General features: G+C 69.0%; 48 protein-coding genes, 1 tRNA gene and 1 pseudogene (1 of these 50 only partly in view). 22 read left to right on the top strand and 28 right to left on the bottom strand.

What is annotated here, in order from left to right:
* A protein-coding gene (locus ACIA5H_RS30835; protein ID WP_397079167.1) for a hypothetical protein crosses the window boundary here: on the bottom strand, positions 1–184 show its 5' end (the start). 443 nt of this gene lie to the left of the window's left edge; the window shows 184 of its 627 coding nt (coding positions 1–184); it begins with the start codon at positions 182–184; the stop codon falls past the left edge of the window.
* A 208-nt stretch (positions 185–392) separates the two neighbouring features.
* On the opposite strand from ACIA5H_RS30835, the gene ACIA5H_RS30830 reads away from it, so the two are divergent.
* From ACIA5H_RS30830 to ACIA5H_RS30820, 3 genes are all read left to right on the top strand, one after another.
* On the top strand, positions 393–728 hold the full coding sequence (locus ACIA5H_RS30830; protein WP_355078724.1) for a YbaB/EbfC family nucleoid-associated protein: 336 nt from the start codon (positions 393–395) through the stop codon (positions 726–728).
* A 13-nt stretch (positions 729–741) separates the two neighbouring features.
* Positions 742–1350, top strand: coding sequence for a recombination mediator RecR (recR, locus tag ACIA5H_RS30825; RefSeq protein ID WP_063018922.1), 609 nt, complete (start codon positions 742–744; stop codon positions 1348–1350).
* Positions 1351–1413: 63 nt separating this feature from the next.
* Complete coding sequence (locus ACIA5H_RS30820) at positions 1414–2031, top strand: LysE family translocator (protein WP_379250014.1); 618 nt, start codon at positions 1414–1416, stop codon at positions 2029–2031.
* A 6-nt stretch (positions 2032–2037) separates the two neighbouring features.
* Here the strand turns inward: ACIA5H_RS30820 and ACIA5H_RS30815 are convergent, their stop codons facing one another.
* A complete protein-coding gene (locus ACIA5H_RS30815) occupies positions 2038–2682 on the bottom strand; it encodes a hypothetical protein (RefSeq protein WP_397079164.1) in 645 nt (214 codons plus the stop codon).
* A gap of 464 nt (positions 2683–3146) precedes the next feature.
* On the opposite strand from ACIA5H_RS30815, the gene ACIA5H_RS30810 reads away from it, so the two are divergent.
* Entirely contained in the window at positions 3147–6242 is a 3096-nt protein-coding gene (locus ACIA5H_RS30810) for a circularly permuted type 2 ATP-grasp protein (RefSeq protein ID WP_397079162.1), read from the top strand.
* On the top strand, positions 6239–7183 hold the full coding sequence (locus tag ACIA5H_RS30805) for a transglutaminase N-terminal domain-containing protein (RefSeq protein ID WP_397079160.1): 945 nt from the start codon (positions 6239–6241) through the stop codon (positions 7181–7183). Before ACIA5H_RS30810 ends, ACIA5H_RS30805 begins: the two co-directional genes overlap by 4 nt.
* Positions 7184–7346: 163 nt before the next feature.
* Here ACIA5H_RS30805 and ACIA5H_RS30800 read toward each other — a convergent pair whose 3' ends face one another.
* From ACIA5H_RS30800 to ACIA5H_RS30775, 6 genes are all read right to left on the bottom strand, one after another.
* Positions 7347–7904, bottom strand: a complete 558-nt coding sequence (locus ACIA5H_RS30800) for a dihydrofolate reductase family protein (RefSeq protein WP_397079158.1) — start codon at positions 7902–7904, stop codon at positions 7347–7349.
* A gap of 126 nt (positions 7905–8030) precedes the next feature.
* Positions 8031–8741: a glutamine amidotransferase gene (locus tag ACIA5H_RS30795; RefSeq protein WP_356963429.1), complete on the bottom strand. Its 711-nt coding sequence runs from the start codon at positions 8739–8741 to the stop codon at positions 8031–8033.
* Positions 8738–9976, bottom strand: coding sequence for a MurT ligase domain-containing protein (locus ACIA5H_RS30790; protein ID WP_379250024.1), 1239 nt, complete (start codon positions 9974–9976; stop codon positions 8738–8740). The genes ACIA5H_RS30795 and ACIA5H_RS30790 overlap by 4 nt, the downstream gene beginning before the upstream one ends.
* A gap of 65 nt (positions 9977–10041) precedes the next feature.
* Positions 10042–10683: a pyridoxamine 5'-phosphate oxidase family protein gene (locus tag ACIA5H_RS30785; protein WP_397079155.1), complete on the bottom strand. Its 642-nt coding sequence runs from the start codon at positions 10681–10683 to the stop codon at positions 10042–10044.
* A gap of 76 nt (positions 10684–10759) precedes the next feature.
* A complete protein-coding gene (locus ACIA5H_RS30780; protein ID WP_379250026.1) occupies positions 10760–12535 on the bottom strand; it encodes an FAD-dependent oxidoreductase in 1776 nt (591 codons plus the stop codon).
* A 150-nt stretch (positions 12536–12685) separates the two neighbouring features.
* Positions 12686–13636, bottom strand: a complete 951-nt coding sequence (locus tag ACIA5H_RS30775) for an EamA family transporter (protein WP_379250028.1) — start codon at positions 13634–13636, stop codon at positions 12686–12688.
* Positions 13637–13746: 110 nt separating this feature from the next.
* Between ACIA5H_RS30775 and ACIA5H_RS30770 the strand changes: the two genes are divergently transcribed.
* Positions 13747–14676, top strand: a complete 930-nt coding sequence (locus ACIA5H_RS30770) for a LysR family transcriptional regulator (protein WP_397079240.1) — start codon at positions 13747–13749, stop codon at positions 14674–14676.
* 13 nt (positions 14677–14689) lie between these two features.
* Here ACIA5H_RS30770 and ACIA5H_RS30765 read toward each other — a convergent pair whose 3' ends face one another.
* Both ACIA5H_RS30765 and leuA read right to left on the bottom strand, forming a co-directional pair.
* The gene (locus tag ACIA5H_RS30765; protein WP_397079152.1) at positions 14690–16321 is read right to left on the bottom strand and encodes an AAA family ATPase; all 1632 of its coding nucleotides are present in this window, start codon (positions 16319–16321) and stop codon (positions 14690–14692) included.
* 265 nt (positions 16322–16586) lie between these two features.
* On the bottom strand, positions 16587–18380 hold the full coding sequence (gene leuA / locus ACIA5H_RS30760) for a 2-isopropylmalate synthase (protein WP_379250032.1): 1794 nt from the start codon (positions 18378–18380) through the stop codon (positions 16587–16589).
* A gap of 271 nt (positions 18381–18651) precedes the next feature.
* On the opposite strand from leuA, the gene ACIA5H_RS30755 reads away from it, so the two are divergent.
* From ACIA5H_RS30755 to ACIA5H_RS30740, 4 genes are all read left to right on the top strand, one after another.
* Positions 18652–19419, top strand: a complete 768-nt coding sequence (locus tag ACIA5H_RS30755; protein WP_397079150.1) for a sulfite exporter TauE/SafE family protein — start codon at positions 18652–18654, stop codon at positions 19417–19419.
* Positions 19420–19471: 52 nt separating this feature from the next.
* A complete protein-coding gene (locus tag ACIA5H_RS30750; protein WP_397079149.1) occupies positions 19472–21076 on the top strand; it encodes an alpha/beta hydrolase in 1605 nt (534 codons plus the stop codon).
* A 76-nt stretch (positions 21077–21152) separates the two neighbouring features.
* Positions 21153–22772: a GMC oxidoreductase gene (locus ACIA5H_RS30745; protein WP_397079147.1), complete on the top strand. Its 1620-nt coding sequence runs from the start codon at positions 21153–21155 to the stop codon at positions 22770–22772.
* A gap of 94 nt (positions 22773–22866) precedes the next feature.
* Positions 22867–23736 (top strand): ion transporter, encoded by an 870-nt coding sequence (locus tag ACIA5H_RS30740; RefSeq protein ID WP_397079145.1) that lies wholly within the window; start codon positions 22867–22869, stop codon positions 23734–23736.
* On the opposite strand, the gene ACIA5H_RS30735 is transcribed toward ACIA5H_RS30740, so the two are convergent.
* On the bottom strand, positions 23714–24925 hold the full coding sequence (locus ACIA5H_RS30735; protein WP_379250040.1) for a low temperature requirement protein A: 1212 nt from the start codon (positions 24923–24925) through the stop codon (positions 23714–23716). The genes ACIA5H_RS30740 and ACIA5H_RS30735 overlap by 23 nt on opposite strands.
* Positions 24926–25011: 86 nt before the next feature.
* Entirely contained in the window at positions 25012–25470 is a 459-nt protein-coding gene (locus tag ACIA5H_RS30730) for an SRPBCC family protein (protein ID WP_355078705.1), read from the bottom strand.
* Between the two features lie 254 nt (positions 25471–25724).
* Between ACIA5H_RS30730 and ACIA5H_RS30725 the strand changes: the two genes are divergently transcribed.
* The gene (locus ACIA5H_RS30725; RefSeq protein ID WP_355078704.1) at positions 25725–26072 is read left to right on the top strand and encodes a sporulation protein; all 348 of its coding nucleotides are present in this window, start codon (positions 25725–25727) and stop codon (positions 26070–26072) included.
* An 81-nt stretch (positions 26073–26153) separates the two neighbouring features.
* Here ACIA5H_RS30725 and ACIA5H_RS30720 read toward each other — a convergent pair whose 3' ends face one another.
* Complete coding sequence (locus ACIA5H_RS30720; protein ID WP_039794508.1) at positions 26154–26345, bottom strand: DUF1918 domain-containing protein; 192 nt, start codon at positions 26343–26345, stop codon at positions 26154–26156.
* 339 nt (positions 26346–26684) lie between these two features.
* Entirely contained in the window at positions 26685–27098 is a 414-nt protein-coding gene (locus ACIA5H_RS30715; RefSeq protein ID WP_355078703.1) for a secondary thiamine-phosphate synthase enzyme YjbQ, read from the bottom strand.
* A 163-nt stretch (positions 27099–27261) separates the two neighbouring features.
* Here ACIA5H_RS30715 and ACIA5H_RS30710 point away from each other — a divergent pair, with 163 nt between their 5' ends.
* Together ACIA5H_RS30710 and ACIA5H_RS30705 are read left to right on the top strand one after the other, a co-directional pair.
* Positions 27262–28527, top strand: coding sequence for an aspartate kinase (locus ACIA5H_RS30710; protein ID WP_379250045.1), 1266 nt, complete (start codon positions 27262–27264; stop codon positions 28525–28527).
* Between the two features lie 3 nt (positions 28528–28530).
* Positions 28531–29565 carry an aspartate-semialdehyde dehydrogenase gene (locus ACIA5H_RS30705; RefSeq protein WP_379250047.1) on the top strand — a complete coding sequence of 345 codons (1035 nt, stop codon included), beginning with the start codon at positions 28531–28533 and terminating at the stop codon, positions 29563–29565.
* 187 nt (positions 29566–29752) lie between these two features.
* Here ACIA5H_RS30705 and ACIA5H_RS30700 read toward each other — a convergent pair whose 3' ends face one another.
* Positions 29753–30316: a helix-turn-helix domain-containing protein gene (locus ACIA5H_RS30700; protein WP_356963442.1), complete on the bottom strand. Its 564-nt coding sequence runs from the start codon at positions 30314–30316 to the stop codon at positions 29753–29755.
* Between the two features lie 84 nt (positions 30317–30400).
* On the opposite strand from ACIA5H_RS30700, the gene ACIA5H_RS30695 reads away from it, so the two are divergent.
* Both ACIA5H_RS30695 and ACIA5H_RS30690 read left to right on the top strand, forming a co-directional pair.
* Positions 30401–30823 (top strand): nuclear transport factor 2 family protein, encoded by a 423-nt coding sequence (locus ACIA5H_RS30695; RefSeq protein ID WP_397079139.1) that lies wholly within the window; start codon positions 30401–30403, stop codon positions 30821–30823.
* Positions 30824–30867: 44 nt separating this feature from the next.
* Entirely contained in the window at positions 30868–31791 is a 924-nt protein-coding gene (locus ACIA5H_RS30690) for an aminotransferase class IV (protein ID WP_379250051.1), read from the top strand.
* Between the two features lie 8 nt (positions 31792–31799).
* Here ACIA5H_RS30690 and ACIA5H_RS30685 read toward each other — a convergent pair whose 3' ends face one another.
* Positions 31800–33146, bottom strand: coding sequence for a serine hydrolase domain-containing protein (locus ACIA5H_RS30685; RefSeq protein ID WP_397079137.1), 1347 nt, complete (start codon positions 33144–33146; stop codon positions 31800–31802).
* A 270-nt stretch (positions 33147–33416) separates the two neighbouring features.
* Positions 33417–34655, bottom strand: coding sequence for an APC family permease (locus tag ACIA5H_RS30680; protein ID WP_379250055.1), 1239 nt, complete (start codon positions 34653–34655; stop codon positions 33417–33419).
* 621 nt (positions 34656–35276) lie between these two features.
* On the opposite strand from ACIA5H_RS30680, the pseudogene ACIA5H_RS30675 reads away from it, so the two are divergent.
* The 4 genes and pseudogenes from ACIA5H_RS30675 to ACIA5H_RS30660 all read left to right on the top strand — a co-directional run.
* A pseudogene (locus tag ACIA5H_RS30675) lies at positions 35277–35795 on the top strand (catalase); the annotation flags it as partial.
* 102 nt (positions 35796–35897) lie between these two features.
* Positions 35898–36806: a class A beta-lactamase gene (gene bla / locus ACIA5H_RS30670; RefSeq protein ID WP_397079135.1), complete on the top strand. Its 909-nt coding sequence runs from the start codon at positions 35898–35900 to the stop codon at positions 36804–36806.
* 726 nt (positions 36807–37532) lie between these two features.
* Positions 37533–38759: a cytochrome P450 gene (locus ACIA5H_RS30665; protein ID WP_397079133.1), complete on the top strand. Its 1227-nt coding sequence runs from the start codon at positions 37533–37535 to the stop codon at positions 38757–38759.
* Between the two features lie 37 nt (positions 38760–38796).
* Entirely contained in the window at positions 38797–39387 is a 591-nt protein-coding gene (locus ACIA5H_RS30660; RefSeq protein WP_397079131.1) for a TetR/AcrR family transcriptional regulator, read from the top strand.
* A 55-nt stretch (positions 39388–39442) separates the two neighbouring features.
* Here ACIA5H_RS30660 and ACIA5H_RS30655 read toward each other — a convergent pair whose 3' ends face one another.
* The 4 genes from ACIA5H_RS30655 to ACIA5H_RS30640 all read right to left on the bottom strand — a co-directional run bounded on the left by ACIA5H_RS30655 (position 39443) and on the right by ACIA5H_RS30640 (position 46892).
* A complete protein-coding gene (locus ACIA5H_RS30655) occupies positions 39443–40675 on the bottom strand; it encodes an FAD-dependent monooxygenase (protein WP_397079129.1) in 1233 nt (410 codons plus the stop codon).
* 163 nt (positions 40676–40838) lie between these two features.
* A complete protein-coding gene (gene atzF, locus ACIA5H_RS30650; RefSeq protein ID WP_397079127.1) occupies positions 40839–42560 on the bottom strand; it encodes an allophanate hydrolase in 1722 nt (573 codons plus the stop codon).
* A complete protein-coding gene (uca, locus tag ACIA5H_RS30645) occupies positions 42561–46112 on the bottom strand; it encodes an urea carboxylase (RefSeq protein WP_397079238.1) in 3552 nt (1183 codons plus the stop codon). It lies immediately after the preceding gene.
* Between the two features lie 72 nt (positions 46113–46184).
* Entirely contained in the window at positions 46185–46892 is a 708-nt protein-coding gene (locus ACIA5H_RS30640) for a GntR family transcriptional regulator (protein ID WP_379250066.1), read from the bottom strand.
* A gap of 192 nt (positions 46893–47084) precedes the next feature.
* Between ACIA5H_RS30640 and ACIA5H_RS30635 the strand changes: the two genes are divergently transcribed.
* Positions 47085–47543: a hypothetical protein gene (locus ACIA5H_RS30635; protein ID WP_355078685.1), complete on the top strand. Its 459-nt coding sequence runs from the start codon at positions 47085–47087 to the stop codon at positions 47541–47543.
* A 54-nt stretch (positions 47544–47597) separates the two neighbouring features.
* Here ACIA5H_RS30635 and ACIA5H_RS30630 read toward each other — a convergent pair whose 3' ends face one another.
* The 4 genes from ACIA5H_RS30630 to ACIA5H_RS30615 form a co-directional block, all read right to left on the bottom strand.
* Complete coding sequence (locus ACIA5H_RS30630; protein WP_397079124.1) at positions 47598–48320, bottom strand: SDR family NAD(P)-dependent oxidoreductase; 723 nt, start codon at positions 48318–48320, stop codon at positions 47598–47600.
* Positions 48321–48465: 145 nt separating this feature from the next.
* Positions 48466–48539 (bottom strand) — tRNA-Pro (locus ACIA5H_RS30625).
* Positions 48540–48599: 60 nt separating this feature from the next.
* Entirely contained in the window at positions 48600–50165 is a 1566-nt protein-coding gene (locus ACIA5H_RS30620) for a hypothetical protein (RefSeq protein WP_397079122.1), read from the bottom strand.
* Between the two features lie 38 nt (positions 50166–50203).
* A complete protein-coding gene (locus ACIA5H_RS30615; RefSeq protein WP_379250072.1) occupies positions 50204–51166 on the bottom strand; it encodes a metallophosphoesterase in 963 nt (320 codons plus the stop codon).
* 133 nt (positions 51167–51299) lie between these two features.
* Here ACIA5H_RS30615 and ACIA5H_RS30610 point away from each other — a divergent pair, with 133 nt between their 5' ends.
* A complete protein-coding gene (locus tag ACIA5H_RS30610; RefSeq protein WP_355078681.1) occupies positions 51300–51764 on the top strand; it encodes a GatB/YqeY domain-containing protein in 465 nt (154 codons plus the stop codon).
* A gap of 55 nt (positions 51765–51819) precedes the next feature.
* On the opposite strand, the gene ACIA5H_RS30605 is transcribed toward ACIA5H_RS30610, so the two are convergent.
* On the bottom strand, positions 51820–54186 hold the full coding sequence (locus ACIA5H_RS30605; RefSeq protein ID WP_379250074.1) for a penicillin-binding protein: 2367 nt from the start codon (positions 54184–54186) through the stop codon (positions 51820–51822).
* A gap of 367 nt (positions 54187–54553) precedes the next feature.
* Here ACIA5H_RS30605 and ACIA5H_RS30600 point away from each other — a divergent pair, with 367 nt between their 5' ends.
* Complete coding sequence (locus ACIA5H_RS30600; RefSeq protein ID WP_014981178.1) at positions 54554–54877, top strand: WhiB family transcriptional regulator; 324 nt, start codon at positions 54554–54556, stop codon at positions 54875–54877.
* A 94-nt stretch (positions 54878–54971) separates the two neighbouring features.
* Here ACIA5H_RS30600 and ACIA5H_RS30595 read toward each other — a convergent pair whose 3' ends face one another.
* Both ACIA5H_RS30595 and ACIA5H_RS30590 read right to left on the bottom strand, forming a co-directional pair.
* Complete coding sequence (locus ACIA5H_RS30595) at positions 54972–56111, bottom strand: ArsA family ATPase (RefSeq protein ID WP_355078679.1); 1140 nt, start codon at positions 56109–56111, stop codon at positions 54972–54974.
* Positions 56108–57103, bottom strand: coding sequence for an ArsA-related P-loop ATPase (locus tag ACIA5H_RS30590; RefSeq protein ID WP_397079117.1), 996 nt, complete (start codon positions 57101–57103; stop codon positions 56108–56110). Before ACIA5H_RS30590 ends, ACIA5H_RS30595 begins: the two co-directional genes overlap by 4 nt.
* Positions 57104–57671 lie beyond the last annotated feature (568 nt).

Raw genomic sequence — 57671 nt, 5'->3', positions numbered from 1 at the left:
AGCCGCCCCCGTAGTCGGCGACCGCCGGGGTCGTCCGGGGCTCGTCTGCCCCTTGCGTGTCGATCACTCCGGGCGTGTCGGTGATCTCCGTATCCGCGGACGCCGCTGCGCCGAGAAAGATGCTGGGAACACCGAGCGTGAGCACCAGGGTGCTCAGGAAACGTGCACGAACTGCGATCATCATTGGCTCCAGATTTGCACACCGCTTTCCGACTCGGTGTCGATGGTAAGGCGCGCATGGTCGGTTCCGATCGGAACTACCCAACCTGTTACCCGTCATGCGCGCTGTTATCCGTCCTGCGCCGCGGACCTGGGACCGTCGGGCCGCGCCGGGGACCGGCCACGGCAGGACTAGGCTGGCCGGTGACACCTTCTTCAGAGAGGACGCTCCCGTGCAGCCAGGTGGCCAGTTCGATATGCAACAGTTGCTCGCCCAGGCGCAGCAGATGCAGCAGGCGGTGATGGAAGCCCAGGCCGAGATCGCGGCGACCGAGGTGGACGGCGCTGCCGGCGGTGGCTTGGTGCAGGTCAGGCTGAAGGCGAGCGGTGAGGTGGTGTCGCTGACCATCGACCCGAAGGCCGTGGATCCCGACGATGTCGAGACATTGCAGGATTTGGTCATCGGTGCGGTCAACGACGCGATGGCCAACGCGCAGCGCATCGCCGCCGAACGGCTCGGACCCCTGTCCGGTGGCTTCGGCGGCGGCGGTTCGCTGCCCGGTTTCTGAGCCGAGGTAGCAGTTGTACGAGGGTCCGGTCCAGGATCTGATCGACGAATTGGGCAAGCTGCCCGGCGTCGGTCCGAAGAGCGCGCAGCGCATCGCCTTTCATCTGCTCCAGGTGGAGCCGCCGGAGATCGATCGGCTGCAGGCCGCGCTGCAGAAGGTGCGTGACGGGGTGCAGTTCTGCGTGACATGCGGAACGGTCTCCGACGGCGAGCTGTGCCGCATCTGCGCCGACCCGCGCCGGGACCGGACCATGATCTGCGTGGTCGAGGAACCCAAGGACGTGCAGGCGATCGAGCGCACCAGGGAGTTCCGCGGTCGCTACCACGTGCTCGGCGGCGCGCTCGATCCGCTCAGCGGTGTCGGCCCCGACCAGCTGCGGATCCGGGAACTCCTGGCGCGTATCGGAAACCAGGAGGACGGCGTCGACGTCAGCGAGGTGATCATCGCGACGGACCCGAACACCGAGGGCGAGGCCACCGCCACCTACCTGGTCCGGATGCTGCGCGACTTCCCGGGTTTGAGTGTGACCAGGCTGGCCTCGGGCCTGCCGATGGGCGGCGACCTCGAATTCGCCGACGAGCTCACCCTCGGGCGCGCGCTGTCCGGCCGCCGCGCGCTATAGCTCGCGAAAACGCCTCCCGCGACGGGGATTGCGCCGCGCCGGGCGTGCGTTACCGTGTCGGGGATGAGCATCGAATTCGTGCTGACGACGCTCGTCATCGTCGCCACCCCCGGCACCGGTGTGCTGTTCACGTTGGCGGCGGGGCTGTCTCGCGGTGTGCGAGCCGCGGTGATCGCGGCCTTCGGCTGCACGCTCGGCATCGTTCCGCACATGATCGCGGCGATCACGGGTCTGGCCGCGCTGCTCAACGCCAGCGCGGTCGCGTTCCAGACGCTGAAGTACCTCGGCGTCGGCTATCTGGTGTACATGGCGTGGACCACGTTCCGGGACAAGGGCGCGCTCGCCGTGCCGGAACAGACCGGGCGCACCGCACCCTCGGCACGGAAGGTGATCACCTCGGCGGTGCTGCTGAACCTCCTCAACCCCAAGCTGACCATCTTCTTCTTCGCGTTCCTGCCGCAGTTCGTGCCCGGCGGCGCGCCGAACGCACTGGCGCGCATGCTCGAACTGAGCGGCATCTTCATGCTCGCCACCCTGGTGGTGTTCGCGGTGTACGGCGCGTGCGCCGCCGCCGTCCGCGACCAGGTCATTTCGCGTCCCGTCGTGATCACCTGGATGCGCCGGATCTTCGGCGCGTCGTTCCTCGCGCTGGCGGGCCGGTTGGCCACCCAGAACCAGTGACCGGGTTCAGAGGTCGACGCGCGACCAGGGCAGGCCGGGGAACCGGCTGCGGTCGTCGTTGGCCCAGCCCCAGATGAGGGCGGCTACGGTGGCGGGATCGGAGATGGTTGTGCCCAAATGCTTGTCGGGGGAGCCGTCCCGGTATTCCACGGTGTAGGCGCCGGAGTTCTCCCGGTAGGTCTGGATGTAGAACTGCTCGCCGCGTTCGACGACGAGGTACGGGTTGGGCGGGGCCAGCTCCGGAATCCACTGCTGGACCAGCGCTTCGGTCAGGTACGGGAACTCGCCCGCGCCGCCGTGCGTGACGATGGCCTCGACGTGCTCGGCGGGATCGATCAGCCAGGCCAGTTGCGGGTCGTAGACGGCATAGTTCAGCGGTGTGGCGAGTTCGAACAGCAAGTGGCGGACGAAGCCGACCGCGTCGTAGGGGCACGGCACGTGCAGTGCCGCACCGGTGGCCGCGCCGCCGACCGGCACGGTGCTGAGGAAGTTGTCCTCCTCGGGCAGTTCCGCGTTGCGTCTGTTCAGTTCGGCCGCGATCTGCGCGACCGCCCCCGACTCGGGGACGCCCTGCTGGGTGCTCAGGTAGGCGTCGACCTCCGCGATCGACGATGCGACACCGGACGGCAGCAACACGTGGTCATAGCTCACCGGGCCAGGGTACGGAACCGCTCAGGCGCGGCGCCGGGCCGTCTCGCCGTCGCCACACCGGCAGCCGCCCGCGAGGTCTCGGCAATCGAGGACGAAGGCGTGTCTGGCGTGGCTGAGCTCCAAGCAGTGTTCGTCGGTGCATTCGGCGATCCGGCTCACGTGCACGATCAGGGTTCCGTGGCAGTGGTCGAACGCGGATTCGCAAGACGAACAGTCTGATCTACGCATAATGACCTCCTGACGAGATCGTTGTCGTCGTTCGGTGATACCACCGGTGCGGGCGCCACGGTGGGACCCAGGCCCGTGTGTCGCCGCGCCCGATGTTGAGCAAATTAGTTGTCGCCGCATAGCGTTTTACCCGTTATGACCCCTGCTACATGCGAAAATGGCCGCAAAGACCACTGATGCGGGTGTCCGGCACAAGGTTTCCGGACCGCACGGGAAGCATTCGGCGACCATTGGGCATGGATGGCGGAAGTGAGGTCGGCGCGGTGACGTTGCGCGATGAGCGGCGAGAGACCGCGATCACCGTGCGGGAACAGGTCGCGCGCTACCGCGAAGATGCTTCTGCCACCGCCGCCTACGACGAGTGCGGCGCGCCGGTCGCGGGCTACTACGACGAATTGGTCGACGCCGACGGCAAGGTGCGCCGGGTGTGGTCGCAACTGTCCGCCGACTTCGCCGAACTCGGCGGGGACGGCTTGGGCAAGCTGGACAGCCGGGTGCGCAGGCTGATCGACGACGACGGCATCACCTACCTCGAGGCAGGCGCGTCGGCCGAGAACACGCCTGCGCCGTGGCGCCTCGATCCGATTCCCTTGCCGGTCGCCGCGGACGATTGGACCCGGCTGGAGGCCGGGCTGGAACAGCGCTCCCGCGTGTTCGACGAGGTGCTCACCGACATCTACGGTCCACGCAGGACGCTCGCCTCGGGACTGCTCCCGCCGGAAGTCGTGTTCGGTAATCGCGGCTACGTACGAGCCGCGCACGGCATCACCGTGCCGGGGCGGCACCAACTCTTCCTGCACGCCTGCGATCTCAGTCGCTGGGGCGACGGCCGGTTCCGGGTGCTCGCCGACTGGGCGCAGGCGCCGTCCGGCGCCGGATACGCGCTGGCCGACCGCAGGGTCGTGTCGACCGCGATCCCGGAGGCGTTCGAGCACGCGAATCCGCGTCCGCTGACGCCCTTCGCCAGGGCGATGCGATTGATGCTGATCGAATCCGCGCAGACCGACGACGACGAACCGGTGGTCGTCGTGCTCAGTCCAGGCGTGCATTCCGAGACCGCGTTCGATCAGGCCTATCTCGCCTCCACACTCGGCTTTCCGCTGGTGGAGAGCGCCGATCTGGTGGTGCGCGACGGTGCGCTGTGGATGCGGTCGCTCGGCACGCTGAAGCGGGTGGACGTGGTGCTGCGCCGGGTGGGCGCCGAATTCTCCGATCCGCTGGACCTGCGGCCGGATTCGCGGCTGGGCGTGGTGGGACTGGTCGAGGTGCTGCGCCGCGGCGCGGTGACGGTGGTGAACACGCTCGGCAGCGGGCTGCTGGAGAATCCCGCGCTGGCCGGATTCCTGCCCGCCCTGTCGCGCGCGCTGCTCGGTGCGGACCTGTTGCTGGAGAACGCGCCGTCGTACTGGGGTGGTCAGGAACGGGAGCGCGGACATCTGATCGCGAATCTGGACAAGCTGATCGTTCGCTCGGCGGTCGACGGCGCCACGCTGTTCGGCCCCGAGCTGAGTCGTCAGCAGCGCGACGAGATCAAGGCGCGGATCGATGCGCACGGATGGCAATGGGTTGGCCAGGAACCGGCGCAGTTCTCCGTCGCGCCCGCCATCCGCGAGCGCGACGGACTCGCCGCGGCTCCGGTCGGCATGCGATTGTTCTCGCTCGCTCATCGGCGCGGCTACACCGTGATGTCCGGCGGTCTCGGCCAGCTACGTCAGCGCACGACCGATCACGCCGCGCGGAAAGTCGCCGCCAAGGACATCTGGGTGCGGGCCGCGCCGACGGCCGCCGCCGCGATCAGCACCGAGCCGTCGCGCGAGCCGCGGCGCACCGCTCCGGTCGTGGCGGGGATCAGCTCCCCCCGCGTGCTCAACGACCTGTTCTGGATCGGCCGCTACGGCGAGCGCGCGGAGGACACCGCCCGTCTCTTGATCGCCACCCACGAGCGCTACCAAGAGTTCCGGTATCGCCCCTGGCTGGAAGGCGCGGGTGCGTTACCGATCCTCTTGGCCGCCCTCGGACGGACCACCGCCACCGCGGCTCCGACCGACGGGTTGTTCGGTCCCGAGGTGCGAGCCTTTGCGCCGCAGCAGAGTTCGGTCGATCGCGGCCTGCTCGCTCCGTCGGGTGCCGGCGTCGACGAAGATGTCGCGCAATACGGCGACGAGCGGTCGCACGCTGCGGCCGGATCGTTTCCGGATTCTGGTGATGCTCCGGTATCGCCCGGTGCGGGCGAGTGCGCGCAGGGGACTTCGGTGCCGGTCCGGTCACGATCTTCCGGCCACGGTACGGCCGAAAAATCCTCGGCTGCCGCGTCATCCGGATCGCGGATGCCGGAAGACACTGGGGAAGAGCGTAGTTCGAATCACACTGAGCACCACGCTGCCGTGGCCCGGAACGAAGCGATGGCCGGAGCCGGAGCGCGACAACAGGTTACGGCCGGTGTGGAGGCCGTCGCCGAAGGGGCGGACGACGGCGTGGCCACCGGTGCGGCGCAGGACAGCGCTCCGGCGGTACACCGGGTGCCGGGCGCGTCCCGCGCGGGCCACGACTACCTCGTCGCACTGACGATAGACCGCGAGCTGCCCGGATCGCTGGCTTTCGCGATCGACCGGTACGGCAGCGCCGCGCGCGCCGTGCGCGACCAGTTGTCGGTGGACACGTGGATGATCCTCGGCTCGGTCGAGCGCGCGCTGGCGTGCTACCCCGCCGCGGTGGACGACCAAGAGGCGGAGTTGTCGGATGTGCATTCGCGAACCCTGGCCGGGCTGCTCGCGCTGTCCGGGATCGACGGCGAGTCGCTGATCCGCGACACCGGGTGGCACGTCAGGGACATCGGTAAGCGGATCGAGCGCGGTCTCGCCCTGACCGCGTTGCTGTCGGCCGCGCTGACCCAACGGTATCCGGAGGAGATCGAACGCGAGGTCACCGAATGGGTGCTGCGCGCCACCGAGTCCTCGGTGAGTTACCGTCGACGCCACCAGGATTCGGTGCGGATCGCGAACGTCGCCGAACTCCTGCTGTTCGACACCGCCAATCCGCGATCGCTGGCCTATCAGCTGGGCCGCCTGCACGCCGATTTCCAGGCGCTGCCCGGTGCGTCCGGCTCGTCGCGTCCGCAGCGGCTGCTCGCGGACGCGCGGCGCATGCTGCGCCGCCTCGATCCCGACGACCTCGAGGTCACCGACGCGAACGAACGGCGCACCGAACTGGCGGAGCTGCTGGAGGGAGTGCACGTGCGCCTGCGCAAGGTATCCGAGTCCTTCGAGACCACGACGCTGTCGCTCCCGGTCGACATCCAGCCGCTGTGGGGCAGCGCGCAGGTCGTCGGATGACCGGCCGTGCGGTCCGGCGCTACCGGATCGAGCATCGCACCAAGTACTCGTACTCCGGCGAAGTCATCAACTCCTATGGGCGCGCGTACTTGACGCCGCGCGATCTCCCCGGTCAGCGTCTGCTCGCGCACGAGATCCGGATCGACCCCGCCCCCTCGGACCGGTCGGTCGGCGCGGATGTGTGGGGCAACATCACGTCCTACTTCCACGTCACCACCGAGCATCGTGCTCTGACGGTCGTCGGCGAATCGCTGGTCGAAGTCGACGCGCCCGCCCGCGACGACGCGGGCCAGGCCGTCGAGCCGTGGGAACGCGCGCGCCCGACGGGGGCGAACGGGCCGTTCGCCGTGGAGTTCGCCCTCGACCTGCACCCGCAGGAGATCACGTCGGAGATCGTCGCGTACGCGGCCGAATCCCTCCGGCCGGGCAGGCCGCTGCTCGACGCGGTGGCCGAGTTGAACACCAGGATCTACACCGACTTCGCCTACCGGTCCGGCGCCACGACGGTGTCCACCCGGGTGGCCGACGTGTTCGCGGCCCGCGCAGGCGTCTGCCAGGACTTCGCGCGCCTCGCGGTCGCCTGCTTGCGGTCGCACGGCCTCGCTGCCCGGTACGTGTCCGGCTATCTGGCCACCGATCCACCACCAGGGAAGGAGCGCATGGTCGGCGCCGACGCCACGCACGCCTGGGCGGCGGTATGGGTGCCCGGCGCCGACGGACCCGACCGCTCGGGCCGGTGGATCGACCTCGACCCCACCAACGACCAGCTCGGCGACGAGCGCTACATCACCGCCGCCTGGGGCCGCGACTACGCCGACGTCCCTCCGCTGCGCGGCATCATCTACACCGATGCGAAGGACAGCACGATCACCGTCTCCGTCGACGTCACCGAGGTGGGTGTACCACGCGATTTACCCGCGGCTCGCGAATACGGCCGGTGAAGGCATGGTCCCGGATCGACGACGAGGTCGAGCGCCCACCGCGCCGACTGGCGCGGTGGCCAGGCGGACAAACCAGGCAAATCGGCTCGGGCCCGTGGCGCGGTGTGACGGATGGTCGGACCGTCCGGTTGACGCCGTCCGCGATCCGGCCGGACGTTGGTCGTCAGCGCCCGGCTCGGACGTAACGGGTCAGCACGGCCGCGCCGACCGTGTCGACCGACAGCAACTCGAGGTCCGCGGGCGGCTCGCCATCGGCGAACAAACGGTCACCGCTACCGAGGACCGTGGGGAAGATCAGCAGTCGGTACTCGTCGATCAGATCCTTTTCCCGCAATGCGCGAACGATGCTCAGGCTGCCGGTGACGATGACGTCGCCGGGTGCGTTCTCCACCGCCGTATGGAGGTCGCCTTCGACAAGCGTGGAATTCGTCCAGCTCGACGTGTCCGCCAGCGTATGCGAGACAACCAGTTTCGCGGCCTTGTTCATGCGCATGGCGAAGGGATCGTCGCGGCCGGGCCAGATGGTGGCGAACAATTCCCAGGTGCGGCGGCCCAGCAGCAGCACGCCCTCATCGAGGGCATGCGCCAGGCGGAACTTGTCACCGCCGACGGTCTCGGGACCGTAGCGGAAGGCCCACCCGCCGGTCGCGGTGCCGCCGCGGCCGTCGGGGTCGGACACCCTGCCGTCGAGGGTGACGAACTCGCAGACGATGACGCTCATGACCGGATTCCTTTCGATGGTGTGGCTGTGCACCGGTATGTACCGGCGAACACGCCCGAACTCATCGCTTCGGTCCGGATTGCCGCGAATTCAGCTACTCCGGCGACCTGACCGGCGGGAACAGGCTCAGGCGCGCAGGCGCTCCCGGCGGAGCTGGTCGACCTCGGGCAGGTCGAGGGGCGCCAGTTCGGTGACGCCGAGGGCGCGCATCAGCAGCAGGTCGGCGAGTTCGGGGTTACGGGCCAGCGCCGGGCCGTGCATGTAGGTGCCGATCACCGAACCCTGGACGACGCCCTCCAGCCCGTCGCCGACGCCGTTGCCGACGCCGCGGGTGACACGGGCCAGCCCCTGCGCGTCGCCGCCGAGTTTCGTTCCGCCTCGGTGATTCTCGAAGCCGGTGAGTGGTGCGGTGAGCCCGTCGAGCAGTGGAGTGGTGGTCACCTCGCCGATGGCGCGTTTGTGCTGCGGCGAGGTGGTGACGTCGAGCAGGCCGACGCCGTCGACTCGCTCGCCCGCCGAGGTCTCGTACCACTGGCCGAGGACTTGGATGGCCGCGCAGATCGACAGCACCGGAGCGCCTCGCCCGGCGGCGCGCTGCAAGCCGGGGTAGCGCTGCAGGTGCCGGGTGGCCAGACGCTGGGCGGAATCCTCCGCGCCGCCCAGGGTGTAGACGTCCAGGGAATCGGGCACCGGCTCCGACAGCGTGATCTCGACGATCTCGGCGTCGTAGCCGCGCATGCGCAGTCGTTGCCGCAGCACGAGCGCGTTGCCGCCGTCGCCGTAGGTGCCCATCACGTCCGGCAGCACCAGGCCGATGCGGAAGGTCGACTCGGTCATGAAGCCCGCTCCTCGAGGTCACGGTTGAGATCACGGAAGGCGGTGTAGTTGGCCAGCACTTCCACATGGCCCGCGGGGCACGACGCGATGGCGCGGACCGGATCGGGCACCAGGGTGTGCTCCACGCCCGCGTAGGTCAGTCGCACCGCCAGGTCGGTGGCGCGTTCGCCCGCCGCCACCACCTGCACGCCTTCGAAGTGCTCGAAGCGCACGTCCCACAGCCAGGACAGGTCCTCGCCGTCGGGCACCTGGCCGTTCACCGCGATCACCAGGCCCGCCGAGGTCGGCTCGATCATCGACAGCGCCTCCTGCCACCCGGCCGGGTTCTTGGCCAGCAGCAGACGCGCGTCGTGCTCGCCGACCTGCACGGTGCGGTAGCGGCCCGCGATCTCGCGGACCGTGCCCGCGGCCGCGACGGCCTGCTCCGGGTCGGCGCCCAGCGCGACGGCGGCGGCCACCGCCTGTGCGGCGTTGCCGCGGTTGGCCCGGCCCGGCAGTGCGAGCCGCAGCGGGAAACGCTTGCCCTCCCGCCCGACCAGATCGTCCCCGTCGAGCCACCAGTCCGGTTCGGGACGCTGGAACTCCGCTCCGGTACTGCGCCAGTGCGCGCCCTCCCAGACGATCGGCTCGCCGCTGCGCGGGCAGCTGGTCGCGTCCATCGCCCAGCCGCTGCCCGCGGCGACCCACACCACGTTGGGATGGTCGTAGGCGATGGAGGTGACCAGCACGTCGTCGCAGTTGGCGACCACCACGGTGGCCGGGTGCTTCGCCAGGCCCGCGCGCAGCTTTCGCTCGATCATGTTGATCTCGCCGACCCGGTCGAGCTGGTCGCGGCTGAGGTTCAGCAGCACCACCGCCGACGGATTCAGCGAATCGGTGACGTGCGGCAGGTGCAGTTCGTCGACCTCGATGGCGGCCAGCGGCGCGCGCCGGTGCGCGTTCAGCGCGGCGACGATGCCCGCGTCCATGTTCGCGCCGTCGGCCTGGGTCGCGACCGCGCCGAGGGTGCTGAGCGCGGCGGTGGTCATCCGCGTGGTGGTCGACTTGCCGTTCGTGCCGGTCACCAGCACGGTGCGCCGCCGCTGCCCGAGCTGGTCCATGACGGTCGGATCGATCTTCAACGCGATCAGTCCGCCGATCATCGACCCTTTGCCACGACCCGCCTTCTGCGAGGCCCAGGACGCCGCGGCCGCCGCCGCCAGCGCGAGCCGTCCGCGCACCGATAGTTCTGCCACGTCGCGAGTCTATGTTCGACGCGCGATCCGGGCGCGCCGCGGTCGGGTGGCGTGGGCCACGCGGGTCAGTCGCGGTAGAGCTTGGCCGCGTAGTTCTCCGGTGAGTAGTAGCGCTCCAGCTCCTCCACCGTCTCCGCGACGTTCGTCTGCACCTCTTTGACCAGGCAGGCGGGACTCGGCAGGGTGTCCTCCGGCCACTGCTCCGGCTCCCAGAGATGGCTGCGCATGAACGCCTTGGCGCAGTGGAAGAAGATCTGGTCGATCTCCACCTCGACAGCGAGGATCGGGCGGTGCCCGCGCACCACCATGTCGTCGAAGTACGGCGCGTTGCGCACCAGCCGGGCGCGGCCGTTGATCCGCAGCGTCTCGCGGCGTCCCGGGATCACGAACAGCAGGCCGACGTGCGGGTTGGCCAGGATGTTGAGGTAGCCGTCGGCGCGGCGGTTACCGGGGCGCTCCGGGATGGCGAGGGTGGTGTCGTCGAGCACCCGCACGAACCCCGCCGGATCGCCTTTCGGCGAGGCGTCGCAGTTGCCGTCCGCATCGCTCGTACTCATCACCAGGAACGGAGAGAGCGCGATCCACTCCCGGTCCCTGGCATGCAGGACGGGGCGCTCCTTGGTGGCCGCGCGCGGCGCCACCTCGCCGAGCAATGCCCGCAGGTCCGCCGGGTCGGTGATCTCGTCGGAGGCGGTGCTCTCACGCATAGTTCGATTCAAGCACCGCGGCCTGGGGGATGGCGATCGAATTCGGCTCCGGCGAAGGGAGATCGATCACATCCGCTCAGACGGGGACGTCGAACATGTTCGGCTGTCCGGCCGCGTAGCGGTCGGCGTCGACGCGGCGCAGCGGTTCCAGTTCGGTGGCGCGGTAGAGGGTGTACATCCGGCAGCGCTCCGCGTTCGAACCGGCCACGTCCAGCAGGGCGTTCACCGCGGCGCGCGCGGACTCGTTGGCGCCCTCCATGGTGGCCAGGTCGACGTTGGTGCGCACGTAATCGCCTGCCAGGAAGAGGTTTTCCAGTGCGCCGTGCGGTTGCGGACGGTACTCCCACGACCCGGCGGTGTTGATGAGCAGCGGGTCGGCGTTGGCGTTGCGCCGCTCGCCCTCCTGCCAGGTGATGCCGGGATCGAGGAACCAGGAGTGCAGGTCGGCGTCGCGCAGCACCTCGCCGCGATCGTCCAGATGGGCCTTGATCTGGGCCCACGCCTCTCGAGCGATCTCCTCGTGGGTGCACTCCTTGGCGGGTTTGCCGAACACGATGCCGGGGGTGTTCCAGTCGGAGATGTCCACCGAAAGGCAGTCCTGCACGCCGCCGTCGCCGAACTCGGTCAGCTTCCGGCGCCACAGCTGGTTCTGGCTGATCGAGGTGAGCGACCACGGCGCGTCGATGTAGGCGGTGTGGCCGCGCGAGATGTCGGCCGGTCGGCGCAGATAGAACTGGATGCCGTTCATCCAGTCGGTGAACAGGTTGTCCATCCCGGCCAAATCGGGCCGGACCTCGAGTACTTGCGGCGACCACAGCGTGCGCGCCCGTTCGGCGGGCAACGCGACGACGAAGTAGTCGGCCTCGACCGTGCGTTGCGCGCCGGTCTCGTCCACGACCCGGGCCGCGACGATCCTACGGTCGCGCACCTCCAGCTCGCGCACCTCGGCGCCGAGCACGAAATCCGCTCCGAGTTCGCGGATCCGCCGCGTCCACGGCTCGATCCAGACCGCGTTGGTCGGACCGTTCAGTACCCGGTCCAGGCTGCCGTCGTTGCCGATCCCCAAGGGATTGCCGAGGAACTGCTCGCCCATGGTTCCGATGGTCCGCACGCTCGCGATGTTCTCTTTCGCGGCGACCATGATGCTGGTCAGCGTGCGCGACAGCAGCGCGCGGAACTCGTGCGAGCGCGCGTGGCCGCCGACGAAATCGTGCCAGGAGGTGCGCTCCCATTGGCCGAGGCGGCGGGCGTCGCAGCTGGTGTTGAAGACCAGCAGGCGTTCGGCGAAGTAGACGCCCTCGTTGGAAGGCATCTTGAGTGCGGTCGACAGCGCCGCGCCGAGCGTTTCGCGGAAACTGTCCGGGGAGAACTCGGCACGGGCGCGCGGACCGAGCGGGACGCGGAAGTCGTCGCCGCCGTGCCGGGCGAATCGTGCTTCCGGCACCGCGACCAGGTTGTCCCACACGCCGTTCGCGTTGCCGGGGAACGGGATTCGGCGCATCGTGTCCGGCACGTGCTGATAGAAGCCGGGGAAGAAACGGAAGCCGTGTTCACCGGGCAGATCCGGCCGTCCACCCGTTCCGGTGCCGGGCACGCCGACGCTGCGGGCTTTGCCGCCCCACGCCCGTTTCTCGTAGATGGTGACCTGGAATCCGCGTTCCGCCAGCTCGTGTGCCGCGGTCAGGCCCGCGACACCGCCGCCGAGTACCGCGACCCTTTTGCCGCCGGGATTCGCTGCGGCAGGCGTGGGTTTCAGCGCACCCGCCGCCAGTGCCCCCGCCGTAGCCACCCCCGCCGCGACCGTGTTACGAAGCAGTGCTCTTCGCGATACGGTCCACTGATTGTCTGCCATGCGCCGCTCTGCTGCCTAGCCTAGGGACCAACTTCCACGCCGGGCACTACTGTAAAGCGGCAAGCCGATCGATTCGCACCGACCCCGTACAGCGGCCGGTGCGGAATGCGAATGTCGTGACGGAGTGCACATCGAACGTGGGTACGGCCGCTAGGCCGGGCGACCGGTACCTGCCATCGCGGGTGTTCCCGATGGCTCGATGCGGGCGTTCACCGTAGTCGCGCGTGGCCTGCCCGACGTGGCGGCGAACGCTCCCGCCAGCACCACCACCCCGCCGATCAGCGACAACGTGGTCGGAGTTTCGCCCAGGAAAGTCCACGCCGCGGCGATGCCGACGATGGGAACGAGCAGGGAGAACGGCGCGACCAGGCCGGCCGGATAGCGACCGAGCAGATAGGTCCACAACCCCGTGCCGACCACAGTGGCGAGGACGGCGATGTAGGCGAGCGCCAGCAGAGCGGGCAGGCCCGCCGGTGTGAACGCTTCGGCCAGAGCCCGCGCTCCCGTGGTCGGCCCCTCGGCGAACGCCGACAGCGCGAACAGCGGCAGCGGCGGGATGGCGGTGGTCCACAGCATCAGGTGCAGCGGGTTGACGCCGGGGGTCTCGGTACCGGCCAGTCGTGCGCCGATATTGCCGAATGCCCAGCCCAACCCGCCCGCCAAGGTCAGCAGCACCGGAAGCAGGGTGGCGTGGGCGAGCCGGTCCCAGCCGATCACCGCCATGCCCGCCACCGCGACGGCGATGCCCGCGATCTGCACCGGGCGGATCCGCTCGCCCAGCAGCAGCGTGCCGAGCAGCACGGTGAACGGCGCCGAGGATTGCAGTACCAGCGAGGCCAGCCCGGTCGGCATGCCCACCCGCATCGCGGTGAACAGGAACGCGAACTGCAGGATGCCGAAACCGGTGCCGTACAGAAGGATCCACCGCATCCGCACCGGAGGGCGCGGGATGAAAAGCAGCGCGGGCACCGCGAGCACGGCGAAGCGCAGCGCCGCGAAGAAGAACGGGGGGAAGTGGTCGAGCCCGACCCGGATGGCGAGGAAATTCAATCCCCAGAGCAGGACGACGGTCAGGCCGAGCAGGCGGTCGCGGTTGGTCACGCCTTCATCGTGCGGTCTGCTAAAGATCAGAACAATCGAATAATTATGGATGAATGATGTAGCTTCACTTAATGAATTTCGGTTCCGAACCGGTCGCGGCCGGTCCGCCCATGGCGCTGGAGAGGCTGCGTGTGCTGCGTGAGCTGGCCGATCGCGGCACAGTGTCCGCCGTGGCGGCAGCACTGTCCATGACGCCCTCCGCCGTTTCCCAGCAGCTCAAGGTGCTCGCGCGGGAGGCGGGCGTGGCCCTGCTCGAACCGGACGGCAGACGCGTGCGGCTCACCGACGCGGGTCGTGCACTGGTGGTGCGCGCCGACGAAGTGCTCGCCGCAATGGATCGCGCGGTCGCCGAGATGGCGCACTATCGCGGCTCGCCGCGCGGACGGGTCCGCGTCGCGGTGTTTCCCTCGGGCGGTGCGTTGCTGTTGCCGCATGTGCTACCCGGCATGGTGGACAGCGGAGTCGAGGTGATCGCGCGGGACGAAGACGTGCCGCCCTCGGAAGTGGCGCGACTGCTCGCCGATTATGACGTGGTGCTGACCCATCGTGACGAGCGCGCCGCACCCATCGCCGACCCGCGCGTCGCGACCCGGGTGCTCATGCGCGAGCCGATCGATGTGGTCGCGGCGCCGACGCATCGGCTCGCGGGCCGTTCGGCCGTCGTGCCGGAGGAACTGGCCGACGAGACCTGGCTCAGTGTGCGGGGCGGTTTTCCCGTCGACGACGTACTGCGCTCGATCGCCACCGTGACCGGCGTGCAGCCGCGTATAGCGCAGCGTCTCAACGATTTCCGCGTCATCGAGACGCTGGTCGCCGTCGGCTACGGTGTCGCGCTCATGCCTCGCTACGCGGTCGGCCACCCTGATCTGGCGGTGCTACGGCTGTCCGGCGTGCGCGCCGCTCGGATATACGAACTGGCCACCCGGCCCCGGGCCGAGGCCCGTCCGGCGATCGCGGCCGTGCTCGCGGCGTTCGAGTCGGCCGCCGCACTCACGACGGCCGACTCCGCGCACGGAACGGGCTCCGCCGCACGAGCATGATTCCGCGCGACGATCAGAATCCGTGCGGTGGCTGGTGCCGATAGGGATGCTGGGCCTGCGAGCTGACGTAGCCGAAGTCGTCGGCGACCATCGCCGCCAGCTCCAGCAGCGCCCGCCGGGTCGGCTTGCTCACCAGTTCCAGATCGATTTCCGCGCCCTCGGCGAGGTGATCGTCGAACGGCACGACCTGCACCGCGCGGGTGCGATCGAGGAACAGCTTGCGCAGCTGGTCGAGGTCGACGGTGGACGCGCCGCGCCGGGAAGCGTTCACCACCACGACGGTTCGTTCCACCAGCTTGCCGTAGCCGTGGTGGTCGAGCCAGTCCAGCGTGGCCGACGCGCTGCGCGCGCCGTCGATGGCGGGCGAGGTGACCAGCACCAGCGAGCTCGCCATATCCAGCACGCCCGCCATTGCCGAGTGCATCAAGCCGGTTCCGCAGTCGGTCAGGATGATGTTGTAGAACGACTGCAGAATGCTGATCGCCTTGCGGTAGTCCGCTTCGCTGAACGCCTCCGAGACCGCCGGATCCTGTTCACTGGCGAGCACTTCCAAGCGGCTCGGCGCCTGCGAGGTGTGCGCCCGCACGTCGGAGTACCTGGTGATGTGCTGATCCTCGAGCAGGTTGCGCACGGTGGAGCGGGTCTGCCGTGGCACCCGGTGCGCGAGCGTGCCCAGGTCGGGGTTGGCGTCGATCGCGATGACCCGGTCGCCGCGCTGCGAAGCGAAGGTGGAGCCGAGACCAACCGTGGTGGTGGTCTTCCCGACACCGCCCTTGAGCGAAAGGATCGCGATCCGGTAGTCACCGCGCACCGGCTGGTTCACCCGGTCGGCGAGGTCCTGGTAGACGATGTCGGCCGCCGACTCGCCCGGATTGATCATGCCGCCGGACACCTTGTGCACCGCGCGACGCCAGCCGCTGCGCGGCGCCCTGCGGGCGCGCCGGAGCAGATTCAGGTCGTTCACCGAATGTCCCGGCTGGCCGGGCTGCGGCACATGCTGCGGTTGGAACGGCGGTACCGAATGGTGCGGACCCGGCCCGCCTTGCCAGCCCGGCCCCTGCGGTTGCCCGAGCGGCGGCGGAGGCGGCGGTTGATAGGCGGGCGGCGGAGGCTGGTGCGTCACCGGCGGAGGCGGCGGCGCCCAGCTGTAGATCGGGCCGCTGGGCTGATCGAGTTGCGGCGCAGGAGATTCGGGCTGCGCGGAATCCATGGGCACATGCCGGGTCAGGCCGTCGCCGCCGATCTCCTGGCGGTACTCCCCGTAACCGGGATGAGGTCCGTCCGGAGGCGGGGCTATCGGGTGGCTACCGCTATGGCCCGACGGTGGCTGAAAGGTGCCGGTAGTGAACGGCTCTCCCGGAAAGGGCGACGGAGGGGGATACGCGCCCGCGTTCGGCGGGGCGTACGAGCCGTAGGGCTCGGCCGGTCCGGCCTGCGGGGGAGCCCATGCCTGCGCCACCGGGGCGGCTTGCGGGTAGGCCGTGGTCTGCTCCGGCGAGCCGTGCGGCTCGGGCTGTTCGGGTTGGGCGTCCGGCTGGGCCGACCCGGCCGACGCGTCGGTTTCCTTCGCTTCCGTACCGCCGGCCGGCACGGCCGACGGGTCCTTGGCCGATGACTCCACGTCGCTGACTTCGGCCGTATCCACGGAATGACTCTGCAGCCAGGGTGGAGAGGTCGGATTGTGGTCGTTTGTTGTCACGGTTCCCCCATCTGCTCGGGAGTTCGAGCAGAGAGCTCGGCGCTTGGAGTGCGAATCCAACGCTAGCACGGGGTTCGCTACCCCGTGTCGCGGTAGGCATGCCGGGCTTGGGGAGCCGAATGCCCGCGACAAATGGTCTGTCCCAGCGAGATCGGGCGCCGCGCGGTGGAACCCGCGCGGCGCCCGTCCGCGTACTTGCCGAGATGCGCTGTCAGTGCGCCCGGTTCACCGCCGACACCACCGCGCGCAGCGACGCGGTCGTGATCGAGGTGGCGATGCCGACGCCCCACACCACCTTGTCGCCGATCGCGCACTCCACGTAGGCGGCGGCCTGCGCGTCGTCACCCGCGGACATGGCGTGCTCGGAGTAGTCCAGCACCTCGACGTCGAAACCGACGGCGGCGATCGCGTCGACGAACGCCGCGAGCGGTCCGTTGCCCTTGCCGGTGATCTCCTGCTCGACGCCGTCGACCTTCACCACGGCCACGATCGAGTCGACCCCGCCGTCGGTCTCCGACGCGGTGACCTTCTGGCGCATCCGCTCCAGCGGCCGGATCGGGCTCAGGTACTCCTCGTGGAAGACGTCCCACATCTCCTTGGGCGTCACCTCGCCGCCCTCGCCGTCGGTGATCTTCTGGATCGCCTGGGAGAACTCGATCTGCAGCCGCCTCGGCAACGCCAGCCCGTGGTCGGTCTTCATGATGTAGGCGACGCCGCCCTTGCCGGACTGCGAGTTGACCCGGATGACCGCCTCGTAGGTGCGACCCACGTCCTTCGGGTCGATCGGCAGGTAGGGCACCTCCCAGACGATGTCGTCGACGTCCGCCTCGGCGGCGTCGGCCGCGGTCTTCATCGCGTCCAGACCCTTGTTGATGGCGTCCTGGTGGCTGCCGGAGAACGCGGTGTAGACCAGGTCGCCGCCGTACGGGTGCCGCTCGTGCACCGGCAACTGGTTGCAGTACTCGACGGTGCGGCGGATCTCATCGATGTCGGAGAAGTTGATCTGCGGATCGACGCCGCGGGAGAACAGGTTCATCCCCAGCGTGACCAGGCACACGTTGCCGGTGCGCTCGCCGTTGCCGAACAGGCAGCCCTCGATCCGGTCGGCGCCGGCCTGGTAGCCCAGCTCGGCGGCGGCCACGGCGGTGCCGCGGTCGTTGTGCGGGTGCAGCGACAGCACGATCGCCTCGCGGCGGGCCAAGTTGCGGCTCATCCACTCGATCGAGTCGGCGTAGACGTTCGGAGTCGCCATCTCCACGGTGGCGGGCAGGTTGATGATCAGCGGCTTCTCCGGCGTCGGGGCGATGATCGCCGAGACCGCGTCGCAGACGTCCTTGGCGTACTCCAGCTCCGTGCCGGTGTAGGACTCCGGGCTGTACTCGTAACGCCAATTGGTGTCCGGGTAGCGCTGCTCGATCTCCAGGCACAACGCGGCGGCGTCGGTGGCGATCTTCTTCACCGCGTCGCGGTCGGCGCGGAAGACCACCTTGCGCTGCAGGATCGAGGTGGAGTTGTAGAAGTGCACGATGACGTTCTGCGCGCCCGCGCAGGCTTCGAACGTGCGCTCGATCAGCTCCGGGCGGCACTGGGTGAGCACCTGGATGGTGACGTCGTCGGGGATCGCGCCGTCCTCGATGATCTCGCGGACGAAGTCGAAATCGGTCTGGCTGGCCGAGGGGAAGCCGACCTCGATCTCCTTGTAACCCATCCGCACCAGCAGGTCGAACATGCGGCGCTTGCGGGCCGGGCTCATCGGGTCGATCAACGCTTGGTTGCCGTCGCGCAGGTCGACCGCGCACCAGCCGGGCGCCCGGTCGATGACCTTGTCCGGCCAGGTGCGGTCGGGCAGCGTGATCGGCTCGACCTCCTCGGCGAAGGGCCGGTAACGGAACGTCGGCATCGAGGAGTTCTTCTGTTTGTTCCAGCCGGGCTGGTCGGCGGGGGCTGGTCTGCTCGGCGCGGTGATGGTGCGCGCGCCGGACACAAATGCGTCAGCAGGGGACATGGGCGGTTCTCCCGAGGATGTCGTTTTTCCCAATGGGGGCTGGTCGACCGGCGCGGCAAAACCCCGCGACGGGAGCCGGTCCGATCAGACCCCGTCGCGGCGGTCGAGAAGAAGTGCCCGCTGCATGATGTCCGCGAGTTTACCGTGCGGACATACTGCCGGGAAGGGTGGTCCCGTCGTCGGGTGATCCGACGACCCCGCTACCGTTCGGTCCGGCAGTGAACCACGCTTGTACGGGCCCGAGGTCCGACGGGACGTCGAAGGATTGGCAATGACCTGGCTGGAGCAACTGGCCGTCTTCGGTGCGGGCATCGCGGCGGGCGGCATCAACACGATCGTCGGCTCCGGCACGCTGATCACCTTTCCCGTTCTGCTCGCGTTCGGCCTGCCGCCGGTGACCGCGAATGTGTCCAACACCATCGGTCTGGTCCCCGGCTCGATCAGTGGCGTGCACGGATACCGCCGCGAACTGACGGGGCAGCGCGATCGGCTGCTGCGGTTGGGCACCGCCTCGCTGCTCGGCGGCATCACCGGTGCGGTGCTGCTGCTGGTGTTGCCCGCCGAAGCGTTCAAGGCGATCGTGCCCGTTCTCATCATGGTGGCATTGGTGCTGGTCGTCGTGCAGCCACGGCTGGCGAGCTGGGTCAAGCGCCGCCGGGAGAACGACGGCGCCCCGGTGCCGGAGCACGGGGGGCCCATCCTGCTCGCCGCGGTTTACGCCGCCGGTGTCTACGGCGGGTACTTCGGGGCCGCGCAAGGCGTGCTGCTGATCGGGTTGCTCGGCGTTTTCGTGCACGACGACATCCAGCGCCTCAACGGGGCGAAGAACGTGCTCGCCCTGATCGTGAACGCGGTCTCCGCGCTGATCTTCATCGTCGTGGCGGACGTGGACTGGCGCGCGGTGGTGCTGATCGCGCTCGGCTCGATCATCGGCGGGCAACTCGGCGCGCGGTTGGGCAGGCGGATGCCGCCGACCTTGCTGCGGGCGGTCATCGTCGTGGTCGGACTGATCGCGGTGATCCGTTTGGTGATGTCCTAGAGCCGGATGTCAATCCTCAGGGTGACGACGGCCACCGGGCACGGAGCCCAGGATGAGTGCCGTGCCTAGCTGGAGAATCGTCATCGTCGCCGCGCTCGCCGCGCTGCTGCCCGTGGTGAGCGGCTGCGGCGGCCCGCCGAGCCGACACGAGTCGGCGGTCGCGGACCTGGTCGCCCAGGCCGACGCCGCGCCGACGCCCCGGCTGGAGTGGGCGGGGTGCGCGGAGCCGGAGCTGAGCCGGTTCCAGTGCGCGACCGCGCAAGTTCCGGTGGACTACGCGCACCCCGACGGCCCGACCCTCGGGCTGGCGGTGGTGCGTCAGCAGGCCACCGACCCGCAGCGGCGGATCGGCACGCTGTTCTCCGCCGTCGGCGGTCCCGGAGGCTCGGGGCTGCGCTGGGCGGCGAAGGGAGAACTGTTAGGCGGCGAACTCGCGCGCCGCTTCGACGTGGTCACCTTCGACCAGCGCGGCGTCGGCCGCAGCGGGCAGGTGCGGTGTTTCGCGGACGCCGAGCAGCAGCGGCGGTTCTGGTCCGGCGCCCCGCTGCCGCCCGTGCGTCCGGAGCAGGAGCGCGCGGCCGACGCGGCGAGCCGCGAGCTGGCCGCCGGTTGCGCGGCGCACGGCGGCGCGTTGCTCGGGCACCTGACCACCGTCGACGCGGCGCGCGACCTGGACCTGCTGCGCCGGGCCGTCGGCGACCCCCAGCTGACCTATGAAGGCGGTTCCTACGCGAGCTATCTGGGCCAGGTTTACGGCGCGCTGTTCGGCGATCGGGTGCGCGCCCTGCACCTGGCGTCGATGATCGACCCGGACGCCTACACCAACGACACGCGCAGCGCCATCGAGACCACCGCGGCCGGGACCGAGGAAGTGCTCGATGAATTCCTGCGGTTGTGCGCGGACGCGGGCCGGGAGCGCTGTGCCTTCGCGGCGCCGGACGGCGGCGCGGGCGATCCCGGCCGCTCCACTGACCTTCGCGCTCGCAATGACGCTGTGCTGCAACGTCTTCGCGACGCGCCGCTGATGGTGGGGGCCGGGGAGCGAGCGCGCACGGTCACCTACGCCGAGGCGCTGTCGTCGCACGCGCTGTTGCTGTACGACCCGGACGAGGGTTGGCCCGCCCTGGCTCAACTGCTCGCCGAACTGGAGCGCGGCCCGTCGGGCGATCCCGACACGGTCGGCCGGATCCTCTCGGCCACAACGCAACCGTATGACTTCCTCGACTCGTTCACGGCGATCTCCTGTGCGGACAACAACTTTCCCCGCGACTCGGCCCAATGGCCTTCACTTGCAAAGGATCTGACGCGTGTCAGCTCCGCTTACGGCCCGCTCTGGCTGTGGCTGCACCAGGCCTGCGCCTCTTGGCCGTCGCCGCCCGAGGGGTATGCCCAGCGATACGCCGGGCCGTGGATCCTGCGATCGGACACCCCAGCCGTGCTGGTGAACAACCGATTCGATCCGGTCACCCCGCTCAGCTCCGCGCGGCGCGCGCAGCGGGAACTGGTGAACGCACGGTTGGTCGTCGTCGAAGGCGGCTACGGGCACGCTGTGCTCGGCGAGTGCACACGCAAACTGCGCGAGCGCTATCTCGTCGACTTGCAACTGCCCGCCCCGGGAGCGACCTGTCGCGCGGACGAGCTGCCGTTCGAGCGATAGCGAAAACGGATATCTGTTCACAAATCGGGAATACCGGTAATCTGCGCACGCTAAGCCTGATGATGGAAGGTGACCGGTGCGTAGACGTGCCTTGTTCAAGGCGGCTGGCACGGCCGCCCTGCTCGGTGCTGTGGGATCGATGACGGGAACCGGCGCGGCGGCCGCGGATCCGATGTGGGAGGCCCTGTTCCACGCTTGGGTGCCGGAGATCTTCGCCCCGATTCCCGACCCGCCGGAGCACTCGCCCGCGATCGTCGTCGGCTCGGGCTTCGGCGCAGCGGTGTCCGCGTTGCGCCTGGCCGAGGCCGGGGTGGCCACCACCGTGCTGGAGCGCGGTTCGCGCTGGCCGAACGACCCGTGGCGGGAGATCTTCACCGGCGACGACCTCCCCGACGGTCGCGGCTTCTGGCACCGCACCAACTTCACCGGCGTCACCAAGGTGCCGATGCATTTCGCCAGTTTCGGCGGCGTGCTGGACTGCACCGAGTATCCGGGCATCGACGTCTGGCGCGCGGCTGCCGTCGGCGGCGGTTCGGTGATCTTCAGCGGCGCCATGATCGCCCCGGAGCGCCGCTTCTTCGACCACGTCTTCGGTGGCGGCGTCGACTACGGCGAGATGGAGCGCGTCTACTACCCGCGCGTGCGCCAGATGTTGCGGCTGAGCCCGATGCCCGCGGACATCTACAACTCCTCGCCGTTCGCGCACTCCCGCGCCTGGGACGACCAGGTGCGCAAGGCAGGCTATCAGCCCCAGGCCAACGACTCGATTTTCAACTGGGACATCCTGCGCGCCGAATTGGCCGGAGCGTCAAGGGCTTCCGCGACGGCGGCCAGGAGCAATCTGGGCAACTCCAACGGCGCCAAGTTCGACCTGAATCAGAACTACCTGGCATACGCGCAGGGCACCGGCCGGTGCGGAGTCTTCCCCGGCCACCGAGTCGACGCCATCGCGCAGGAATCCGGCGGCCGCTACGCGGTCACCGTGGCGAAGCTGTCGCCGACCGGTGACGTGTTGTCCACCCGCACCCTCACCTGTGATCGGCTCTTCCTCGGCGCCGGGTCGATCGGTACCTCCGAACTGCTGGTCCGTGCGCAGGCCACCGGCGCGCTACCGAACCTGAACGAGCACGTCGGCGACGGGTGGGGCACCAACGGTGACGTGGTCCTGGCCCGCGGGGCCAGCGCGCTGGCCGGTCAGGGCCAAGGCGTGCCGAGCGCGAGCCGGATCTTCGACGAGTCCGCCGTGCCGCTGACCCTGGAGAGCTGGTACATCCCCGGCATCCCGTTCGAGACCGGCGCGCTCGCCTCGCTCGGCATGGTGCTCGACTCGACCCGCACCCGGTTCGGCTACGACCGGGCCACGAACCGAGTCGGGCTGAGCTGGTCGGTCAAGAACCGGGACGAGACGGTCGCGCTGGCCCGCGCGGTCGACCACCGGATCGCCGAACGCGCGGACGCCCTCGTCGAGTACAGCGCCCTCGGCTACGACGCGAACGCGCTGTTCACCGCGCATCCACTCGGTGGGGCGGTGCTCGGGCGCGCCACCGACGGCTACGGCCGGGTGCACGGTCACCCCGGCCTCTACGTGATGGACGGCGCCGCGATACCCGGCAGCACCGGAACGGTCAACCCGTCGCTGACCATCGCCGCGCTGGCCGAGCGCAATATCGAGGCGATCGTTCGCGCCGGTCGCTGAGATCCGCCTTTTCCGGGGGGTATCGCCAACCGTGCCGAGCGTGCTTTCCGCGTACTAATGTCGGCGGCACCGTTCGGCGTCGAAGGGAACCGCAGTGTCCGCTCCCAGCTCGGGTATCGAGAGCTCCTCCGTCGAGCGATACGGTCTGCGGGACGCGCCGGAGCCGCAGGACTATCCGCGCAAGCCGCCCATGCTCTGGACCGATTTCCTGATGCTGGCGCTGGCCATCGTGTCCGTGGCGCTGGTCGCCTGGATCACCTTCCTCCCGGTCTCCGGGCACACCTACCACGTGGTCGTGGTCGTCGACTGGACGTTGTGCGGGGTGTTCGCGATCGAGTTCCTGTGGCGCTGGCGCCGCGCGGGCTGGCCGTGGACGTTCCCGTTCATCTACTGGTACGAGGTCGTCGGCATGATCCCGGTGACCAGCCCGTTCTTCCGCGGCTTCCGTTTGCTGCGGGTCGTGGTGATCGGCGTCCGGCTGGCCCGGGTGGCCGACCGGGTGTTCGGTGACCGGGTGACCGCCGCGGTGGTGAACCGGTTCGTGGCGACCATCGTCGACACCATCCGCCGTCCGATGACGATCGCGGTGATGGACGAGGTGGCCGAGGTGCTGCGCACCGGCCACTACACCCGCAACATCGCGGCCGCCCTGGAGGAGAACCGCGCCGAGCTGGACGAGATGATCGTGGAGTTGATCAAGAAGGACCCGCAGGCGGGACGGGTGCGCTACATCCCGTTCCACGACGAGATCATCCGGCTGATCGCCGACACCACGTTCCGCATCGTGTTCCAGGTGCTGGAGGATCCGCGCACCGACGAACTCGTCGCGGACGTGCTGCGGGAGAACATCGATCAGATCCGCGACGCGGTTCGCGACGGTGTGCGGGTGCCGCCGTCCGCGTACGGGCCCACGCCCGACGAGGACTGCGTGCGGCATCGGCTCAATCAGGTACCGCGTGCCTGATGGCGTCCCGCGGCTGTGCCAAACGCACGGTCTCCCAAGCGATCAGCGCGACCAAGACGCCGCACAGCAGGGCCAGCGAAGCCAGCGCGGGCAAGGCGCAGGCCAACGGGATGAGCGCCAGCAGCACCACGATGGCGACCACGCGCGGCGCCGTGACGGTGCGCGTGGCGTAGTGCTTGAAACCCACCAGCGCGATCAGATACAGCACGACGCCGCCGTAGAGGGCGTAGAGCGGAATTCCGTACAGCGCGTCCGTCAAAGTGTGGTGTGCGGAATCCCCGACGTAGTACAAGACCTTCTTCAGCCCCAGTGACAGCGCGATGATCCCGACGATCATCGGGAAATGCCAGAAGGTGTAGGACGCCTGCGCGATCTTGATCTGCCGCTTGCCCTCGGCGTGGACCAGTTCGTGCTCCACCGCCAGGGCCGCGACGTCGAAATACGCCCACCACAGGAGACCGGAAATGGCGAGACCGAGCAGCGAGCCGAGCGCGATCGGCCAGGAGATCGGCAGGCCGGCCACCCCGATACCGATCGAGACGATCGATTCACCGAGCGCGACGATGATGATCAGCCCGTATCGCTCGACGAAATGGGTGGCCGAATTCAACCGCCAATCGGTGCCCGCGAACAGTGTCCAGAGGTAGTCGCCCGCGATCGCGGCGATCCACAGCGCGATCTGCACGCGACCGGTGGTCATGGCGGCGACGACGAGCAATGTGGTGCCGAGGGTGATCGACCCGAGCGCCCAGCGCAGCAGCTGGCCGCGCAATTGCGCATCCTCGGAACTGGCCAGCCAGAACATCCCGAAATGCACCAACCGCACGATCAGGTACGCGACGGCGAAGACCAGCGGACCGAACCATCCTCCGGCCAGATCTCGGAACGCCTCCGGGATGGTGAGCGCGGCGAGGAAGGCGCCGCCCATCGCGGCGAACATCGCGACCCGCGCGATGCCCTCGTCGGCGCGGACCACGTTGCCGAGCCAGGAATAGGCGATCCACAGCCACCACATCACCGCGAGCACCAGCAGCCCGCGCAGCATGTTCTTCGCGCTGGTCTCCTCCGCGACCAAGCCGGTGACCATGGTGAACGCGAAGACGAGCACCAGGTCGAAGAACAACTCGAGCTGGGTCACCGACGCGCCTTCGGCCATCGGCTGGAACCGCACCCGTTTGGAACCGATCATGCGCTCATCGTCGCACCCCGGCCGATTCCGCGCCGGTCCGCTGCTTCGCCCGGCGGCCGATTTCGCGCAGAGCGCAGCCGTCCGCGCTATACGGGTTGATAGGTCTCCGTTTCGGGGAACCGCTCGGCGAAATCTATGAAGCACTCCACGACCACCTCGTTGGCCTTGCGGAAAGTGCGTTTGAGCAGAAATCCGGGAACCGGGAGGGGCAGATAGAGCTCGACGTGATACCAGACGTGCGTGCCGTCGACGCTGTCGGTCACCTCGAAAAAACCGCCGCCCCGCACGCCCCTGGTGCTGTCGGCGACGATCCAGGAGGACCGGTCGTCGGTCCAATCATATTCCAGCACTTGCAAATCCGAGCTGCCGAGCAGCTCCGCCTTGAGGAAGACCCGCCGGGGTCTGCGTCGTGCGTCGCGGGTCGCGACCCGGACGTCGCTGTAGGACGACGACCATTCCGGAAGCGCTTCGACGTCGGTCAGGGCGTCCATGACCTGTCCGGGATCGGTGTCGACGAAGAATCGGATATCCGTTTTGGTGCGCATGGCATACCTCCGACACCCGGATGGACAAGTCCGGCCGATTGTCTCCGTGATTTGTCCGGTTCGTCAACCTGACTGTGCCAGACCACATCTCGGTTACCGGGATAACGTGCCGTTATCTGCTCGAGATCGGCGATCGGGCAACCGCCGGAACAACTTCCGTCCGGAAGGACGGGCTCGGCCGAGGTTCGCGCGCCTACGATCGGATCCGAATGGGCGCCGGTATCCGGCGCCTTCGGTACGGGCGGGAGGATGTCATGAAATACGCCGAACTGCTGGCGCAGGCGCGCGACGCGATCACGGTGCGCCGGGTTTACGGCGACCCCTACGAATCCGGCGGCGCGATAGTCATTCCCGCCGCCTCGGTCGGGGGTGGCGGTGGTGGCGGCGGCGGTACCGGGAACAGCGCCGACGGGGATGGCTCCGGCGAAGGCGTGGCGTTCGGTGTAGGCGCCAAGCCGGTCGGCGCTTACGTGCTTCGCGATGGTCGGCTGACCTGGCATCCGGCCGTGGACGTCAACGCGATCATCGAGACGGCGGGCAAGGTGCTGATCGCGGCCATCCTGGCTTTCGCGCTGGCCCGGCGCGCCAAGCGAAGCGCCTGAGCGATGCGGGCGCAGTTCCCCGTCGGTGAGCGCCGGGCCGGGCGCGGGCGAGGCCGCCCAGCGCTCGGTCCGGCGCGGCGGTCATTCCGACGTGGCGGGCTCGACGATCGCGTCGGGCCCTGGATACACCAGTGACTCGTGACCGTCGGAGAAGCGCACCACGTAGGGCGGCGTCCCGTCCGGCCCGCGGACCTCGATGATCTCGGCCAGGTGATCCACTTCTCCCACCACGTGTCCGTGCACGCAGAGTCGATCTCCTACATGTGCGATCATCGCCCCATTATCGAACGGAGTGCTGCGCGTCACAACCACTCCGTGAAGGCGCACGGGATCCGATCACGGTCATCCGGGCTCATCACGCGGTCGGCCGCGGCTTCGATCAGTGCCCGGCTCCGCTCCGTGGTGACCGCGGCGGACCGCTCGGCAGTTGAAAGCACTCCGCTTGTAGTACTACGTGTCACGCGCTGCGGCGGAGTCCCCCCGGGACGCTGCCCACGCCCGCGCGGCCACACGTCGGCCCGGCGGAGTCGGGCCGGGTCGTCACGCCGGGGTTGGGCTTGTCCGGGCCGCGGTCTGCCCGGACATTCGTCGCCTCGGCCGGAGGGGCCCGGTTCAGCTCGCGTCGGTGAGGAACGACAGCCGCACCTGCCGGTCCGGGTTGTCGACATTGAGATCGACCAGCGCGATCGACTGCCAAGTACCGAGGGCGAGCTTTCCGCCGAGTACCGGAACGGTCGCGTAGGGCGGGATGAGGGCGGGCATCACGTGCGAACGCCCGTGTCCGCGCGAGCCGTGCGCGTGCCGCCACCGGTCGTCGGCGGGCAGGAGATCACGTAGCGCGGCCAGCAGATCGTCGTCGCTGCGCGCGCCGAGTTCCATGATCGCGATTCCGGCCGTGGCGTGCGGCACGAAGACGTGCAGCAGCCCGTCACCGCCCGCTTCTCGCGCGAATGTCGCGCACTGCGGCGTGATGTCCTGTACCACTTCACTGTGGCCCGTTCTCACCTCGAGCAGCGTGCTCTTCATGCGCCCATCGTCCCCCATCCGCGGCGGCCCGCGCGGCGCGACCGGGATCGGATGCGGCTGTGTGCTTTTCCACAAGCCGGGTAGGTAGCGGCAAAACCGCTGGCCTCGGCCGGTACCCTGGATGACTGTTACCAGTTTGTTGTCGATCTTGGAGGACCCTGTCGTGGCTCTCGTGGTTCAGAAGTACGGAGGATCCTCGGTAGCGACCGCCGAGCGGATCCGGCGCGTCGCTGAACGGATCGTGGAGACCAAGAAGCAAGGCCACGACGTGGTGGTGGTCTGCTCCGCCATGGGTGACACCACCGACGAGCTGCTCGATCTCGCTCAGCAGGTGGCGCCGTCGCCGCCTGCCCGCGAGATGGACATGCTGCTCACCTCGGGTGAGCGCATCTCCAACGCGCTGGTCGCCATGGCCATCCACTCCCTCGGCGCGGAGGCCCGCTCGTTCACCGGCTCGCAGGCGGGCGTGATCACCACGGGCGCGCACGGCAACGCGAAGATCATCGACGTGACCCCCGGCCGCGTCCGCGACGCACTGGACAAGGGCCTCGTGGTGCTGGTCGCCGGTTTCCAGGGCGTGAGCCAGGACAGCAGGGACGTCACCACGCTCGGCCGCGGTGGCTCCGACACCACGGCGGTCGCGCTGGCCGCCGCGCTGGGCGCGGACGTCTGCGAGATCTACACCGACGTGGACGGCGTCTTCACCGCCGACCCGCGGATCGTGCCCGACGCGCAGCGGCTCGAGCAGGTCTCCTACGAGGAGATGCTGGAACTGGCGGCCTGCGGGGCCAAGGTGCTGATGCTGCGCTGCGTCGAATACGCCCGCCGCTACAACGTGCCCGTGCATGTGCGCTCGTCCTACACCGACAAGCAGGGCACCTACGTTTACGGATCGATGGAGGACATCCCCTTGGAGCAAGCAATCCTCACTGGCGTCGCGCACGACCGCAGCGAGGCCAAGGTGACCGTGGTCGGCCTGCCGGACGAACCGGGCTACGCCGCCAAGGTGTTCCGCGCCGTGGCCGACGCGGAGATCAACATCGACATGGTCCTGCAGAACATCTCGAAGGTCGAGACGGGCAAGACCGACATCACTTTCACGCTGCCGAAGACCGAGGGCGCCCGCGCGGTCGAGATGCTGACCAAGCGCCAGTCCGAGATCGGTTTCTCCCAGGTGCTCTACGACGACCACATCGGCAAGGTGTCGCTGGTCGGCGCGGGCATGAAGAGCCACCCCGGCGTCACCGCCAAGTTCTGTGAGGCGCTGGCCGAGGCGGGCGTCAACATCGATCTCATCTCCACCTCCGAGATCCGGATCTCCGTGCTGGTCAAGGACACCGAGCTGGACGAGGCGGTCAAGGTGCTGCACAGGGCGTTCGACCTGGGCGGCGACGAGGTCGCGGTGGTCCACGCGGGAACGGGGCGATAGGTCATGGGTGTTCGCGTAGGAGTCGTCGGCGCGACCGGCCAGGTCGGCGCCGTGATGCGGAAACTGCTGGAGGAGCGCAACTTCCCGGCCGACGAGGTGCGGTTCTTCGCCTCGGCTCGTTCGGCGGGCAAGACGCTGCCCTGGCGCGGCCGCGAGATCGTCGTCGAGGATACCGAGACCGCCGATCCGTCCGGCTTGGACATCGCCTTGTTCTCCGCGGGCGCCACCATGTCCCGCGTGCAGGCGCCGCGCTTCGCCGCCGCGGGCGTCACGGTGATCGACAACTCCTCGGCGTGGCGCAAGGATCCCGAGGTCCCGCTGGTGGTCAGCGAGGTCAACCCGGAGCAGGCGCGCAACCTGGTCAAGGGCATCATCGCCAACCCGAACTGCACCACGATGGCCGCCATGCCGGTGCTCAAGCCGCTGCACGACATCGCCGGTTTGCGCCGCTTGATCGTCTCCAGCTACCAGGCGGTCTCCGGCAGCGGGCTGGCCGGTGTCGAAGAGTTGGCGAGCCAGGCCCGCGCGGTGATCGATGACGCCGAGAAGCTGACCCACGACGGCCGCGCCGTCGACTTTCCCGCGCCGAACAAGTACGTCGCGCCGATCGCGTTCAACGTGCTTCCGCTGGCCGGTTCGCTGGTCGACGACGGCTCCGGCGAGACCGACGAGGACCAGAAGCTGCGCAACGAGAGCCGCAAGATCCTCGGCATCCCGGATCTCGCGGTGAGCGGCACCTGCGTGCGCGTCCCGGTCTTCACCGGCCACTCGCTCTCGGTGAACGCCGAATTCGCCGAGCCGCTCTCGGTCGAGCACGCCAAGGAGATCCTGGCCAAGGCTCCCGGCGTGAAGCTGGTCGACGTGCCTACCCCGCTCGCCGCGGCGGGCGTCGACGATTCGCTCGTCGGCCGCATCCGCCAGGACCCGGGCGTGCCGGACGGTCGCGGACTCGCGCTGTTCATCTCCGGCGACAACCTGCGAAAGGGCGCTGCGCTCAACACCATTCAGATTGCCGAGGTACTGCTCAGCGACCGCTGAGACGTTCGTTTCTCGATCGAACGGGCTGTGGACTTTCCGCGGCCCGTTCGTCGTTTCCCGCATTCGCGCGAGCGCGCCCAGCGTGGATGATGCCGCCGGTGCTGTTGGCGGCTCCATGTCGCTGGTATCCGCGCTGTGCTGGTCGCGGATCGGGCGGCCTGCCGCCGGGAGGCGCTTCGGCGACGGATCAGCGGGCCCGCAGTCCGTCGAAGACGACGGCGAAGGTGCGTTCGCGCTGCGCTGGAGTAGCGGCGGTGCCGTGGGTGGCGAGGAAGGCGCCCTTGATGAGGCGCATCAGGTCCTCGACCTCGATGTCGGTGCGCACGCCGCCCGCCTCCTGCGCGCGGGTGAGCAGCGTGCCGATGGCCGAATTCAGTTCGTGCACCGGCCGGAGATATTCCGGGGCGTCCTGCCCGCCTACGGCGTCGGCGAGATCGCGCTTGACGCTGCCCTCCGCCACGAGCCGGGCCAGGAAGTCGAAGAACGCGGTCACCGGTTCCGCGGCGTCGGCCGATTCCCTTGCCAGCGCGATGATCCGGTCGACCCGATCCACGATCGCCGCCTCGAACAGCGCTTCCTTGGTGGGGAAGTGCCGGTAGACGGTGCCCGCGCCGACGCCGGCCCGCCGCGCGATCTCGTCCAGCGGCACCGAGAGTCCTTCCGCCGCGAACGCTTCCTGCGCGGCTGCCAGGACTCGCTCGCGGTTACGGCGAGCGTCGGCGCGCAGCGGTCGGCGCTCGGGTTCGGTCACGAGGACCGAGTCTACTGTTGACAAACGGGGCGCTCGTTCCGAAAAATAAGCGGGTCCTTGGTTCCGCTTATCTGGAGGTTTGTGATGGCTGCTGATTCGTCCGTGCGAAGCCCGCGCGAGTTGGTCGAGCGGTTGTTCGGTGAGCTACCGGCCCGTGACCCCGATGCGTTCGTCGCGCTGCTCGCGCCCGACGCGGTCTTCGAAATCCCGTTCGCGATCCCCGGCCACCCGAGCCGCTTGGAGGGCCGCGAAGCGATCCGCGAGCACCTGGCGCAACGATGGTCGGGCCTGTCCGGAATCGAAGTGCACGCGATCCACCCGCAGGTCTACGAGACCACCGATCCCGAAGTGCTGCTCGTGGAGAACGAGGTCGACATGACCATCCCCGGATCCGGCCGCGCCCGAAGGCGCACCTCCGTCAACGTCGTCCGGGTCCGCGACGGCCAAGTGGTGCTCTTCCGCGACTACATGGACACCGCCCGCTTCGCCCGCCTGGCCGCGGGCTGAAAATGGCCTCGCCCGGCGCGGGGCGGGGCTGTTAGCCTGCGCCGATGGCGAATCCACATCCTCACGTGTATCTCGGCGACCGGATCGTCGCGGCCGAAGCGGCCACGGTGGGCGTCGCATCGTCGGCGGTGTTGTACGGACTCAGCGTCTACACCGTGTTCCCGGTGCACGTGGACGGGGCAGCGCGTACGGCGTTTCGTTTGGACGACCATTTCCGTCGGCTCGAGGAGTCCTGCAAGATCATCGGGATCGATCGATTCGCGCAGGAGTGGGATTACGCGCGTTTCCGTGCGGCCGTTGTGGAGCTGATCGCCGCGAATGCTCCGCGTGAGGACGTTTTCGTGCGTGCGACGGTGCACGTGGTCGAGTCCATTCCGGGCACGCGGGTGCGGGGCTGTGCCATTCGGGTCAGCATCTTCGTCTACGACGCGGTGCCCATCGTGCCGCAGGACGGTATGCGCCTGAAGTCCAGTCCGTGGCGGCGCATTCCGGACAACGCGATCCCCTCCCGCGCGAAAGTCAACGGCGCGTACGTGAACTCGGTGCTGGCCAAGCAGGACGCGATCGACAGCGGCTACGACGACTGTGTCTTCCTCGACGGCAACGGGCACGTCTGCGAACTCAGCGCGGCGAACATCTTCCTGGTCCGCAACGGCACGTTGATCACGCCCGACGTCTCCTGCGACATCCTCGACGGCATCAACCGCAGGACCGTTCTCACCTTGGCGGCGGAGGACGGCATCCCGGTGGTGGAACGCACCGTGGATCTCACCGAGTTGTACATCGCCGACGAAGTGTTCGTCACCGGCACATCATCCGGTGCCGCGCCGGTCGTCGAGGTGGACGGCCGCCTTGTCGCCGACGGCGTCCCCGGCCCGATCTCCCAGGCGCTGCGCAAACGCCACCATGCGGCATTGCGCACCGACGACGTGCACGGCTGGGTCACGGATCTGTCCGCGACCAGGTAGCGGCTCGTTCAGCGGATGGCCGGGGTGCGCGGGTCGGGTCCCAGGCAGACCAGGATGGCGCAGCCCGGCGGGACGTCCGCGAACGGCGGATCCAGCGGGTGGCTCAGGCAAGCGAAGACGTTGCAGCCCGGATAGGCGGCGGGACCGAGGCCGAATACCGCGATCAGGATGTCCGTGTCGACGAAACGACGTGGGTCCAGCCGCAGCGGCGGCTCGACGTACGGTCCCGGGTCGGGTACCGGCCGGTCGTAGAACGCGTCGAACACTTTGCGGAAGAACTCGTAGGGCAATTCCTGGGTGTTCTGCACGACTCCGGACACGCCCTGGCTGCTGACGTTCCCGAAGACGCCGGTCCACACCACGGTGAGGTCGAGGCTGGGTATGACGAAGACGTTCTGCATGCCGAGGCCGGCCATCGCGTACACGTCGTCGGGCAGGAAGTCGGCGATTTCGGCGCAACCGCCACCGAGCCAGAACAGGTAGCCGTAGCACGCGTTCGTGGGTGAGGGCGTGCGCGCCTTGCGCAGGTAGTCGCGGGAGACGATCTGCTGCGCTCCCCAGCGCCCGTCGTTGCTCACCAGGAGTCCGAGCTTCGCGAAATCGTTCGGCGGGATCATCAAGTGCGCGTAGCCGTAGGTGTGCCCGGATCGGTCCTGAGCCCAGTAATAGTCCCCGCGAGGAATTCCGAGCGGATCGAACAGTTCGCGCTGCGCGAAATCTTGCAGAGGTTCGCCGACGGCCAGCTCCAGCACGTAGGCCAAGAGATCGACATTGCGCTGGCTGTAGGTGAAGACGGTGCCCGGCGGGTTGTCCAGCGGCACGCCGAGCGCCTGCACCGCGCTGTCCGGGTCGACCGGGATCACACCGGTGACGCCCTCGGTCAGCACGCCGACCCGCATGCCCGAGGTCTCGGTGAGCAGATTCTCGACAGTGATCGACCGGTGCTCCGCATCACCGAGCCCGGCGGGCAGATAGCGGTCGATGGGCGCGTGGAGATCTAGTTTTCCTTGGTCCCACCCTATTCCGGCGAGCAGCGAGACGACGCTCTTGGTCGCACTCCAGATATTCCACGCCACGTTGCCGGTCCGGTCGTTCGTCGGTCCCTCGCCGATGAGGCAGTTGTGCCGGAACACCTGCACATTGAAGCGGTTTCGGCCGTTCGCGAAGGTCAGCGCATCCCGCAGTTTCGCGGAATCCAAACCGACTTGTTCGGGCGCCGCCCGCTCCAGATCGCGCCCCGAGGTGACCGCGCACCGCACGTCGCCGGTCGCGGCGGCCGCGCCTCCGGCGAAGACGTTGCCCGCCACCAGCGAAACCGCCGCGATTCCCGCCAGGAATCCACCGAAACGCCCCATGTGCAAAAGGCTAGCGCCCTTTGGCCTGTTCACGCGGTAAACAGGCGGGGAACTGGACATCTGATATCGGTGTCGAGGGGTGGAACAGACCGGGCACTTGCCGTGCGGCGCGACCCCGCCGCTTCGGTACACCACACCGTTCGCCTTGGTCGGACACCGCGGGCCGGTACGCCGCGACCCCTTCGGTGGTAGCGCTCACCCGATGTCTACAGCGCAAGGCCAAGGGAGGTCGGTGGGCCAGTCGGGGCGGCGCGGTGGACGGCCCGATCTTCAGCGGTAGCGCTTGCCCGACACGTACAGCGCCGCGCCGACGAGGAGCGCGCCGAGCCCGGAGAGAACGGAGCCGAGGGGCAGCGCGAATCCGACGACGACGCACCCCACCGCGCCGACCACGGGAATCCACCGGGGCGGCCGATTCTCCTCGACGGTCAGTGTGGCGGCGGAGAGGTTGGCGATCAAGTAGTAGAAGAGCACCGTGAACGAGGAGAACCCGATGGCCGCCCGTACATCGAAGAGCGCGGCGACCACGGCGACGATCGCGCCGACCACCAGTTCGGCGCGGTGCGGCACCCCGAACCGCGGATGCACGGCGGCGAGCGCGCCCGGCAGATAGCGGTCCCGCGCCATGGCCAGCATCGTGCGGGATACGCCGAGGATCAGGGCGAGCAGCGATCCGGCCGCCGCGAGCACCGCGCCGATCCGCACCACCGGCGCGGCAGCGGGAACGCCCGCCGCGCTGACCATTCGCGCCAGCGGGTCGGCCGCCTCGGCCAGTCCGGCGGAGCCGAGCACGCTCAGCGTCGCGACCGCGACCAGCGTGTAGACCGCGAGCGCGAGTGCGAGCGCGATCATGATGGCGCGGGGGATGGTGCGTTGCGGTTCGCGCACCTCCTCACCGAGCGTGGCGATGCGCGCGTACCCAGCGAACGCGAAGAACAGCAGTCCCGCCGCCGTGAGCACGTCGCGCGGACCGACCCGGCCGGGCAAGGCGGTTGCCGCCGAATGCGTTCCGAACAGCCCGATCACGACCACCACCGCGAGCACCGCGAGCACTACCGCGACGAGCACCCGAGTCGCGAACGCCGACTTCTGCACGCCCGTGTAATTGATCGCGGTGATCGCCACCACCGCGCCCACCGCCACGGCGTGCGCCTGCTCGGGCCAGGCATAGCTACCGACCGTCAGCGCCATCGCCGCACAAGAGGCCGTCTTCCCTACGACGAACCCCCACCCCGCGAGATATCCCCAGAACGGTCCGAGCCGCTCCCGCCCATACACATAGGTGCCGCCGGAAACGGGGTATCGCGCCGCCAGCCGCGCGGACGACGTCGCGTTGCAATACGCCAGCACCGCCGCCACCGCGAGCGCCACCAGCAACCAACTCCCCGCCGACGCGGCCGCAGGCGCGAGCGCCGCGAATATCCCCGCGCCCACCATCGCCCCCAACCCGATGACCACCGAATCGGCAAGCCCGAGCCGTCGACGCAAAACCCCATCTCGCGACGCCATAACCGCATCCTCCCCCACTACCCCCGCCCTCGCAGCGCGACTCCGCGAGTGGCACATGGCCGCGGCAGAACGCGAGAAGCCCGCACAACCATGTCCCACTCGTGGGGTGGAGACCGCTGGAAGCGACAGCGCCGCCAGGTCGGAATGACCTGGCGGCGCTGTGGGCTGGGACACCGTGCTGGTGTCTGTAACCGTCGACGTCCCACAAGCGCCTCTCGGCGGGTGGTCGCTCGTAGCGACAAAGGGTGCGGCCCGGGGCTGTCCGGACGCCGACGGTGGGTGTCGACGTCCCACAAGCGCCTCTCGGCGGGTGGTCGCTCGTAGCGACAAAGGGTGCGGCCCGGGGCTGTCCGGACGCCGACAGGGGGTTCAACCACGCGCTCGCGGAAGCTATTCCGGGCCGGATTTGTGACGCTCGCCACTCGATGCATCGATGTGGCGCGCCGCGCTGCGAGACCCGTTGTTGCCCGTCCTGCCGTTCCGAGTAGTGGTCCATACATCCGGGTCGGTCCCATCCCGGGAAACGATGTTCACCAGCCGAGGAGTCTCCTGTGACCGAACCACGAACACCGGCATCCCGGTCGAAAGCGACGACGAATCGCTCACCGCGGGCGCACAGGGCCCGGCATCGGCTTCTCGCCGGACAAGATGCTGCTCGGCCGCGTCTTCGCCTACGCGGACGCGCACCGCTACCGCATCGGCACGAACTACGCGCAGCTGCCGCCGAACCAGGCAAGGGCGGCGGAGGTGAACTCCTATTCCAAGGAGGGCGCCATGCGGTACTACTACAACGAATCGAATGTGCCGGTGTACGCACCGAATTCGTTCGGTGTACCGCACGCCGACCCGGAAAAGTCTCAGGACGACGGCATCTGGGACTTCGATCCGGCCATCGTGCGAGCCGGTTACCTCCAGCATGCCGAGGACGGCGATTTCACCCAGGCGGGCATTCTCGTGCGCGAGGTACTCGATGACGCGCAGCGGAAGCGGTTGGTGGACAACATCGTCGGCCACGTACTCGGCGGTGTCCGGGAGCCGGTGCTGAGCCGGGTCTTCCAGTACCGGAAGAACGTGGACGCCGATCTCGGCAAGCGTGTCGAAGAGGGCGTGCGCGCGGGGCTCGACGGCTCGCAGAGCTGAGAAATCCGCATCGAAGGCAGGTGTGTGGCGTCGCGCACCTGCCTTCGGCGTGTCCGGCCGATCCTGTTTGCCCGGTGGGTGCTCGGATGTCAGAGTGAAGACATGTCTCGGCTGACACGCGACTACCGGGTGGCGCTGGCCGCCGCATTGGCGCTGCTGGCCGGTTGCGGTGCCGAAACCGATGCGACGCAGCCGATCACGACGAGCGTCGAGGCCGGTCCCGCCGCGAACGCGCGCGTGGCGGATCTGGAGGCTCGGTACGGGGCGCAGATCGGGCTGTTCGCGGTGGACACCGGCACCGGCAGGACGGTGACCCACCGCGCCGACGAGCGTTTCCCGTTCCTGTCCACCTTCAAGACGCTCGCGGCGGCCGCGGTGCTGCGAGCGCATCCGCTCGACACGGGATACTTCGATCGAGTGATCCGCTTCCACGAGGCTGATCTGGTCGACAACTCGCCGGTGACCAGCGCCGAACTGGCCGACGGGATGACGCTGGCGCGCGTGGCCGAGGCCGCGATCACCCGCAGCGACAACACCGCGGGCAACCTGTTGCTGCGTGAGATCGGCGGCCCGGCGGGGCTCACGGCGTTTCTTCGCACGCTCGGTGATCCGACCAGCAGGCTCGACCGCTGGGAGACCGAACTCAACACCGCGATCCCCGGGGACGAGCGCGACACCACCACTCCGGCCGCACTGGCCGCGGACTACCGCGTCTTGGCGTTGGGCGACGCGCTCGGCGCCCGGGAACGCGACCAGTTGGCCGTCTGGCTGAAGGCGAACACGACGGGTGGCAAGCGCATCAGGGCGGGGTTGCCCGCCGAGTGGGTCACCGGTGACAAGACGGGCACCGGCTCCTACGGTTCCGCCAACGACGTCGCGATCGTCTGGCCCGAAGGCGGGCGGGCGCCGATCGTGATCGCGATCATGAGCCGCAAACCGGCCGAGGACGCCGAGGTGAACAACGACCTGCTGGCGGAAGTGACGAAGGTGGCCGTGGACCGGCTCCGGTGACACTCGCCGGGTGTGTCGGCGGAAGCGGACGCCGATAGCGAGGCCGGGGACCGTGGCGGGGGCGGCGCCCTCGGCTCGTCGAGGACGAACTCGGTGGCGTCCGAAGGGCAAAGATTACGACGAGTTGTAGTAGACCTGGCCGGATCGGGCGGCCAGGCTCCGGTCAGCTACAGCAGGCCCCACCAGTAGAGCAGGGTCGCCAGAATCCAGACCACCACGGTTTCCATCGTCGCTCCCAATCTTCTTGGCGCACTTATGACCATCATCCCGCGATCCGGGGCCGGGCGATAGGCGCTAGCGGGGTCACCGCTCGGTCGACCCGCTCATCTGCGATTTCGATCTTGCAAGGTGTTCTTAAGTGCGCGCCAAGCCCGCCCCTGCATTCTTTGTCTCGCGGGAGGGACATACCCAGCACCGCAGGTGCGAACCGAGGAACGACCTGTCTCGAGGGGTGACAGGTCGGAACTCGGGGGTGGTGTCCGCCGGGCCGGTCTACGAGGGGTGGCCGGTCCGGCGGACGCGGGACGCGGAGCGGTCGCTCGCGCTGGCTCTTCCTGGAGCTGACCGGCAACGAGACGGTGTTGCCGCTGCCGAAGGTAACCCACGAGTGTGCGGCGCCGGGCCCCACGCGAGGCGGGCGCGGCTGGGCTGGTCGTGAATGGTGACCGGCCGGCCGACCTGAAACCAGTTCTAGACAGTTTGGTTAATTTGTCTTACGGTCGATACATGGCGGATGTTGCGTATCGGACGGATCCCGTTTTCGAACTTCGTTCCGGTCCCACTTGGGCGTCGCCGTGGGAGATGTACGCGGCACTGCGCGAGCACGATCCGGTGCAGCACGTCGTACCGGCCGCGCGACCGGAGAACGACTACTGGGTGCTCACCCGGCACGAGCACGTCTACGCGGCGGCGCGCGACAGCGACACGTTCTCCTCCCGCGACGGGCTGACGGTGGAATACGGCGAACTCGACGAACTCGGCCTGACCGACAACCCTCCGCTGGTGATGCAGGACCCGCCGCAGCACACCGACTTCCGCAAACTGGTCGCTCGCGGATTCACCCCACGCCAGGTCGAGGAGGTGGAGCCGGTGGTCCGCCGCTTCGTGCGCGACCGGCTCGACGCCATCGCGGCCCTGGGCGGCGGGGACATCGTCGGGCAATTGTTCAAGCCGCTGCCGAGCATGGTGGTGGCGTACTACCTCGGGGTGCCGGAACAGGACCGGGCGAGGTTCGACGGCTGGACCGATGCCGTCGTCGCGGGCAGCATCGACCGGACGAACACCAAGGCGCAGGCGGCGTCGGCGGAGATGATGGGCTACTTCGCCGAGCTGATCGAACGCAGGCGCACCGACCCCGGCGACGACACCGTGTCCCTGCTGGTCCAGGCGGGAATGGCGGCCGACGACACGGACGTGCGCGGGTTGATCCAGATCCTCGCCTACACCTGGACCATGGTCGCGGGCGGCAACGACACCACCACGGGCCTGCTCGGCGGCGCCGTGCAACTGCTGCAACAGCACCCGGACCAGCGCGCAGCGCTCGCCGCGGAACCCGACCGCATTCGCGTCGCGGTGGAGGAGTTCGCCCGGCTCACCGCACCGGTGCAAGGGTTGGCGCGGACCGCGACGCGCGATGTGGAACTGGCCGGGAAGACGGTGCCCGCGGGGCGGAAGGTGTTACTGGTGTTCGGGTCGGCCAACCGGGACGAGCGGGCGTTCGGCGCCGACGCCGCCGAGCTGGATATCGACCGGAATCCGCAGCGCATCCTCACCTTCGGGCACGGGCCGCATCACTGTCTCGGCGCGGCGGCCGCGCGGATGCAAGCCCGTGTCGCGCTCGAAGAGTTGCTCGATCGCTTCCCGGAGTACGTCGTCGACGTCGACGCGGTCGAGTACGCGAGCGGTCCGTACGTCCGCAGGCCGACTACTGTGCCGTTCCGGTGCGGGGCGTGACCACGGAAGACCTCGTTCGCGCCGGAAGGGACACGGCATGAGTGGCGATTGGCTGGGCGACGGTCGCGCCGAACTGGCCGGTGAGCGCATTCTCGACGCGGTGCGCGCGCTGTTCATCGACAAGGGCGTCAGCGGGGTCGGCATGGCCGAAGTCGCCGACGCCGCGGGCTGTTCCAGGGCGACGCTGTATCGCTATTTCGAGAATCGGCAGGCGCTCTACGTGGCGTTCGCGGGCCGGGAGGCTCGGCAGCTGGTCGAGCGGGTGTGGCGGGACCGGGCGGAGCCCGCGAGCGCGGAGCCGGGGGAGCGACTGCTCGACACGTTGACCGCACTGTTGGCCGAGGTGCGCAAGACGCCGCATCTGGCGGTCTGGTTCGAACCGTCCAACGCGGGAATCGTGACCCAGCTGGCCAATTCGCCGGGTGTGGTCGACGCGCTCGCCACGGATTTCGTCGCCGGATTCCGTCCTGGGTTGCCCCTGCTCGCGGCCGAGCGCGTCGGCCGATGGGTGGTGCGCGCGATGGTGTCGTTGCTGACGCTGCCCGGCGCGGGAGAAGACGAGGAACGAGCGATGTTGCGCACCTTCGTGCTGCCGTTCCTGCTCGACGACCGGACCGTGATCGACTGACGCCGGTCGTCGACCGGAGCCCTACGGGACTCCGGTCGAAGCGCGGGCCACGGGTTCAGACGGTCGCTGCCGAGTAGTCGGGCAGGTCGTAGGTCTCGGTCTTGCTCAGCATCCGCATCATGACCGGTCGCATCGCCTTCGACAGCATCAGTTTGCTGAGGGTGTGGCCCGCGCGGATGCCGAAGCGCGACTTGGGCGTCATCGCGTTCAAGCCGCCCGGCTGCAACTGCTGGGCCGTCTTCACGAAGGGGCGCAGGACCTCCTCGTAGCGGGCCAGGCCCTGTCCGGGGTTGTCGGCGTGCGCGGCGAGTTCACCGGCGAGCACGTACGCGCCCACCAGTGCCATCGCGGTGCCCTGCCCGGTGAGCGGGGAACCGCAGTACCCGGCGTCGCCGAGCAGGACCACCCGGCCCTGGACCCAGCTCGGCATGTCGATGCGGGCCAGCTCGTCGAAGTAGAAGTCCGGCGCATCGATCATCGCCGCCGCGATGCGAGCGGACTCCCAGCCGCCGCCGGCCAGGCGCTCGCGGATGAACTGCTGCTGTGCCGTGACGTCCCGGCGCAGCGCGGGATCCGCCGCCGCGCGGATCACGACGAGCGCTTTGCAGGTGGCCGGGTCGGCGTCGGGGCGCATGCCCAAGCCGGTGGCTCCGACCATCGAATGCATCGTGAACCAGTGCGGTTCCAGGTCTTCCGGTCGCGGCAGGGTGAAGAACGACATGTATCCGCCCAGGTACGTCGCGAACTGCTCCTCGGGGCCGAACACCATCCCGCGGGTAGCGGAGTGCAGCCCATCCGCGCCGATCACGATGTCGAATCGCCCGGCCGCGCCGGAAGCGAAGGTCACGTCGACGCCCGCGTCGTCCTGCCGGATGTCGGTGATCCACTCGCCGTAGCGGTAGTCGACGCCGCCTTCGGCGTCGAGCAGGTCGAGCAGCACTTGGTTGAGGTCCCCGCGGGTGATCTCGATTTCGGCGACGGCGCCCTTGCCGTCGAAGAGTTCTGCGGGCATGCGGAGGATTTCGCGGCCCGCGTCATCGACGTACTTCATGCCGCGCTCGTCGAGCTGATAATCGCGGATGCCGGGCATCATGCCCATCCGCTCGGCCACCTCGCGGCTGGGTCCGCGCAGGTCGACGGCCTGCCCGCCCGGTCGCGGCGCCGCGGCGCGCTCCACCACTGTGGCCCGGATGCCGGACCGGAGCAGTTGCAGCGCGACGGCATTGCCGCCGATGCCGCCGCCGGCGACGAGCACGCGGAGCTGGCTGCTTACGGACTTGGCGCTCATGACTTTCCTCGACTCCCATGGGGTTTGTCCAAATGTCTTAGACATATGTCTAACACGACACTTGCACGGATGTCTAGTACAAATGTCTAAGCGGCCCCGAATGCGAAAGGCCCATGGCGGCGAGGAGTTCTCGCGGCCATGGGCCACTGGTGGATCGCAGGAGCTAGGCGCGGTGCCGGAGGTATCCGCGCCAGCTCGCGTGGTGGGTGATGTCGGTTGCGGCGCTCGCGGCGTCGTAGGTACAGGCGAACCCGACGACGTCGCGGCCATCGGCGAGTTCGATGCTGGTCAGCGCCATGGGAGCCGGCAAATCGGCGAGGAAGCCACCCAGCCCCGCCGGGGAGACGCGGAACAGTTCCCCTTCGATCGGAGCGCCGCGGCCCGGTCCGTGTCGCACCAAGCCCGGCTTGGGCGGCGTGGTGTCCAGTGCGGTCAGGCGGTAGGCGTCGGTGGTCCGGATGTCGCCGAGGAAGCGGGCGCCCAGTTGCTCGAGCTGCCAGTGCAGCGGCTGCCCGCGCAGGTGCGCGCCGAAGATGGCCAGGTCGACACCGCGATCGACGAACAGCGGAGCGCTGTCGAGACCGACAAGACGGGCGGCGAGATCGACGGCCACCTGATCGGCGAAGGCGGGAGTGACCAGCATGACGCCGAACGGCGCGCCCTCGGCGGTAGGGGCGCCGGGGACGGCGACTGCGGCCATGTCCAGCAGGTTGCAGAAGTTGGTGTACGTGCCCATTCGCCGGTTGATGCCGATCGGATCGGCCCGCACCGCGGCGATGCTCGGGTGCTCGGTGGTCGTCGGCAACAGCAGTGCGTCGAAGCCGTGCAGGAGTTCTGTGGCCGCCGCCTTGGCGCGGGCGAGGGTGTCGAGGTCGGCGGCGAACGCGGGACCGGTCTTGTGCCGCGCCGCGCCGATGATGGCGGCGACCGTGGGATCGGCGCCCGCGGGGGCGGTGTCCAGGAACGCGCCCACCGCGGCATAGCGTTCGGCGACGAGCGCGCCGTCGTAGAGCAACAGCGCGGCGTCGAGCAGGGCGGAGATGTCGATCTCCTCGGTCTTCGCACCGGTTTCGCCGACAGCGGCGACGGTGCGCGCGAACGCTTCCCGATATGGCTCGCTGAGCGCGGCCAGGTCCTCGGGGCGCGGCACGGCGATGCGCGGCGCGAGCGGGGCGGCCAACCGGACGTCGGCGGGCCAGCTTCGGCTGCGCGAGTCACGCGGCTCCGGGCCCGCCATCACCGCCGCCGCGGCCACCGCCGAGGCGAGGTCGGCGGCGAAGACCGTCACGGCGTCGTAGTCCGCGCAGGCAGGCACGGTCCCGTGCGCCGGGATCACGCCCAGCGTGGCTTTGATGCCGACGATCCCGTGCAGTGCGGCGGGCACGCGGCCGGATCCGGCGGTGTCGGTGCCGATTCCGATATCCGCGATGCCGAGCGCGACCGCCACCGCGGAACCGGAACTCGACCCGCCCGACACCAACTCCGGATCGAAAGCGTTGCGCACCGCGCCGTACGGGCTGCGCGTCCCGACCAGCCCGGTGGCGAACTGGTCCAGATTCGTCTTGCCCAGCACCAGCGCCCCGGCCGCGAGCAACCGCTCGATCGCCGCCGCGGTCACCTCCGGCTGGTAGGCGAACTCGGGGCAGGCCGCGGTGGTCGGCAGCCCCGCCACATCGATGTTGTCCTTCACCGCCACCAGGACTCCCGCCAGCGGCAAGGTCTCTCCGGCGGCGAGCCGTCGCGCGAGGGCGGCCGCTTCGGCGGCGACCTCGCGCTCCGGTCGCAGGGTGATCCACACCTCCGGCCGATCGACCTCGACGATCCGCCGATAGGCGGCCGCGACGCGTTCGACGGGGTCGGCTGCCGTGTTGCCTGGAACGGGCATTCAGTCGACTCCGATCACTAGTAGGGGAGTGCCCGGCTCCACCTTGGCGCCGGGCGCGGTCAATACCTTCAGCACAGTGCCCGCGCTCGGGGTGTGCACAGGTAGTTCGAGCTTCATCGCCTCCAGGACGGCCACCGGCGCATCGGCCGTGACACGCTGCCCGGGCTCGACTTCCACGCGCCACACATTGCCGATCATCGGCGCGGACACCACCGTCGCGTCGGCGGGCAGCCCGGCCAACGGGTCTTCGATCGGTGCGGCGACGGGCGCGACCGTGCCGCGTTCGAACTCGCCCGCCGCCCGCCAGGCTTCCTTCTCCGCCTCGAACGCGGCGGCCTGCCTGGTCTCGAACTCGGCGATCGAATCGGCCTCCGTGCGCAGCAGCCGCAGATGGTCGGCGAGCGCGAAACTGCCCTCGCTCACCTCGGCGTCGAATCTGCCCGCCTCGGCCGCGGCGCGGTGTTCGAGCAACTGCTCCGCGCCGACGGGTTCCCAGACGATGCGATCGAAGAATCGGAACAGCCAGGGCGTGCCCGCTTCGAACGGCGCGGACTGCCGGTAGCTGGACCAGATCGGCACGGTGCGGCCGATCAGCTGGTAACCGCCCGGTGAGGCCATACCGTAGACGCACAGGTACTTGCCGCCGATGCCGACCGCGTCGGAGGGAGTCCAGGTGCGCGCCGGGTTGTACTTGGTGGTGACCAGGCGGTGCCGCGGATCGAGCGGAACCGCCAGCGGCGCACCGAGATACACGTCTCCGAGGCCGAGCACCAGATACTCGGCGTCGAAGACGGTGGCGCGCACATCCTCCACGCTGTCGAGCCCGTTGATGCGGCGGATGAACTCGATGTTCGACGGCAGCCAGGGCGCGGCGTCGCGCACGCCGCTGCGGTAGCGGTCGATCGCCTCGGCGATGGAGGGATCGTCGAACGACAGCGGCAGCCGGATGGTGCGGCTGGGCACCACCAGGTCGGTCGTGGCGGGCAGATCGAGTTCGAGTTCGGCCAACGTGCCGAGCAACCGATGCTGCGGCAGCACCTCCGGGTCGAAGTGGACGTGCAGCGACCGGACGCCCGGAGTCACGTCGAGAATGCCGGGCAGCCGCACGGCCGCGAGAGCTTCGGCCAGTGCGTGCACCCGCATGCGCAGCCCCAGATCGAGGACCATCTCCCCGTATTCGACCAACACGTTGTCGTCCCCGCCGCGCAGATAGCGCACGCGCGGGCGGTCCTGCGACGCCTCGACACTGCCGAGTACGCCGCGATCACGCAGGGCGGCGCGGGTATCGGTGACCAGATCCGGCACGCGGCTGCCGTTGGACGCGCGCAACGCGGCCGCCTTGTCGTCGTCGACCGGCACGAACCGCACCGAGTCGCCGGGACGCAACTGGCCCATCCGCCAGCGATGCGCGGACACCACGGTGAGCGGGCAGGCGAAGCCGCCGAGGCTCGGACCGTCGGGACCGAGCAGGATGGGCGTGTCGCCGGAGACGTTCAACGCGCCCACGCTGTAGGGGTTGTCGTGCAGATTGGACGGGTGCAGCCCGGCCTCACCGCCGTCGCTGCGCGACCAGGCCGGTTTCGGGCCCTCCAGCCGGATGCCGGTGCGGTTGGCGTGGCTGCCGACCCGCCATGGGTACGTGCAGAACTGGGTCATGTCGGCGTCGGTGAAGTACGCGGGCGAGGTCTGCGGGCCGACACCGACCGCGAGCTGCCATTCGTGGGTGAACTCCGGCCGGTCACCCGGCGGCACCGCGGCCGGCGCGCCGAGCGTGTCGGCGGCCGCCGGGGCGATTCCGAGCACGTCGCCGGTGGCCACCGCCTTACCGGTCACACCTCCGAATCCGCCGAGGGTGAAGGTGGACGCGCTGCCGTGATAGAGCGGCGCGTCGATGCCGCCGCGTACCGCCAGATAGGTGCGCAGGCCGGTGTCGGCCGGTGCGCCGATGTCCAGCACCGCGCCCGCGGCCACGGTGACCGGCTCCCACATGGCCACCGGGCGGCCATCCACCGTCACCGGAGCCTGCGCACCGGTCACGCACACGACCGTGGTGTCGGAGAAGCGCAATTGCGGTCCCTGCAAGGTGCATTCGAGCGCGGGGACGCCGACCGGGTTGCCGACCGCTGTGTTGGCGAGGGTGAAGGAGAGGTCGTCCATCGGACCGGACGGCGGAATACCGACCTCCCACAAGCCGATCCGGCCCGGATGGTCCTGCACCGTGGTCATCGTTCCGCCGCGCAGCACGTCGATGCGGCGGCCGACCGGGCGGATCTCGGCCAGCGTGGTCGTGGTGTGCTCGGTGCGCAGGACCCGGCCGTCGGCCGCGGCCTGGCGCAGTTGCGGCAGATTCGTCTGCACACCGTAGACGCGGGTCGCGCCGAGCGCGGTGCGCAGCGCGGCGAAGGCGTCGGCTCGGCTCTCGCCCGCGCTGATCACCTTGGCCAGCAGCGGGTCGTAATACGAACTGACCTCCGAACCGGTGCCGACCCACGTGTCGACCCGGACGTCGTCCGGGAAGTGCGCGGCCGTGACCAAGCCCGCGCTCGGACGGTAATCGTGGCCGGGATCTTCCGCGTAGACCCGCGCCTCCACCGCATGGCCGGTGATCGCCGGTCCGCTCTCGGGCTGCTCGTCCACCATCGCGGTGTCGCCGCCGGCCAGGCGCAGCATCCACTCGACCAGGTCGACGCCGGTGATTGCCTCGGTGACCGGGTGTTCGACTTGAAGGCGAGTGTTCATCTCCAGGAACGACGCCGCGCCGCTGTCGGTGTCGTAGACGAACTCCACCGTCCCGGCCGAGCGGTACCCGACCGAGCGGGCCAGTTCCCGCGACGCGGCGAGCAGGTGCTCGGACAACTCCGCGGTGAGTCCCGGCGCGGGCGCCTCCTCGATCACCTTCTGGTTGCGGCGTTGTAGCGAGCAGTCCCTGGTGCCGAGGCTGACGACGCGGCCGTTGCCGTCGCCGAACAACTGCACCTCGACGTGCCTGGCGCGCGCGACGAAACGCTCCAGGAAGACGCCCGCCGAACCGAAGTTCGCCGCGGCGATGCGCTGCACCCGCTCGTAGGCCGCGCGCACCTTGTCCGGGCCGAAGCAGGCCTGCATACCGATGCCGCCACCGCCGCCGACCGCCTTCAGCATCACGGGGAAACCGATCCGCTCCGCTTCCGCCACCGCGTGTTCGGCCGATTCGAGCAGGTCGCTGCCCGGGATGAGCGGCACGCCCACCGCGCGTGCGGCGGTGCGTGCGGTGTGCTTGTCACCGAAGACGCGCAGTTGCTGTGGGGTCGGTCCGACGAACGCGATGCCCGCTTTCTCCACCTCGGCGGCGAAATCGGCATTTTCCGAGAGAAATCCGTAGCCGGGATGAATGGCCCTCGCTCCGGTCGCCAGCGCCGCCTCGACCACCGAATCGGCACGCAGGTAGGACTGCGCGGCCGGTCCCGGACCCAGGTGCACGGCGACATCGGCCATTTCGACGTGCGCGGCGCCGACATCGGCATCGGAGTACACGGCCACCGTCTTCAGCCCGAGTTCCCGGGCTGTGCGCATGATGCGGCAAGCGATCTCGCCGCGATTGGCGACGAGTACCGTATCGAATTCCAGACTCACTACCGCTCCCTGCTATTCCGTAGCCAGCGACATCGCCGCGATCGCGCGGGTGACCCGCTCGAGCACGACGTCCAGCGATTCACCGATGTGCGTGTGCAGCAGCCGATACGCGAGCGGAAGGTCCTCCGCCAGAACGGCGTCCAGGATTCCGAGGTGCTCGGCGATGGTGGTCTCGATCCGGTTGTTGACCATGAAGTCGTACATGCGTACGTGCCGGATGCGGGAATTCACCGCTTTGAGCGCGCGCACCATCTCGGTGTTTCCCGCCGCGGTCAGCAGCGTGACGTGGAATTCCTCGTCACGCACCACGAAGCCGGGCTCCTGGGCCGGAGGGTCGGCGCGCAGTTCCAGCCAGGCGGCGCGCTCGGCCTCCAGCAGCGCCCGATCGTGCGTGACCGCGGGATTGGTCATCGCGCGCTGGAGACCGCCCAGCTCCAGCGTGATTCGCAGCTCGTACAGGTCGCGGATCAGCGGAATGCTCGGCCGGACCGGACTGAACCCGTATTCTTCGCGTTGGAGTAGTCCGTCCGAGCACAGGACGGTCAGCGCTTCGCGGATCGGCGTGCGCGAGATGCCGAAGCGGGTGGAGAGTTTCGGCTCGGTGAGACGTTCGCCGAACTTGATGTCCCCGTTCATGAGTTCGCTGCGCAGCTTCTCGTACACCACGTCGCGCAGGGGTTTGCCCGCCGCGTCGGCCAGTGTCGCTATCCGTGTCGACATGGCTGTATACGCTATTTACCTCGCGTTTCGATGGAGTGACCGTAAGTTATCGCCGCGTTAGCGTCTGCTCACCGCGCCGGTCGGAGCAATGTTCGGCCGCCGTCCGGGGTACTCGGAGCGAAACGAAATCCCGCGCGGCCCCGACAGTCTCATCGAGTCGGTTGTCCATCAGCGAAGCATCAAGGAGACGGTATGAAGCGCAGCACGAAGATCGCCGGAGCCCTCGCCGCCGCGGCGATGGCGACCCTTGTGGCGGCAGGCAACGCCCAAGCCGATCCGGGCACGGTCTACTTCTCGGCGGGCAGCACGAACTGCGCGATCTTCGCGGACGGCTCCGTCGGATGCGATTTCGGCTATCCCCAGCACATGAGCTACTACGTCGGCGGCACCTACATCCCGGTACCGGTGACGGTGAACGAGATCGTGATCGACCAGGCCTGGCTGCCCGCGCATCCCACCTTCGACCCGGCCACGCCGTACACGCTGCCGGGTGGCAACCCCAGCATCAACGACGTGAAAACCGGCTCGGGCCAGTGGGGTCCGATCATCGAGCACGCCGGAGCGTCGTGCCAGGTCGGCTTCCACGGCAGCTTCACCTGCCAGGCTCTGGGCCGGGGATTCAGTTCCTACGGCGGTACGGTCACCGCCTGAGCGACCGGCCGGCGCGCTCGCTGACCGCGGGCGCGTCGGCCGCAGCCGCGCCTGCTACCGGCCGCCCGTGCCGTCGAGCCGGATGACCTGTGCGTTCACCGTGCTCGCCGCGTTACCGGCCAGATAGGCGACCACCGCGCCCGGCTCGGTCGGCCGCATCGCGGCGAGGGCGGTCTCGAGTTCCGCGTTGTCGGTCGTCCCGGCGCCGTAGCTGACCGTATTGACGGTGATCCGGCGGGAGCCGAAGTCCGGGGCCACCGCCTGGCCGAGCTGCTCGACCGCGCCGCGCACCGCTTCGTGCACCGCGCCGCCCGGGTCGGCGGGATCGCAGACGGTGATGACCCGGCCTTCGTCGGCCAAGTGCTGCAAGGCCAGTTGCAGGCCGTGGAAGACGCCCTTCACCGTGGCCGCGAAATTGCTGTCGAACGCCTCCGAGCTGAGCTTCGGGAACGGCTCGGACTCCGGCACCGCCGCGGTGTTGACCAGCACGTGCCACCCGCCGCAATCCTCGAGCAGCGCCTGCACCAGCTCCTCGTATTCGTCGCGATCGGCGATATCCGCCGCGAGTGCCAGCGCCGCGCCGCCCGCTTCGGTGATCTCCTTGACGACGTCCGCGGCGGGCTCGGGGAAGTGCGGATGCTGCACCACGACCTGAGCGCCTTGCGCGGCAAGAGTTTTCGCGATCGACCTGCCGATTCCGGTGTAGGCCGCCGTGACCAGGGCGGTCTTCCCGGACAGCAGTCTGTCCGCGGGCACGCTGTCGACGGGCTTGCTCATCTGCCGACCTTTCGTCGATTGCGGGAATTCGGTTTCAGCGATGATATTCCCGCATGCGAGCGGACCAACCTACGAAGGGCCGCACAACGGAGAAGGCCCCCGACCGTGAACCGGTCAGGGGCCTTCCCGTCGTCTCAACCACGAGTCGGGGTGACAGGATTTGAACCTGCGACCTCTTCGTCCCGAACGAAGCGCGCTACCAAGCTGCGCCACACCCCGTGAAGCGAACCTGGAGTAGCTTACAACAGGGGTGCCCGAGACGGTAAACCGGCAGGTCAGTCACCCTGCGAGGGGGCGGATGCTGGTGAAGATCTTCTTGGCGGTCTCGGCGTCGAGCGCGTGCGGGACGCCCGTGTCGGCGGCGATCACCATGACGAAGTTGCCCTGGTCGTTGGGGAACGCGGCGGTGTAGACGGAGTACGCCTTCGCGCAGCCGGGCTTGGCGTCGGAGACGGTGCCCTTGGTCTCCACGAACATGCCGTGCTGTGATCCGTCCAGCGACGCCAGCGGCATGGGCAGGCCGGGTGTGCCGCCCTGGGTCGCGGTGTAGGCGAGCGTGGCGGTCCTCGTGCCGAGTTCGGTGGCCGCCTTCCCCGGGTCTGAGGTGTTCGAGCCGGTCAGGAAAGCTACGGTCCGGGTCGAGCCCGGGCAGTAGCCCTTGCCCTCGCTGGCCAAGCCCTTCCCCGCGACGGCATTCGGCGGCTCGCCGAAGCCGCCGATGGTGCCCTGCGGCGCCACCGTCCAGTCGGCGGGCACGTCGTAGGCGGCGCCGCTGTCGGGTGCTCGGACCACCTGATAGCCGGGGACGACCGGAGTCTTGTCGCCGGAACCTCGCGCGGTCGTCGTCGGGGCCGATCTGGTCGTGCTCCTGGCGGGCGCGCTCGCTGTGGTGGTGTTGAGCGCGTTCACCATCGATGGCGCGGCGCCCTCGGCGGGATCGTTCGTCTTCATGCGGGTGAGGGCCACTGCCCCGGCAACGAGACCGGCTACCAGCAGCACCGCCAGGCCAACCGACAGAAGGACCTTCCCTCGGCCGCTCCCGCTCGGACGGTTCGGTGGCGGCCCTCCGGCCTGTGGACCATAGCCCGGGTGATATCGGCCATCCGGTGCCGTGCCGTATTGCCCGGGCCCGCCGCCCGGTTGCCACTGTGGGGCCTGTGCCGGTTGGCCGAATCGATCGGCGCTCGGATAGCCGAGCAAGGTCGGTGCCGAATCGCCGGAGCCCGGCGCGGGACCCGGCCCCCCGCGGCCGAAGGGGTCGAGCGCGCCGAGCGGTTGGCCGAGCATGGTCGGATCGTTGCGCCCGCCTGTACCGGGGCCGGGACCGCCCTGTGGCGGCCACTGCCCGGAGGGCGTCTGCCCGAGGGACGGGGCCTGCATGGTGGGATCGTTGTGGCCCGACGGTCCGGGTTGCGCGGGACCACCCGACGACGGAGCGAGCAAGGTCGGGTCGTCCTGCGTGCCCTGCGGCCGAGCCGGTGCGGGATCGCTCTGCCCGCCCGGCTGCCACTGGAGTGTGGGTGCGGGCTCTTGGTACTGCTGCCACTGCGTGGCCGGGTCGGGCTGCCACCACTGAGGCGTCGCGCCGTGCTCGGCTGGGCCCGAATGCGGCTGCCCCGGGATCAGGCCGGACGACCGAGCGCCCCGCTGCCAAGGCGTGCCGGCGGGGCGTCCCGAGTCGTCGGCTCCGCCGGGATGCGCTCCGCTGTGCGGTGGTCGAGCGTCGTTACCGTCCGCCGAGGCGGGAACGGAACGTAATGGGGGGTAGGACTGTTGCCGAGGAGTCGGCGGCCCGGCGGGCCGTTCCGGAGTCGTCGGGTCGCGCCGGTCGTCGAATCCACTCACAGTTGTCCCCTACCTGCCACACGTCTCGGCAGGGGACATTAGCGGGCGACGGCCTCCGATGCCGACACTCCCTGGCCCGTGTCGGCGCCCGGCCGCTTCGGCGGCGCGGCTACCAGCGTCAACAGGGTCGCCTCCGGGCGGCAGCAGAACCGGTACGGCGCCCACGGCGAGGTGCCGACACCCGCGGAGACGTGCAACTGGGTGTGCTCCCCCCACTTCGACGGACCCTTCACCCGGGACCGGTCGATCCCGCAGTTGGTGACCAGGGCGCCGTAGCCGGGCAGGCACAACTGGCCGCCATGGGTGTGCCCGGCGAGCACCAGGTCGTACCCGTCCTCGGCGAAACGGTCCAGCACTCGGGGCTCAGGGGAGTGGGTGAGGCCGAGCCGCAGGTCGGCCAAGGGGTTCGGGGCCCCCGCGACAGTGTCGTACCGGTCGCGCTGCAAGTGCGGGTCGTCCACACCGGCGGTGGCGATGCGGATGCCTGCCACTTCGAGATCGCGGCGCACGTGCGTCAGATCGAGCCAACCGCGCTCGGTGAAAGCCGCACGCAGGTCTTTCCACGGCAGCGGAGCGCCGTAGGTGCGGCGGTGGTCCTTCTTGAAGTACTTCAGCGGGTTCTTCGCCACCGGCGCGAAGTAGTCGTTGCTGCCGAAAACGAAAAGGCCCGGGCGGGAGAGCAATCCGCCGAGGGCCTGAACTACCGCGGGCACCGACTTCTGATGCGAGAGGTTGTCGCCGGTGTTGACCACCAGGTCGGGCTCCAGCCGATCCAGCTCCCGTAGCCACTGCTGCTTGAGCTTCTGTCCCGGCATCATGTGCAGGTCACTGAGGTGGAGCACCCGCAGCGACGACGACCCCGGCGCCAGCACGGGCATGGTCGCCTCCCGTAGGACGAAGGCGTTGCGTTCGACCAGCGAGGCGTAGCCGATTCCGGCCACCGCGGCCCCGGCGGCTCCCAGCGCGGTCGTGCGTACAGCAGAGGTCGAGATCACGGGCATTTGCCCAGCATAGGTGACCTCGCTCAGGAGCGCCGAGTGTGTTTCCGCACAGGCGCCCGTTTTTCCGGCGGGAAATCGGGCCGCGCGGCAAATGTAGTGGGACCGCCGCGTCCCAGCGGCTACCGTGAGCGGCATGTCGGAACTCAAATCGCAGCTGCGGACGGATCTCACCGCCGCGATGAAAGCCAAGGACACGCTGCGCCTTTCCACGTTGCGGATGCTGCTGTCGGCGATTCAGAACGCCGAGGTCGCCGGCTCGGCGGCCCGTGAACTCACCGACGCCGAGGTCGTCTCCGTGCTGCAGAAGGAGTCGAAGAAGCGCAACGAATCCGCCGAGGTCTACACGCAGGCCGGGCGCGGCGAACTGGCGGCGAACGAGCGCGCCGAGGCGCAGATCATCGAGGAGTACCTGCCGACCCAGTTGACCGAGGCCGAGGTCGCCGATCTCGCCGACACCGCCATCGCGCAGGTCGCCGAGGAGATCGGGGAGCGTCCCGGCATGCGGCAGATGGGGCAGGTCATGAAGATCGCCACCGGGCTCGCCGCGGGCAAGGCCGACGGCTCGCGCATCTCGGCCGCGGTGAAAGCGCGGCTGTAGGACGGCGACGCGAAAGGGGCCGCGAACTGTGAGGTTCGCGGCCCCTTTCGCTTGCTCAGCGCGGGATCGGGATCGGGATGGGGATCGGTGGCAGCCGCGGCACGGGCAGCCCCGGGATTCCCGGCGGCGGTGCGGGCGGCCCCGGCGGCGGCGCGGCCCGGACGGTGCCGTCGCTGATGTACAGCGTGATCACCGAGCCGGGGATCGCCGACCCGTTGGGCGCGGTGCCCATGACGGTGCCCTTGGGCCGATCGCCCGCCCCGGTCACCGGCGACACCTGGAAGCCCGCGGCGACCAGCGCCGAGGTGGCCTCGCCCTGGGTCATGCCGACGACATCGGGTACCTGCGCGTTGTTCGCGCCACGCACGTACTTGTTGTCCAACGGGGGCAACGCGGGCGGCGGGAACAGCGGTATCACCGGTTTGATCGCGTTGAACCAGGTGCGCGCGGGTTCGTTACCGCCGAACAGGTTGCCGTCGCCGCAGTTGCGCAGCGGGAACGAGCAGATCTCACCCGGGGTCGGGCTGTCACCGTAGGCGTAGACCGCGGCGGCCAGAGCGTTCGTGAAGCCGAGGAAGGCCGAGGAACGGTGGCTTTCGGTGGTACCTGTCTTGCCCGACATCGGGAAGTTCCAGCCCACCGACTGGGCCGCGCCCGCCGCCGTGCCGGAGATGTCGTCCTTGCTCATGGCGTTGGCCAGGGTGTTGGCCAGGCCGGGCTCGACGACCTGCTCACAGGCCTGCTGGGTCAGCGGTACCTGCTTGCCCTGACGGTCGACGACCTCCTTGATCGGGTTCGGCGGGCACCAGCGGCCGCCGGACCCCAGCGTCGCGGCGACGTTGGACAACTCCAGCGGATTGATCGCGACCGGTCCCAGGGTGAACGAGCCGAGGTTCTGTTCCTTGATCATGTCGGCCAGGCTCTGGTTGCCGTGGCCGGAGGTGCCCGCTTCGGTGAACGAGCGCATGCCGAGCCGGACCGCCATGTCGACGGTCGGGGTGACGCCCACGGCCTGGATCAGCTTGACGAACGCGGTGTTCGGCGACGTCGCCAGCGCTTCGGTCACCGACATGGGCGACTTGTACTTGCCCGCGTTCTCGACGCAGTAGGTGGCGGCCGGGCACCCGCGCGCGCCGCCGTTACCCATCCCCTTGGCCTCGAACCGCCCTGGCACGTCGAGCTGGGCGTCGATGCCGAGACCCTTCTCCATGGCCGCGGCGGTGGTGAAGATCTTGAAGATCGAGCCCGCGCCGTCGCCGACCATCGAGTACGGCTGCGGCTGCACGGTCTCGTTCGCGTCCCGGTTCAGGCCGTAGGTGCGGCTGCTGGCCATCGCGATCACCGGGTGCGTGTCGTGCCCGGGGCCGACCACCGACATGACTTCCGCGATGTTGTCCAGGTTCGGGTTCGCCGCGTCGGTCACCGCTCGTTTCACCGAGTCCTGCACGGCCGGGTCGAGGGTGGTCTTGATCAGGTAGCCGCCCTTCTCGATCTGTTCGCGGCTGATCCCGGCGTTGGCCAGGTACTCCAGCGCGTAGTCGCAGAAGAAGCCGCGGTCGTTGGCCGCGATGCAGCCGCGCGGCAGGCCCTTGGGTTCGGGCAGCACGCCCAGCGGCTTGGTCTTCGCCTCGCGGAACTCCTCGGCGCGGCTGGGAATGTTCTGGATCATGGTGTCCAGCACCGTGTTGCGCCTGGCCAGCACGCCGTCCGGGTTGGTGTAGGGGTTCAGTTTGGACGAACTCTGCACCATGCCGGCGAGCATCGCGGCCTGGGAGACGTTCAGTTCGGCCGCGTCCACGCCGAAGTAGGTCTTCGCCGCGTCCTGGATGCCGTAGGACGAGTTCCCGAACGGGACGAGGTTGAGGTACCTGGTGAGGATCTCGTCCTTGGTCAGCTGACGGTCCAGCGTCAGCGCCATCCGGATCTCGCGGATCTTGCGGGCCGGAGTGGTCTCGATGGCGGCGCGGCGCTCGGCGTCGGTCTTGGCGACCACCAGCAGCTGGAAGTTCTTCACGTACTGCTGGTCCAGCGTCGAGGCGCCCTGCTGGACCTCGCCGCTGGCGGAGTTGGTGAGGAAGGCGCGTAGCGTGCCCTGCCAGTCGACGCCCTCGTGCTCGGCGAAGCGGCGGTCCTCGATGGACACGATCGCCAGTTTCATGTCGTTGGAGATCCGGTCGCTGGGCACCTCGAAGCGGCGCTGCTCATACAGCCAGGCGATCGGATTGCCCGCCGCGTCGACCATGGTCGAGACCGCGGGCACCGTTCCCTCGACCAGCTCCGAGGAGACGTTGTCGACAGCGTCGGCGGCACGGTTGGAGACGAACCCGAAGCCGCCGGCGAGCGGGAACAACAACCCGGCGACGAGCACGGAGGCCAGCACGCAGCTACCGGCCAGCCGCGCGAGCGTATGTGTGATCGGCACGAATCAAGACTACGGGTTGCCATTCCGGCGTTCTTGGCGGCATTTGTCCGGAGCGCGGAACTGGTTGTTCACGAACCGGAATGGGCGTGTCGCGTGATCGTGTGCGGCGTGTCGCGGGAGGGCGCGCACGCAATCTGCCTGCCCGTCCAGTGCGCGCAGGGCTTTGCAGGGACGGACGTACCAAAAAATCTCGAGGTGGTCTTGCGCAAGCGCCATACCTTTACCTAGATTGAGAACCCAGTGTGATAGAGCTAACACTCAAAGTGGAATGTGGTGCACTTCGCAGCGGGGTTTGGGTGCTGCGCGGTGACAACGCGATTCTGGAGCGCCGTTGACCCGGTGTTCGGACTGCAAAGGGGCACACCAAATGCACATGACAACCCCCATCGCTCGATTGGACGTGGAGCAGGCCGAAGCAAGGATCGCCTGGGTAGCCCAGGCCCGATGCAAGGAAGTGGACCCCGATCAGTTGTTCGTCCGCGGCGCGGCGCAGCGCAAAGCGGCGACGATCTGCAGGCACTGTCCAGTGCTCATGCAGTGTGGTGCCGACGCGCTGGACAATCGCGTCGAGTTCGGTGTGTGGGGCGGCATGACGGAACGGCAGCGTCGCGCCCTGTTGAAGCAGCATCCGGAAGTGACCTCGTGGGCCGATTTCTTCCAGGCCCAGCGCCAGCATCAAGTGGCGATGTAGCCCGGCGAAATCGAAACAGAGCCCGCGGAAGCGGGCTCAGTTTCGTTTCAGGACTGTTATTTCCGTTCGGAGCAATAGCGGATACGCCTAAGTATCAGGCGGTCGCGCGGGCCGTGCCGGTGAGCTGATCGCCGACGACGCGCAGCGCGTCGAGATCGGACACCTCGAACGGAAGCGCGGTGACCGACACGATCGGCACCCGCGGATGCGCGCCGGTGAAGCGGTGCAGCAAATGCTGTTCCCGTTTGTCGGTGGCGACCCGGCGGGCGTGCACCCGCAACACCGCCGCGGTGAGCGGATCGGAGTCCGCCACCTGGTCGGCGGCGGTGAGCGCGTGATCGGCCGACAGCGAGCTCAGCACGGGATGGGTGCGGTTGAGCACCAGACCCGCCAGCGGCATGCGCTCGGTGGAGAGGCGGTCGACGAAGAACGAGGCCTCTCGCAGCGCGTCCGGTTCCGGCGCCGCCACCACGAGGAAATGCGTGCCCGGCTTCGACAGCATCGCGAAGGTGCGCTCGGCCCGCTCCTGGAAGCCGCCGAACAACGACTCCAAGGATTGCAGGAAGTTCGACGCGTCCTTGAGCATCTGTCCTCCGACGACGGTCGACACGCCGCGCACCGCCAGGCTCATCGCGCCGGTCACGAGCCGGGTCACGCCACGGCCGGGAGCCATGATCACCCGGATCATCCGGCCGTTGAGGAAGTTGCCCAGTCGCTTGGGGGCGTCCAGGAAGTCGAGGGCGTTGCGCGACGGCGGGGTGTCGACCACGATCAGGTCCCACTCGCCGCGATGGGCCAGTTGACCCAGCTTCTCCATCGCCATGTATTCCTGTGTGCCGCCGAAGGAGGAGGCGACCGTCTGATAGAAGGGGTTGGCGAAGATCTGCTCCGCTTTCTCTCCGCTGGTGTGCTCTAGCACCATGTCGTCGAACGTGCGACGCATGTTGAGCATCATCGCGTGCAGCTCGCCCTTGGCCTCCGGCCCCAAGGCCACCCGCTGCGGGTTGTTGCCGAGGTCGGCGACGCCCAGTGACTGCGCCAGCCTGCGCGCGGGGTCGATGGTGAGCACCACGACCTTGCGCCCCTCTTCGGCGGCGCGCAGGGCGATGGCGGCGGCGGTGGTCGTCTTGCCGACGCCGCCGGAACCGCAGCAGACCACCACGCGCGCGGACGGGTCGGCGATGATCCGCGAAATATTCAGCGGGGCAGCCGGGGGATGGGTCGGCATGCTCATCGGACTCCCTGTGCGGTGAGGTGTTCGGCTAGTTCGTACAGGCCGCCCAGGTCCATTCCGTCGGGCAGGGCGGGCAGGTAGAGCCGGGAGATGTCGACCTTCGCCAGTTCTTCGGCGCTGTCGTCCTGTGCTTGCAGAGTCGCGGAGTGCTCGATCGTTTCGGTGAGCAGCCCCTGGAAGTCGCTGTCGGGGAGGTTTATCCCCGCGGAGTCGAGGCCCGCGCGGACGGCGTCGGCGTCCAGGTCGCCCTGAGCGGCCCGGGCGCGCAGCTCGGGCGGGAGCTGGCCCTCGGTCGCCCGGTTCACGATGACGGTGCCGATGCGCAGGTCCGCGGCGGTGAGCTCGGCGACGGCGTCGGCGGTTTCCTGCACCGGCAGCGCCTCCAGCAGCGTGACCAGATGGATCATGGTCTGGTCGGAATGCAGCAACTGCGAGACGCCCTCGGCCTGCGAGGCGATCGGCCCGCCCTTGGCCACCTCGGCCATCGCCTTGGTGACGTCGAGGAAGCCGGCGATCCGGCCGGTGGGCGGTGCGTCGACCACGATCTCGTCGTAGACCCGCTTGCCGGACTTGTCCACGCGAACCGCGCACTCCTTGATCTTGCCGGTCAGGATGACATCCCGCAGACCGGGCGCGATCGTGGTGACGAACTCGATGGCGCCCATCCTGCGCATCGCGCGGCCCGCGAAGCCGAGGTTGTAGAACATGTCCAGGTATTCGAGGAAGGCGTGCTCGATGTCCAGCGCCAGCGCGACCACCTCGCCGCCGCCGTCCGCGGTGGCGATGCGTGTCTCGGTCGGCGGCAGCGGCGGCAGATCGAACAGCTGCGCGATCGATTGTCTGCTCTCCACCTCCACCAACAGCACCCGGCGCCCGCCCGCGGCGAGCGCCAAGGCCAGCGCCCCGGCAACCGTCGACTTGCCCGTGCCTCCCTTGCCGGAGACGTAGTGCAAGCGGGCCTGTTCAGCGCGCTTCGGCCACCTTGCGCCCACTTCCGGCTCCTCCGAAAGCGGCACTGCTGTTGGTACTCCCACGATCGCGAGCCTATAACTGGTTCGCCGCCGCGGGGCACGGGCCGTACCAGACGGGCTGATCCAAAAGCGGTTCCCAGCCCGGCCCCCGCCACCGCAACCAGTTGCGGCCTCACTCCGCGAGCCGCCGATAACCACACGAAATAAGTCGCCGAACCAGCGGATCCACCGTGACGACACAGGCGCCGGTCGCGGACGATCGTGCCGACCCCACCGAGCCGGGTGAGACAGACCACTCATTCGCGGTACGCCTCGGACCGCCCGGCCGCCGCGCCCATGGCGAGGTCGAGTAATGCCCCCGCCAGTCCATAAAACCACTGCGAAACCCCGGGAGACCGCAACCCCGAATCCGGGGTGATTGCAATCGCGAACCGAGGTAGTGCGGCTCCACTCCCCACGCGCCCAGCGCACCGCAACCACGTCTTTCGAGCGAAGCGAGACCGAGCCTGTTCCGTGGGGGGGCCGGGGGGGGGGGGGGGGGGGGGGGCGCCCCCCCCCCCCCCCGCGCCCCCCCCCGCGCGCGCCCCCG

Source organism: Nocardia sp. NPDC051900, assembly GCF_044452545.1.
In the GTDB taxonomy this organism is placed as follows: domain Bacteria; phylum Actinomycetota; class Actinomycetes; order Mycobacteriales; family Mycobacteriaceae; genus Nocardia; species Nocardia sichangensis.
This window is presented reverse-complemented; position numbering and strand designations above follow the sequence as displayed.

Coding starts and splice junctions, on each gene's coding strand:
- ACIA5H_RS30695 (WP_397079139.1), top strand. CDS start 30,401: ATGGCTGCTGATTCGTCCGTGCGAAGCCCGCGCGAGTTGGTCGAGCGG.
- ACIA5H_RS30660 (WP_397079131.1), top strand. CDS start 38,797: ATGAGTGGCGATTGGCTGGGCGACGGTCGCGCCGAACTGGCCGGTGAG.
- leuA (WP_379250032.1), bottom strand. CDS start 18,380: ATGTCCCCTGCTGACGCATTTGTGTCCGGCGCGCGCACCATCACCGCG.
- ACIA5H_RS30680 (WP_379250055.1), bottom strand. CDS start 34,655: ATGGCGTCGCGAGATGGGGTTTTGCGTCGACGGCTCGGGCTTGCCGAT.
- ACIA5H_RS30725 (WP_355078704.1), top strand. CDS start 25,725: ATGAAATACGCCGAACTGCTGGCGCAGGCGCGCGACGCGATCACGGTG.
- ACIA5H_RS30595 (WP_355078679.1), bottom strand. CDS start 56,111: ATGAGCATGCCGACCCATCCCCCGGCTGCCCCGCTGAATATTTCGCGG.
- ACIA5H_RS30780 (WP_379250026.1), bottom strand. CDS start 12,535: ATGGCAGACAATCAGTGGACCGTATCGCGAAGAGCACTGCTTCGTAAC.
- ACIA5H_RS30785 (WP_397079155.1), bottom strand. CDS start 10,683: ATGCGTGAGAGCACCGCCTCCGACGAGATCACCGACCCGGCGGACCTG.
- ACIA5H_RS30750 (WP_397079149.1), top strand. CDS start 19,472: ATGAGTGCCGTGCCTAGCTGGAGAATCGTCATCGTCGCCGCGCTCGCC.
- ACIA5H_RS30720 (WP_039794508.1), bottom strand. CDS start 26,345: ATGATCGCACATGTAGGAGATCGACTCTGCGTGCACGGACACGTGGTG.
- ACIA5H_RS30795 (WP_356963429.1), bottom strand. CDS start 8,741: ATGACCGAGTCGACCTTCCGCATCGGCCTGGTGCTGCCGGACGTGATG.
- ACIA5H_RS30665 (WP_397079133.1), top strand. CDS start 37,533: ATGGCGGATGTTGCGTATCGGACGGATCCCGTTTTCGAACTTCGTTCC.
- ACIA5H_RS30810 (WP_397079162.1), top strand. CDS start 3,147: ATGGATGGCGGAAGTGAGGTCGGCGCGGTGACGTTGCGCGATGAGCGG.
- ACIA5H_RS30770 (WP_397079240.1), top strand. CDS start 13,747: ATGGCGCTGGAGAGGCTGCGTGTGCTGCGTGAGCTGGCCGATCGCGGC.
- ACIA5H_RS30705 (WP_379250047.1), top strand. CDS start 28,531: ATGGGTGTTCGCGTAGGAGTCGTCGGCGCGACCGGCCAGGTCGGCGCC.
- ACIA5H_RS30600 (WP_014981178.1), top strand. CDS start 54,554: ATGCACATGACAACCCCCATCGCTCGATTGGACGTGGAGCAGGCCGAA.
- ACIA5H_RS30805 (WP_397079160.1), top strand. CDS start 6,239: ATGACCGGCCGTGCGGTCCGGCGCTACCGGATCGAGCATCGCACCAAG.
- atzF (WP_397079127.1), bottom strand. CDS start 42,560: ATGCCCGTTCCAGGCAACACGGCAGCCGACCCCGTCGAACGCGTCGCG.
- ACIA5H_RS30615 (WP_379250072.1), bottom strand. CDS start 51,166: ATGCCCGTGATCTCGACCTCTGCTGTACGCACGACCGCGCTGGGAGCC.
- ACIA5H_RS30800 (WP_397079158.1), bottom strand. CDS start 7,904: ATGAGCGTCATCGTCTGCGAGTTCGTCACCCTCGACGGCAGGGTGTCC.
- ACIA5H_RS30730 (WP_355078705.1), bottom strand. CDS start 25,470: ATGCGCACCAAAACGGATATCCGATTCTTCGTCGACACCGATCCCGGA.
- ACIA5H_RS30635 (WP_355078685.1), top strand. CDS start 47,085: ATGAAGCGCAGCACGAAGATCGCCGGAGCCCTCGCCGCCGCGGCGATG.
- ACIA5H_RS30610 (WP_355078681.1), top strand. CDS start 51,300: ATGTCGGAACTCAAATCGCAGCTGCGGACGGATCTCACCGCCGCGATG.
- ACIA5H_RS30630 (WP_397079124.1), bottom strand. CDS start 48,320: ATGAGCAAGCCCGTCGACAGCGTGCCCGCGGACAGACTGCTGTCCGGG.
- ACIA5H_RS30640 (WP_379250066.1), bottom strand. CDS start 46,892: ATGTCGACACGGATAGCGACACTGGCCGACGCGGCGGGCAAACCCCTG.
- ACIA5H_RS30715 (WP_355078703.1), bottom strand. CDS start 27,098: ATGAAGAGCACGCTGCTCGAGGTGAGAACGGGCCACAGTGAAGTGGTA.
- ACIA5H_RS30655 (WP_397079129.1), bottom strand. CDS start 40,675: ATGAGCGCCAAGTCCGTAAGCAGCCAGCTCCGCGTGCTCGTCGCCGGC.
- bla (WP_397079135.1), top strand. CDS start 35,898: ATGTCTCGGCTGACACGCGACTACCGGGTGGCGCTGGCCGCCGCATTG.
- ACIA5H_RS30690 (WP_379250051.1), top strand. CDS start 30,868: ATGGCGAATCCACATCCTCACGTGTATCTCGGCGACCGGATCGTCGCG.
- ACIA5H_RS30820 (WP_379250014.1), top strand. CDS start 1,414: ATGAGCATCGAATTCGTGCTGACGACGCTCGTCATCGTCGCCACCCCC.
- ACIA5H_RS30755 (WP_397079150.1), top strand. CDS start 18,652: ATGACCTGGCTGGAGCAACTGGCCGTCTTCGGTGCGGGCATCGCGGCG.
- uca (WP_397079238.1), bottom strand. CDS start 46,112: ATGCGCACAGCCCGGGAACTCGGGCTGAAGACGGTGGCCGTGTACTCC.
- ACIA5H_RS30735 (WP_379250040.1), bottom strand. CDS start 24,925: ATGATCGGTTCCAAACGGGTGCGGTTCCAGCCGATGGCCGAAGGCGCG.
- ACIA5H_RS30685 (WP_397079137.1), bottom strand. CDS start 33,146: ATGGGGCGTTTCGGTGGATTCCTGGCGGGAATCGCGGCGGTTTCGCTG.